Genomic DNA, 55,972 nt, shown 5'->3' on the forward strand with positions numbered 1-55,972 from the left:
AGCCGCCGCCACCAGATCCCGAGCACCAGCAGCGGGCAGAACGTCGACGCCGCGACGGCGAAGGCGGACGTGACGACCGCGCCCACGTCGATCCGGACGGCGAGCAGCGCGAGCGGCACGACCACGGCGGCCGCGACGATCGCGCTCACCCGCAGCCTGCGCAGCCCGCCGGGCAGCAGGTCGTGCGCCACCGCGCCGGCCAGCGCGAGGACGAGGCCCAGCGAGGTCGCGAGGAACGCCGCGAACGCCCCCGCGGTGAGCAGCGCGGTGAAGACGGTGCCGGCCACGCCGCCGTCGACCCGGCTCGGCAGTGCGACGACCGCGGTGTCCGTCGCGCCGGAGAGGTACAGCTCCGGCAGCAGGATCCCGCCGAGCAGCCCGTACACGGCCGGGAACAGGTAGAACGTGCCGAGCAGGCCGACGGTGATCGCGGCCGTCCGGCGGGCGGCGCGGCCGTCCGGGTTGGTGTGGAAGCGGACGATGACATGGGGCAGGCCCATGGTGCCCAGCGCCGTCGCCACCAGCACCGACCAGGTGGCCAGCAGCGGGTGGCCGGACCCGTTGTCGAGCAGCGGGCGCTGCCACGGTTCGCTGCCCGGCAGCGCCACCCCGCGGATCTCCGGCACCCGTCCGCCCGCCGGGAAGATCCAGCGCCCGTCCTCCGGCGCGACGTGCTCGCCCGGGCCCAGCGTGCGCGGGACGCCGTCCGCCACGACCGTGATCGGCTCGCGGACCTCGAGCCGGGTGTCCAGCCGGAACTGGACCTCGGTGGCCGCCGGGAACCGGCTGTACTCGGCGGGGTGCAGCGCCTCCCGGCGGGTGTCCGCGCCCACGGCGAGCAGCAGCCAGACCGCCGGGACGATGAACAGGACGAGCTTGAGCACGAACTGGAAGGCCTGGACGTACGTCGCCGCGCGCATCCCGCCGAGCGCCAGGGTGATGGCCACGGACGCCCCGGCCACGACGACGCCGACCCAGTACGGCGTGCCGCCCACGACCGTCAGCACCTGCCCCGCCGCCGTGAACTGCGGGACCAGGTAGAGCCCGGCGATCACCAGCACCACCAGCGCGCTGAACCGGCGCAGCCGTGGCGAGCCCAGCCGGGCCTCGGCGAAGTCCGGGACGGTCAGTGCGCCCGTCCGGCGCATCGGCGCGGCGACCAGCACGAGCATCAGCAGGTACCCCGCGGTGAACCCGACCGGGTACCAGAGCGCGCCCACCCCGTTCTTGACGACGAGCCCCGCGACCCCGAGGAACGACGCCGCGGACAGGTACTCGCCGGAGACGGCCGCGGCGTTGAGGGTGGGCGAGATGCGCCGGGACGCGACGAGGAAGTCCGAGGTGGTGCGCAGGGTGGCGATCCCACGGGCCCCGATCAGCAGCGTCGCCAGGATGACAGGGAGGGCGGCGAGGGCGATCACCGTTCGGTCTGCTCCGCCCGCCGCAGCTGCCACCACGCCAGGAGGGCGAGGAACGGGTACGGCAGCACCGCCACCGCGAGCCACGCCACCGGCACGTCCGCGACACGGAGCGCGAGCAGCACCGAAGTGAGGTGCAGCAGCGCGGGAAGCCCCACCAGCAGCGCCGCCCCGCCGGTCAGGGAGAAGGCGGCCCAGCGGAGCTGCGTGCGCCGGATCCGCTCGGCCCGCGCGCGCTCGGACTCGGTGAGCCGCGGCGGCGGCACCGCGATCCCGCCCCGGCGGGCCGTCAGCACGACGGCGGTCTGCGGGCTCGTCACGGTGACCCGGCGCTGGCGGCTCACCGGGCCGCCCCGCCGAGCTCGCCGCGGGTGGCCGCCTCCAGGAGCAGGTCCCGCAGCTGACGGGCGTGCCGGCGGCTCACCGGGACGTCCCCGGCGTCGGTGTGCGCGAGCAGGCCGCCGCCGGAGTCGCTGCGCAACTCCTGCACGGCCCGGACGGCGAGCAGGAACCCGCGGTGCACCCGCACGTACCCGACCCCGCCCCAGTGCTCCTCGAGCCGGGAGATCGGGATGCGGACGAGATGCGCGTCGTCCCGGGTGTGCAGCCGCACGTAGTCCCCGTTGGCCTCGGCGAACCGGACGTCGTCCCGGCGCACCCAGCGGGTCCGCCCGGCGAGCTCGACGGGCACGGCCGCCAGCTCGTCGAGGGCGGGCGTCTCGGGCTCCGCGCCCCCGGCGGCGGGGGCCGCGACCCGGCGCACCCGGCCCAGCGCCGCGTCCAGGCGCTCGGCCGAGACGGGTTTGAGCAGGTAGTCCAGCGCGCCGACGCCGTACGCGGACACGGCGTGCTCCTCGAACGCCGTGACGAAGACGATCTCGGGCGGATCAGTCATCCGCGCCAGCAGCGAGGCCAACTCGAGGCCGTCCATGCCCGGCATCGAGATGTCCAGGAACACCGCGTCCAGCCGCTCCGTACCCTGCAGGATCCGCAGCGCGGACACCGCGTCCCCCGCCCGGAGGACCTCGCGGACGCACGGGGCCGCGGCCAGCAGCCGGCACAGCTCGTCGAGGGCGGGGGCGACGTCGTCGACGGCCAGCACGCGCAACCTCACGGCAGCGGGGTTCACGGCGCCTCCGCGGGGAGGAGCACATCGGCGGTGTTCGACGGCGCCTCCGCGGGACGGAACACGTCGGCGGTGTTCGACGGCGCCTCCGCGGGACGGAACACGTCGGCGGTGTTCGACGGCGCCTCCGCGGGACGGAACACGTCGGCGCTCATGACGCGACGACCCCCGGCTGGAACCGCGGCACCCGCACGACGATCCGGGTCCCGGCTCCCTCGGCCGTCTCGATGACCAGGCCGTACTGCGGCCCGTAGACCGCGCGCAGCCGCCGGTCCACGTTCGCCAGCGCCAGGCCCGAGCCCGACCCGACGCCGGCCAGCACCGCGCGGGCGAGCTCGGGATCCATCCCCGGCCCGTCGTCCTCGACGGCGATCACGCAGTCCGTGCCCTGGGCCTCGCCGCTGACCTGCACCGATCCTCCGCCCTCGACCCGTTCGACGCCGTGCTGCACCGCGTTCTCCACCAGCGGCTGCAGCGCCAGGAACGGCACGGCCACCGGCAACACCTCCGGCGCGATCCGCACCTGCACCCGCAGCCGGTCCCCGAGCACGGCCCGGGCCAGCGCGAGGTAGGCCTCGATCGCGAGGAACTCCCCGGCGACGGTCGTGTACTCACCGCGCCGTGCGAGATTGTGCCGGGTGTACTCCGCGAAGTCCCCGATGAGGTCTCGCGCCCGGTCGGGGTCCGAGCCGACGAACGCACCGATCGTCGTCAGCGCGTTGTAGACGAAGTGTGGGGAGATCTCCGCGCGCAGGGCGCGCAGCTCCGCGGCCTCGGCCGCCCCGGCCGACGACTCGAGCCGCCCGCGGACCAGCGCCTCCCCCACCCACCTCGCGGCCTGCCGCGCGGCGGCTGCCCGGACGTCCCCGACGACGACGAGCACGCCGGCCAGCTCGTCCCTGACCTGCAGTGGGAGCGCGAGGACGCGCCCTGCCCGGCCTGCCCGGTGCCCGTCGCGGCGGACGTGCGCGACGAGCTCGGCGGCGTCCTCGGCCGGGCGTCCGGACCAGACCGGCGGGTCCCGGAGATCGGCGAGGCCCACGGCGTCCGCCTCCAGCAGGCCACGCAGCCGCCGCGCCGCGGACACCGCGCGGTCCCCGCGGAGCCCGTCGCGCAGGTCCTCGGCGACCCTGCCGCCGACGGCGAGGACCGCCATCGCCTCGTCCGCCCCGCTGCGGCCGCGCCGTGCGCCGAACCAGCCGCGACGACGGCGGGGTGCGGTGGTGTCCTCGAGCCGGGCCGGGTCCTCCGCGGCGACGACCGGTGAGCCGGCGGTGGGGGATCCGGCGGCGTCGGCGATCACGGGACAACCCTAGGGATGTGCGGGATCCACCGAAACCGGGAACATGGTCCCGGTGACCCGATTCTCGACGACCAACGAGTCCGAGGCCGTCGTGGCGGCCGACCGCAGCAAGATCTGGGCGGTGCTCACCGATCCGGTGCTCCTGCCGAAGCTGACCCCGCTGCTGCGGAGCATCGACGCCGACGGCGACATCTGGCGCTGGCACATGATGCGCCTCGCCGTGCTCGGCGTCGGCATCACGCCGACGTTCACCGAGCGGATGCGGTTCGACGAGGGACGGCGGATCGACTACACGCACGAGCCGCCGCCCGGCGTCTCCGAGTTCACCGGCGCCGAGGGCTGGTACTCCCTTGCCGACGCGCCGGGCGGGACGCGCCTGGGGATCAGCCTGACGCTGCACGTCGAGCTGCCGCTGTCCCGGCTCCTCACCCCGGCGGTGCAGGCCGTCATGAACGCGACGCTGCAGCGCACCGGGGACCGGTTCACCGCCAACCTGCTGCGGCACCTCGGGGCCGAGGAGGTCGTCGGCTGACCTTTCAGCGCCCTCTCAGGCTCGGCACAGCCCCCGCCGTCGACTTGTGGGTTGACTGTGGGTAGGCGCATCCGACGCAGGGAGGGCACATGGCCGAGACGGCCGTACTACCGATCCACATGCGGCGCGACGAGTTCGATCCCGCACCGGAGCTGGGCGAGGTGCGCGACGGCGAGGGCCTGCGCCACATCGAGACGCCGTTCGGGCCCGCCTGGATGGTGACCCGCTACGCGGACATCCGCGAGGTCCTCGGCGACGCCGGGCGGTTCAGCAATGCCCGGCGCCTGATGTTCCGTCCGCCCGGCGGACCAGAGCTGACCGACGAGGAGATCGCCCGGCTGCGGGCCGGCAACCTGCTCGCGTTCGACCCGCCGGAGCACACCCGGCTGCGGAAGCTGCTCTCGCGGGAGTTCACGCTCCGCCGGATGCGCCGGCTCGAGCCCCGGATCCAGGAGATCGTCGACGAGCACCTCGACGCCATGGAGCGCACGGGGCCGCCGGCGGACCTGGTCGCGGACTTCGCGCTACCGGTGCCGTCGCTGGTCATCTGCGAGCTTCTCGGCGTCCCCTACTCCGACCGCGAGGGATTCCAGCGCCGCACGAGCCGGCTGCTCGACATCTCCCTCCCGACGGAGGAGCGGATGACGGTCCAGCGCGAGTCCCGGGACTACATGGCCGAGCTCGTCGCGCGGGTCCGGGCCGACCCGGACGACGCGTTGCTGGGGATGCTGGTCCGCGAGCACGGCGACGAGCTGACCACCGACGAGCTGATCGGGATCGCCGGGCTGCTGCTGATCGCCGGGCACGAGACGACGTCGAACATGCTCGGTCTCGGCACGCTCGCGCTGCTCCGCCACCCGGATCAGCTGGCCCTCGTGCGGGACGACCCGGCCGCGGTCGGCCCGGCCGTCGAGGAGCTGCTGCGCTGGCTGTCCATCGTCCACTCGGGGACCACCAAGACCACGACCACCGAGGTCGAGATCGCCGGCCACACCCTCCCCGCGGGGGAGACGGTGCTGTGCGCGCTGCCCGCCGGGAACCGGGACGCGGCGCTGGTCGAGGATCCGGACCGGCTCGACGTCAGGCGCGGCGCGATCGGGCATCTCGCGTTCGGCCACGGCGTCCACCACTGCCTCGGCGCCCCGCTGGCGCGGATGGAGATGCAGGTCGCGTTCCCGGCGCTGCTGCGACGGTTCCCGGGCCTCGCGGTGGCCGACGAGGCGCGCTTCCGGTCGTTCCACGCCATCTACGGCATGGAGACCCTGCCCGTGACCTGGTGACCGCGGCTCCCCGACACGGACACGGCCGGACCGGACGCAGAGGCGTCCGGTCCGGCCGAGGCGGTGCGAGGTGAGCGGTGCCTAGTGCTCGTGCACCATCACGCCGCGGATGTTCTTGCCGTTGAGCAGGTCGTCGTAGCCCTCGTTGACCTGCTCGAGGGTGTAGGTCCTGGTGATCAGCTCGTCGAGCTTGAGGTCACCGGACTGGTACAGCCCGAGGATCTTCGGGATGTCGACGGTCGGGTTGCAGTCGCCGAACAGGGCGCCCTTCACGGTCTTGCGGAACAGCGTCATGATCGAGCCGGGCAGCTGGACGTTGGCGATGTCCAGCCGGTTCAGGCCGGTCAGGACGACCGTGCCGCCCTTGCCGGTCGCGTTGAACGCGCCCGTCACGATGGGCTCGTCGACGATGCCGGCGGTGACGATGGACTTGTCAGCGCCGTTGCCGTTGGTCATCGCCCGGGCGAGGTCACCGGCCTCCTCGATGCTGGCGACGGCGTGCGTGGCGCCGAGCTCCATCGCCTTCTCCCGCTTGTTCTGCAGCGGGTCGACGGCGATGAGGTTCTTCGCACCGGCGAAACGAGCGCCCTGCACGGCGTTGATGCCGATGCCGCCGACGCCGGAGACGATCACGGTCTCGCCCGGCTGGACGTCCGCGGCGTTGACCGCCGAGCCCCAGCCGGTCGGGACGCCGCAGCCGACGAGCACGGCCTTGTCCAGCGGCAGGTCGTCGTCGACCTTCACGACGGAGTTCTGGTGGATCGTGCCGTACTGGCTGAACGTGCCCAGCATGCACATGGCGCCGTACTCGCCCCTGGGGCCGGTGAGCGGGAAGCGCGGGCCGGGCAGGTAGCCCTCGAGGATCGTGGCGCCCATGTCGCAGATGGACTGCCGACCGGTGGCGCACCACCGGCAGACGCCACAGTTCGGGATGAACGAGCAGACGACGTGGTCACCGGCCTTGACCCGGGTGACTCCCTCGCCGACCTCCTCGATGATCCCGGCGCCCTCGTGGCCCAGCACCATCGGCAGCCGGGCCTCCATGTCGCCGTGGGAGATGTGCACGTCGGAGTGGCACAGGCCCGCGTAGGTGTAGCGGATGAGCACCTCTCCGGCCTTGGGGCCGTCGAGCTCCAGCTCCTCGATCTCGATCGGCTTGCCGGTCTCGTAGACGACTGCGGCCTTGGTCTTCACGAATGTGACTCCTCGTCGTTGTGGAGTGGACACGCTGTCCGGGTGGACGCCAGGCCGGCGCGGGCGGGGGCACCCCCACGGGCCGACGGATCACTCGACTATGGCGCGTCGCGTCGCGTAGTGACTGTCGCATACGTGGACACTTCCCGCGAGGATTGGCGCCGGGTGACCACGACGCCCACGATTACCACCGCCACGGCGATCACCGCGGTCATCATCAGGTCGAACCGGGAGCCCTGCCGCAGCGCCATGTAGACCAGCATCAACGGGATCACGACGATCACCGCCCAGGTCAGGACGGGGTAGGCCCACATCCGGACCGGCATCGCGCTGCCGGCCTCGTCGAGCTTGCGCCGCAGCCGCAGCTGCGACACCGCGATCACCAGGTAGACGAGCAGGGCGACCGCGCCGGACGTCGCGAGCAGCGTCGTGAACACCGCCTCCGGGAAGACGTAGTTCGCGATCACCGCGAGGAACCCGACGATCGTCGACGCGAGCACCGCGATCCGCGGCACCCCTTCCCGGGTGGTGTGCATGACGGCGGCCGGCGCCTGGCCGCGGCGACCGAGCGAGTAGATCATCCGCGACGCCGTGTAGAGCGCCGAGTTGAGGCAGCTCGCGACCGCGACCAGCACCACGATGTCCACGATCGCCTTCGCCCCGGGGATGCCGATGGCGTCGAGCGCGGACTGGTAGGAGCCGTTCTCGGCGAGCCCCGGGCTGTTCCACGGCACCAGCGCGACGACGAGCAGGATCGACGCCAGGTAGAACACCGAGATCCGCCAGATCACCGAGCGGGTCGCCTTGCCGATCTTCTCCGCGGGGTTCTCGGACTCGGCCGCCGCGATCGTCACGATCTCGGTGCCCATGAAGCTGAACATCGTGACGAGCACGGCGGCGATCACGGCGCCGAAGCCGTGGGGCAGGAAGCCGCCCTGGTCGTAGAGCCGGGAGACCCCGCTGACGTCGCTGCCGGGCAGGACGCCGAGCACCGCCAGCACGCCGATCACGATGAACGCGACGATCGCGACCACCTTGAGCAGCGCGAACCAGAACTCGAACTCGCCGTAGTTCGCGACGCTGAACAGGTTGGTCACCGTGAGCAGGACCGTGATGATCAACGCCCAGGTCCATTGCGGGACCGAGGTGACCCAGGAGTTCAGGATCGTCGCGGCCGCCGTCGCCTCGACGGGGATCACCAGCACCCAGAACCACCAGTACAACCAGCCGACGCTGAACCCGGCCCACGGGCCGATGGCCCGGTCCGCGTACGTGGAGAACGAGCCCGAGTCCGGCGTCGCCGCCGCCATCTCGCCCAGCATCCGCATCACCAGGATCACGAGCAGCCCCGCGAACGCGTAGGCGATGATCACGCCCGGCCCCGCCGAGGCGATCGCGGTGCCGGAGCCGACGAACAGCCCTGCCCCGATCACCCCCGCGATACTGATCATGGTGACGTGCCGGTTCTTCAGCCCGGAGCTGAGCGCGGTTCCCGCCTCTGCCATGTGTGGTCCCTCTTCCGTCGGCGCCTGACCCGGATCGCGGGTGCGACGCATCGTCACACCGTCGGGCCACGGCCGCAGCCGGGGGGCGCCGGTCAGGACACGGGTGTCCCGACTGTCCGCCGAGCCCGGTCGGCGCGGCGGACGTAGGGCGCGACCGGGCTGAACCGCAGGGCCGAGGGCAGGGCCCGCACCAGCGCGCGATCGCCACTCACCCGGACCCGCCCGTCCCGCCGCGCCGCGGCGAGCGGCACGCGCCCCTCCCACACCTGGTAGAGCACCGACAGCGAGGACTCGATCACGACGTCCACGTCGAACCCGGGATCGGTGAAGCACAGCGAGACGTCGTGGTGCTCGGTGACGAGCCAGTAGCGCACCCGCTGCCCGTCCGGCACGAGCACGTTGATCACGACCCGGGGCCGGCCGAACGCGGCGGCGTCGATCCCGCCCCGCATCCACCACATCAGGACCGTCGAGTCGAGCTCGTCGGCGCGCGGCTCGCCGAACGCCCACTGCGCGCCCCACTCGGCCAGCCCGAACACCACCGGACGGAGCCCCTCGCAGGCCTCGGTCGGGACGTACTCGCCGTCCCGGTGCACCACCAGCCCGTCCCGTTCGAGCTGGTCCAGCCGCTTGGACAGCAGCCCGCGGGAGAGCCGGGGCAGGCCGCGAGCGAGCTCGTTGAACCGGGTGACCCCGACCAGCAGGTCACGGATGATCAGCAGGGTCCAGCGGTCCCCCAGCACCTCGAGGGAGCGGGTGATCGGACAGTACTGCCCGTAGCGCGCCATCCGGACGATGGTGCTCCTGGTTCAGAAGCAGAACTATCCGGCGAACAGGGTCATTCCTAGCGTCGACGGCATGACGCTCACACCGGAGATGACCACGTCCACCGGCGGGATCACGGCCGACGAGGCCGTCGCCCTCGCCACGACCGTCGGCCGGGCCGCCGCGCCCCACGAGGCCGCGCACGACCGGGACGGCACGTTCGTCACCGAGGCCTACGCCGCGATGGGGGAACACGGGTACCTTCGCCTGCCGGTCCCGGTCGAGCTCGGCGGGCTCGGCGCCGGGATGCGGGAGGTGGTGCTCGCCCAGCGGGAGCTCGCGCGCTGGTCCGGCTCCGCCGCCCTGGCCTCGACCATGCACCTCTACCTCACGTTCGTGCAGTGCTGGCGCCGACGACGTGGCGCGCCGGACGCCGAGGGGGTACTGCGCAAGGTGGCCGGGGAAGGCCTGGTGATGGCGACGAGCGGCGGCTCGGACTGGGTCTGCCCGACGACCGTGGCGACCGAGGTGGAGGGCGGGTTCCGGTTCCGCGGCCGGAAGGAGTTCTGCACCCAGTCCCCGGTCGCGGGCGTCCTCTCGACGTCGGCGACGCTCGGCGAGCCCGGCCCCGACGCCGTCGTGCTGCACGCCGGGGTGCCGCTGTCCGCGCCGGGGGTCACGCTCGTCGAGACCTGGGACACCCTCGGCATGCGAGGGACGGCGAGCCACAGCCTCGTGTTCGACGACGTGTTCGTGCCCGCCGAGAAGGTCGTCGGCCGGCGGCCTTACGGGGTGCTGGCGGGACCGCTGCTCGTCGCGGCGATCCACTTCGCGCCGCTCTGCGGCGCCGTCTACCTCGGGGTGGCCGACGGGGCCTGCGCCGAGGCGGCCCGGGTGCTGGCGGGCCGCGGGGCCGGCGGCTCTCGCCAGCTGGGCGAGATGCGCGCCCGGTTGCGCGTCGCCTGGTGGGCCCTGCACGCCTCGGTGGACGAGATCGGCCCGGATCCCGCGGCCGACGACACCGCACTGGCCACCGTCATGACGGCCAAGCGGCACGCCGTGCTCGAGGCCAGGGCCGTCGTCGACATCGCGCTGGAGGCCGTCGGCGGGGCGGCCTTCTTCCGCACGTCGCCCCTGGAGCGGGCCTACCGGGACGTCCGGGGCGGCCCGTTCCACCCGCTCACCCCGGAGGCCACCCTGGCCCTCCTCGACCGCTGACCCCGCCATCGACGCACGAGCGGCGCTCTCGCTCAGACCTGGTGAGCGGAAGCGCCGTTCGTGAAGGCACCAGGAGCTACTCCGGGTCCGCGACCGCTCCGGCGAACTGGGCGTCGTACAGGGCGTGGTACGCCCCCCGCGCGGCCAGCAGCTCCTCGTGCGTGCCCTGCTCCACGATCCGCCCGGACTCCATGACCAGGATCAGGTCCGCGTCCCGGATCGTGGAGAGCCGGTGGGCGATCACGAAGCTGGTGCGGTCCGTGCGCAGGGCGGCCATCGCCCGCTGCACCAGCACCTCGGTGCGGGTGTCGACGGAGCTGGTGGCCTCGTCGAGGATCAGCAGCGACGGATCGGCGAGGAACGCCCGCGCGATCGTGATCAGCTGCTTCTCCCCCGCGCTGACGTTGCTGCCCTCCTCGTCGATCACGGTGTCGTAGCCGTCCGGGAGGCTGCGGACGAACCGGTCCACGTACGTCGCCTTCGCCGCGGCGAGGAGCTGCTCCTCGGTGGCGTCCGGGTTGCCGTAGGCGATGTTGTCCCGGATGGTGCCGCCGAAGAGCCAGGTGTCCTGCAGGACCATCCCGATGCCGGAGCGCAGGTCCCGCCGGGTCATGGCCGCGATGTCCACGCCGTCGAGGGTGATCCGGCCGGAGTCCAGCTCGTAGAACCGCAGGATCAGGTTGACCAGGGTGGTCTTGCCGGCCCCCGTCGGGCCGACGATGGCGACGGTCTGGCCCGGCTCCGCGACGAGCGACAGGTCGTCGATCAGCGAGGTGTCCGGCAGGTACCGGAACGAGACGTGCTCGAACGCCACCCGCCCGCGGCGCTCGGTCCGCACCTGCGGTGCGGCCGGATCCGGGCGCTGCTCCTCGGCGTCCAGCAGCTCGAACACCCGCTCCGCGGACGCGACGCCGGACTGCAGCAGGTTCGCCATCGACGCCGCCTGGGTCAGCGGCTGGGTGAACTGGCGCGAGTACTGGATGAACGCCTGGACGTCGCCCAGGCTCATCGAGCCCGACGCCACCCGCAGCCCGCCGATCACCGCGACCAGCACGTAGTTCAGGTTCCCGATGAACATCATCGACGGCATGATCGTCCCGGAGATGAACTGGGCGCGGAAGCTCGCCTCGAACAGCTTCTCGTTCTTCTCCGTGAAGCTCTGCTCCACCTCCGAGCGCCGGCCGAACACCCGCACCAGCTCGTGCCCGGTGAAGGCCTCCTCGATGTGCCCGTTCAGCGCGCCGGTGTTGCGCCACTGCGCCACGAACTGCTTCTGCGAGCGCTTCGCGATGGCCCGGGTCAGCCCCACCGACACCGGGATCGTGATCAGGGCGATCAGCGACAGCAACGGCGAGACCACGAACATCATCGCCAGCACGCCGACGACCGTGAGCACGGACGTGAGCAGCTGGCTCATCGTCTGCTGCAGGCTCTGTGAGACGTTGTCGATGTCGTTGGTGACGCGGCTGAGCACCTCGCCGCGCTGCTGGCCGTCGAAGTAGCGCAGCGGCAGCCGGTTGATCTTGTCCTCGACGTCCCGGCGCATCGTGAAGATCGTCCGCTGCACGATGCCGTTGAGCAGGTAGCCCTGCAGGTAGCCGAACACCGCGGCGCCGAGGTAGATCGCCATCACGCCGAGCAGCACCAGGCCGAGGGCGCGGAAGTCGATCCCCACCCCCGGGACCACGTGCTGCGCCTCGATCACGTTGGCGACGGTCTCGTTGCCGGATGCCCGCGCCCCGGCGGCGGCCTGCTCCGCGGTGAGCCCGGCCGGGAGCTGCCGGCCGATGACGCCGGCGAAGATCAGGTCCGTCGCCCGGCCGAGGATCTTCGGGCCGACCACGTTGAGCGCCACGCTGACGACGCCGAGGACGATCACGAGGAGCACGCCGAGCCGCTCCGGCGCGAGCCGGCCGGCGAGCCGCTTCGCCGAGGGACCGAAGGTCGACGCCTTCTCCGCCGGCTGCCCGGCGCCGGCCCACGGCGGTCCCCCGCCGCGGCGGGCGTTCGCCATGCCGCGGGCGGCCTGGACGGTGTCCGCGTCCTGCCGGGGCTTTCCGGTGGCGGTGCTCACGCGGCGGCCTCCGCACCGAGCTGGGACTCGACGATCTCGACGTAGGTCGGGCAGGTCTCGAGCAGCTGCTCGTGCCGCCCGATGCCGACGACCGCCCCGTCGTCGAGCACGACGATCTGGTCCGCGTCCCGGATGGTCGACACCCGCTGGGCGACGATCACCACCGTCGCGTCCGCGGTGACCGGCCGCAGCGCCGCCCGGAGCCGGGCGTCCGTGGTCAGGTCGAGCGCGGAGAACGAGTCGTCGAACAGGTAGATCTCGGGGTCGCGGACCAGGGCCCGAGCGATGGCCAGGCGCTGCCGCTGACCGCCCGAGACGTTCGTGCCGCCCTGGGAGATCGGCGAGTCGAGGCCTTGCTCCCTGGCGCGCACGAACTCCTCGCCCTGGGCGATCCGCAGCGCGGCCCACAGCTCGTCGTCGGTCGCGTCCGGGTTGCCGTAGCGCAGGTTGCTCGCGACGGTCCCGGAGAACAGGTAGGGCCGCTGCGGGACGAGGCCGATCCGCCGCCAGAGCTCCTCGGGTTCGAGCTCCCGGACGTCGACGCCGTCGACGGAGACGGAGCCGCCGGTGGCGTCGAACAGCCGGGGCACCATCGAGACCAGCGTGGTCTTGCCCGCTCCGGTGCTGCCGATGATCGCCGTGGTCTGCCCGGGCAGTGCCGTGAGGCTGACGTCGCGCAGGACGGGTGCGGCCGCGCCGGGGTACCGGAAGGTGGCGTGGTCGAAGACGAGCCGGCCCTCCCGGCTGCGTGGCGTGACGGGGGCGGACGGCGGCGACACGGACGACTCGGTGTCCAGGACCTCGGCGATCCGCTCCGCGCAGACCGCGGCGCGCGGGATCATGATCGCCATGAAGGTCGCCATCATGACCGCCATCAGGATCTGCAGCAGGTAGGCCAGGAACGCGGTGAGGGCCCCGATCTGCATCTGGCCCGCCTCGATGCGCGCCGCGCCGAACCACAGCACGGCCACACTGGACGCATTGAGCACGAGCATGACGATCGGGAAGATCAGCGCCTGCAGCCGCCCGGCGGCCGTCGCGACCTCGGTGACCTCGGTGTTCGCGACGCCGAAGCGCGCGGTCTCGACGGGCTCCCGGACGAAGGCGCGGACCACCCGGATCCCGGTGATCTGCTCGCGCAGGATCCGGTTCACCGCGTCGATCCGGACCTGCATGAGCCGGAACTTCGGGACCATCCGTGCGATCACCAGGCCGATCGCGATCGCCAGCACCGGCACGCTCACCGCCACCAGCCAGGACAGCCCGATGTCCTCCTGCAGCGCCATGATCACGCCGCCGACGCACATGATCGGCGCGGCGACGAGCATCGTGGCGGACATCAGCACGAGCATCTGGACCTGCTGGACGTCGTTCGTGGTGCGGGTGATCAGCGACGGCGCGCCGAACCGGTTGACCTCACGCGCGGAGAACTCGCCGACCCGGTGGAACACCGCGGCCCGGACGTCCCGGCCGAAGCCCATGCCCGTCCGGGAGCCGAAGTAGACGGCGACGATCGAGCAGAGGATCTGCACGAGCGTCACCAGCAGCATCCAGCCGCCGGTGCTCAGGATGTAACCGGTGTCCCCCTTGGCGATGCCCTGGTCGATGATGTCGGCGTTGAGGCTGGGCAGGTAGAGCGCGGCCATCGTCCCCACCAGCTGCAGGGCGACGACCGCCAGCAACGCTCGGGAGTAGGGCCGCAGGTACTCCCGCAGCAGGCGGATCAGCATGGGTGGACCTCGGTCGCGGTGTCGTCGGGGCGGTGACTGGGTTCGGGGGTGTCCGGTCCCACGAGGTCGACGACGGCGGCGCGGAACCGGTCGTTGAGCGCGGCCGGCGACGGGCGCCCGCACCCGGGGTGGTGCTCGTCCTCCGGGGGCGGGCCGTGGATGCCCATCGCGTGGAGCAGCCCCATCACGCCGCGCAACCGGGCGGCGAGGATCTCCACCGCGGCCTCGAGCCGCTCCCGGAGCGGGAGGGACCGGTCGATCCGTCGATCGCGCGCAGCGTGCTCGCGCGCCGCTCCTCCGGCGCCGTCCGGCCCGCGCGCTGCCTCCCGGTTGCCGCCGTCACGCGACGGGACGCTAGATGAGTGCGCGCTCATCAACAAACGATTTCCGCGCAGGGCGAATCCACACCGGACGTACCGGACGGCCCAGGGGCCGTCCCCCGTGTCGTGTCCACGGTGGAACGGCCCCTGTGCGGCCTCTCCGGTCAGCGCGTGAGCGTCAGCCCCTCGTACCCCCGCTCCGCGACCGCGTCGCAGGCGGCGAAGTAGTTGTTCGCCCCGCCGAACCACACGTTCACCACCGGCTTCTTCCCCGGGATGTTCGCGCCGGTGAACCAGGAGTGGACCTTCGCCCCCTGGGTCAGCAAGGTCCCGCTGACGACCTCCTGCACCTGCCGGTCCCAGTCCGCCTCGGCCTCGGCGGTCGCCTCGACGACCTCGACCCCGCTCTTGCGGGCGTGATCGAGGGCGTTGCCGATCCACTCGACGTTCTTCTCGATGCAGACCGGGATGTTGGCGAACGGGCTGCCCGGGCCGCTGATCGTGAACAGGTTGGGGAAGTCGTGGACCGTGAGTCCGAGGTAGGTCGACGGGCCGTCCGCCCACTTCTCCTTGAGCGTGAGCCCGTCCCGGCCACGGATGTCGATGCTGGTCAGCGCCCCGGTGACCGCGTCGAAGCCGGTGGCCAGGATGAGCACGTCGAACTCGTAGGTGGCGTCCGCGGTGCGCAGCCCGGTCGGGGTGATCTCCTGGATCGGTGCCTTGCTGATGTCCACGAGCGACACCGTGTCCCGGTTGTAGGCCTCGTAGTAGTCGTGCCCGGCCGGAGGCCGCTTGCCCGCGTACGGGTAGCCCCGCGGCGAGAGCAGCTCGGCGGTCTCCGGGTCGTGCACGATCCCCCGGATCTTGGAGCGGATGAACTCCGCTGCGGACTCGTTGGCCGCCTCGTCGAGGATGATGTCGTCGAAGGTCTCGAAGAGGAACCGGAAGCCGCCCGAGGCCCAGCCCTCCTCGTAGATCCGCTGCCGCTCCTCCTCGCTGAACTCCGCGGTCGGGCCGTGGCCCGGGTCGAAGGGCATGGCGAAGGAGTGGTTGCGGGCCTTGGCGAGGATCTCGTAGTGCCGGGCCTTGAGGTCCGCGATCTCGTCCGGCTCCATCGGCCGGTTCTGCGCCGGGACCACGTAGTTCGGTGTGCGCTGGAAGACCGTGAGCTGCGCGGCCTGCTCCGCGATGATCGGGATCGCCTGCACGCCGGTGGCACCGGTCCCGATGATCCCGACCCGCTTGCCGGTGAGATCGACGCCCTCGGCGGGCCACCGGCACGTCAGGTAGGTGTCGCCGGCGAAGGAGTCCAGCCCCCGGAAGTCCGGGATGTGCGGGGCGGTGAGCAGGCCCAGGCCGGTGATCACGAACCGCGAGCGGACCCGCTCACCGGTGTCGGTGGCCACCTCCCAGGTGTTCGAGGACTCGTCGAACGTCGCCGAGGTGACCCGGGTGCCGAAGCGGATGTCCTTGCGGAGGTCGAACTTGTCCGCGACGAAGTCCAGGTAGCGCAGCATCTCCGGCTGTCCGGGGTAGCGCTCGGACCAGCTCCACTCCTCGACCAGCTCCTTGCTGAAGGAGAGGCAGTAGTAGTAGCACTCGCTGTCCGTGCGGGCGCCGGGGTAGCGGTTCCAGTACCAGGTGCCGCCGACGCCGTCACCGGCCTCGTAGACGCGCGCGTCGAACCCGGACTCGCGGACGCGGTGGAGCATGGCCAGGCCGGCGAACCCGGCGCCGATCACGACGACGTCGAGGTCGGTCTGCACAGCTGTGGACATCGGTGTCCTCTCTGGAGGTGACGGGGTCAGGAAAGGCCGAGACGCGGGCGGACCCAGGCCGCCATCGCGGCGATCGTCGCGTCGGCCTCGGGCGCGCGGCCCGCGGAGAACGTGTAGACGTGCTGCATCTCGGGGACGATCTCGAGCGTCGCGTCCACCCCGGCGGTGCGGGCCTTCTCGTGGAAGCGCTCGGCGTTGTCCTGCAGGGTCTCGTGGCCGCCCGCGCAGGCGTACATGGGCGGCAGCCCGGTCGGGTCCGCGTAGAGCGGGTTGGCGTGCGGATGGGTCGGGTCGCCGCTCTCGCCCAGGAACATGCCCGCCATGCCCTCGAGGATCGGCCGGCTGACCAGGGCATCGGTGTGGGCGTTGCTCTCCAGGGTCTTGCCGAGGTGCTCCATGTCCAGCCAAGGGGACATCGGCAGGATCGCGGCCGGGAGCGGGTCGCCGTCGTCGCGGAGCTTGAGGACGGTGCTGATCGCGAGGTTGCCGCCGGCCGAGTCGCCGGTCGTCACGATGTGGCCGGGCTCGATGCCCTGGCCCAGCAGCCAGCGGTAGGCCGTGACGGCGTCCTCCAGCTGGGCCGGGAAGGGGTGCTCCGGGGCCAGCCGGTAGTCGAGCACCAGGGCGCGGGCGCCGACGGCCTTCGCCAGGTGCCCGGCCAGCTTGCGGTGCGTCGCGATCGAGCCGACGACGAAGCCGCCGCCGTGGGTGAACAGCAGCACCCGGTCGGCGGCCGCCTCCAGCGGGATGCACCAGAGGGCGGGGACGCCGCCGGCGTCGACCTCCTCGTACGTCACCCCGGTCGGCTCGGCCGTCGGCCGGTGCCACTCCTCGAAGAGATCCCGGAGGGTGGCCACGTCCATGTCGGGCGCGGCCGCCATGCGGTCGGCCCAGCTCTGATAGATCGTCCGCAGCTCGTCGGACCCGGTGCTCGCCATGGGCGGAAGGATGGGTGCGGGGACCAGCGGAAACTGTCCGACAACGCAACACCACACGAACGACGTCAGGTCTGTAGCGTTCTGGGACAGTGAGACACCGGTCACGGTGATTCACTCGGTCCTCGGGGCTCGCAGCGACGCGGGGGTGGTACCGGATGACGGTCGGCGAACGCGAGGGCGCGCTGCGGAACGCGCGTGAGACCTTCCTGTCCGAGGACGGCCGCACCGATCCGACGCTGCGGCCCGAGATCGTCTCCTCCTGGCGGCGCTCCCGCATGCTGGGCGTGGCGCCGAGCGGCGCCGACGTGCCCTACGAGCCGGTCCTCGGGGGCGCGAACAGGCTGCTCACCGCCGCGGCGAACCCCGTCCTGGACTGGCTCGCGGACCACCTCAGCGGCGGCACCGCCGTCATCCTCGCGGACGCGGACGCCCGCATCCTGGACCGGCGCACGGACGGCCGGACGGTCGCGCGGCACCTGGACAGGGTGCTCGCCGTCCCCGGGTCCTGCTTCGGCGAGGAGCACATCGGGACGAACGGGATCGGCAGCGTCCTCGAGTCCGCCGGGCCGGTGATGATCGCCGGGGCCGAGCACTACCGGGACAACCTGCAGGACTTCACCTGCGTGGGCGCGCCGTTGCGGCACCCGGTCAACCGGCGGGTGGTCGGGGTGCTGGACGTCTGCTGCCGCTACGACGACACGAGCGCGCTGATGAAGCCGCTGATGCTCGCCGCGTCGCGGGAGATCGAGTCCCGGATGTACGCCGAGTCGTCGCTGCGCGAGCGGATGCTGCTGGAGGAGTTCCTGCAGGTCTCGCGGCGGTCGTCGGCGGCGGTGGTGTCGTTGAACCAGGACTTCATCATCACCAACACCTCGGCGGCGAAGCTGCTGGACCCGGAGGACCACGCGCTGCTCTGGGACTGGGCGTCGACGGTGATGACCGGCCGCGGGGACTGCGCCGGCGAGGTCCGGCTCGGCCGCGACGTCGTGGTCCACGCGCGGGGGCGGACCGTCGGGGAGGACGGGGCCTCGGCCGCGGGGGTGCTGATCGAGATGCGCCGGCAGTCCGCGGGATCGCCGCACCGGCGGCCGGCGCGGCCCACCTCGGCGTCGCACGATCTGCTGCCCGGGCGGAGCGCCGTGTGGCAACGAGCCTGCCAGGACCTCGCCGTCGCAGGCCGGTCCGGCCTCGACGTCCTGGTCACCGGCGAGCCGGGCACCGGCAAGATGCACGCCGCCCGGCACGTCGGAGACCCCGACGCGACGACGGTCATGGACGCCGCACTCGCCGATCCGGGGTGGCTGGACCGGGTCGGGCGGCGGCTGGGCCTGCCCGGCACGCTCGTCCTGCGACACCTCGATCTCACGCCCGACGCCGCATGCGCGGCGCTCGCCGCCCTGCTCGACGCCCGGCAGGGCCTGCCCGCCCGGATCGTCGCGACGGCCGTGCAGCCGGTCGGCGACACCCCGGCGGTCCGGCTGCTGGACCGCTTCCCGGCCCGGGTCGCCCTGCCGCCGCTGCGGAACCGGCCGGAGGACCTCGCGGACATCGCGCCGGTCCTGATCCGCGGGCGCACCGGGCCCGGGCCGCTGCCACGGCTGCAGGCCGCGACGCTGCAGGCGTTGATGGCGCTGGGCTGGCCGGGCAACGTCCGCGAGCTCGACGCCGTCCTGAGCGCCGCGCTGCTGCGTGCCATGGGATCGGACGTCGCGCTGACGCACCTGCCGCCGGAGTACCGGCAGACCGCGCCGCGGCGCGCGATGCCGTCACTGAAGCGGGCCGAGCGGGAGACCATCCTGGAGGCGCTGACGGACGCGGCGGGGAACAAGCTCGTCGCGGCGGAGAGGCTGGGGATCGCGCGGTCGACGCTGTACCGGAAGATGCGGGCGCTGGGGATCGACGAGAAGCGCTGGGGTGCGTAGTCGGCTGCTCGGCTAGACCTGTTCGGTCCGGCCCGTGTGCGCACGGCCGCGGGACCGACTCCCGCCCGGACGAGTGGCCGACGTCGCCGTCTCGACGGGCAGCGGCGCCCGCATGGCCGGAATGCCGATCGCTGTGGCCGGCTGTCGCGAGTCCGCGGCGCCCGCGACACCGGACTCGCCCTCCGCGACGCGGGCCTCGCCTCCTGCGACGCCAGGCCGCGACCGTGCCCTGCGCGCGATCAGCACCGCGGCACCCGGCAGCGTCCCGATCAGGGTCAGTACCCCGTACACGACCGCTGCCCCGACTCCCTGTTCCGCCCCCAGACCGACCGCCCCGAACGTGAGCGCCGCGACCGCCTCCCGCGGTCCCCACCCACCGACGTTGAGCGGCAGGCCCATGACGAACAGCGCCAGGACCACCAGCGGGAGCAGCTGCAGCGTCGGCGCCGTCGAGCCCACCGCGCGGGCGGAGACCAGGAACAGCGCGACGTACCCGGCCAGCGCGACCAGCGACAGCAGGGCGACCCCGGGCCAGGCGTCGCGGGCCAGCAGGCCGCGGCGGGCCCCCGTCCGGAACTCGCGCAGAGCCGTCCGGAGCCGCGCCGCGCGGCGGGCGCGGCGCACCCACAGCCCGCCGGTGAGCAGCAGCGGGGCCGCGACGACGAGGGCGGGCACGAGGCCGCCGGCCAGGGGCGAGAGCACCGCCGGCTGCGTGAGCAGCACCGCCGCCCCCACGAGGAACAGCACGACCTGGCCCGCGACCCGCTCCAGCACCACGGCCCGGACCCCGGCGCCGACGTCGCCGCTCTCCCGGCCGTGGGTCACCGCGCGGTTGACGTCACCGAGGACGCCCGCGGGCAGCACCGTGTTCAGGATCAGTGCCTGGTAGCAGTCGGCGACGGCGGTACGGAGCGACAGCGGCAGGCCGAGCCTGCGGGCGACGAGGCGCCACCGGCATGCGCTGGCCACGGTGGTCACCAGCCCGATGGCGAGGGCCGCGACCACCGACAAGGGGTCGACGGCGCGCAGGCCGTCGAGGAACGCGTCGGTGCCGAGCTCCACCCGAGGATGCCGAGGATCGCGACCGCGACGACGGTCCGGAGCCGGGGCCGGAACCGGGAGGAGGCGCGGGGGTCGTGCGCGGTGGACGGGGCCGGGACGACGTCGTCCGCGCGCCGCAGGCGCATCAGCATCACAGCACCCCCTCGAGCAGCCGGACCGTCGAGTCCCACGTGGGAACGGTCGGCCTGCGTTCCCGGGCCGCGGCGCGCAGGCCGTCCCGGAGGTCGTCGTCGCAGAGCCAGCGGCGCAGGCCGTCGGCCAGGTGCTCGTGCGGGACCAGCAGGCCCGGAACCGCACCGGAGGAGGTGCGGCCGACGGCCTCCCGGATGCCGTCGAGCGCCGTGGCGAGCACCGGGATCCCGCGCGCCAGCGCCTCGACTGCGACCATCCCGAAGGACTCGGCGCGCGAGGGCATGACCAGCAGGTCCGCGGCCGCGAAGGCCGCGGCGAGCTCGTCACCCGTCCGCGGGCCGGTCAGCTCGACCCGCCCGTGCAGGCCATGGGCGGTGATCGCCTCCCGTACGGAGGTGACGTAGGCCGGGTCGCGGAGGAGCGGCCCGACGACGGTGCAGCTCCAGCCCAGGTGCGCGACCTCCCCCAGGGCCTCGACCAGCAGGTCCTGGCCCTTCGTCGCGGTCAGCGAGCCGACGCACAGCAACCCGGTCACGCCGTCCGTGCCGGGCGCGAGCGGAGCCGGGTCGGCGCCGGGGACGACGACGTGCACCCGCTCCGCCGGGAGCCCGTGGTGCTCCACCAGCCGCCGCGCCGTCCATGCACTCGTCGCGACGACGGCGGCCGCGGCGTGCAGGGTCTCCCGCTCCCGCGCGTCGAGCTCGGGCGCGGCGCCGCGCTCGTCGCCCAGCGGGAGGTGCACGAGGACGACCAGCCGCAGCCGGGTGGACTCCGCGACGATCACGTCCGGGACCCCGCACGCCACCAGCCCGTCGAGCAGGACGACTCCCCTGTCCGGTACCGCCGCCAGCTCCCGGCGCAGCGCGCCCCGGCTCGCCCGCGACGGGAGGGGCCAGCTCCCGGGTACGGCGATCTCGTGCACCGGACGCCCCTGCGCGAGGCCGGAGCACACGCGCCGGTCGTAGAGATTGCCGCCGCTGGGCAACGCGGGGTCGTCGACGTTCCCCGGCAGGACGACGTGCACGGGCCGCATCGTCACGGCAGTGCTCGCACCGATGCTCACAGCGGCCGCTCGTAGCTCGCCGACGCGACGTGGGACTCGTGCAGCGTCACCGCGATCTCGGCGATCCCCCGGGCCCCCTCGCCGAGCGCGCCCGCGTGGATCCGGTCCGCGAGCCGGTCCGCGACGACCTTCGCCAGGAACTCCGTGGACGTGTTGATCCCGGCGAAGTCCGGCTCGTCGTCCAGGTTGCGGTAGCTGAGCGCGCCCACCACGGCGCCGAGCTCGGTGGTGGCCAGGCCGATGTCCACGACGATGTTGTCCGCGTCCAGGTCCGGGCGGCGGAACGTGGCGTCGACGACGAAGGTCGCGCCGTGCAGCCGCTGCGCCGGTCCGAAGACCTCGCCGCGGAAGCTGTGGGCCACCATCATGTGGTCGCGGACGGTGATGCTGAACAACGCAGGCCTCCCGGGATGGCGGAACGGCCCGTCAGCCGTCCCCGTAGCTGACACGGTGCAGGAGCCCCGACGGTTCACCGCCGAGCAGGATCGGCATCACGTGGGGCAGCTCGTCGAAAGTGGAACCCCCCGTGACCAGGGCGTCGTACCGCGGATCGGCGAGCAGCCGGAGCGCCAGGGCGAGCCGGTCGGCGAACGTGCGGCGGGCGCGCCGGGCCGGGGACACCATGCCGACCTGGCTGCTGCGGACGGTCAGGCGGCGCGAGTGGAAGTGCTCCCCGAGCGGCAGCGCGACCGTCCGGTCCCCGTACCAGCTCATCTCCAGCACCTCGCCCTCCGGCGCGAGCAGCTCCAGCGCCCGGACGAGCCCCGCCTCCGACGCGCTGGTGTGCACGACGAGATCGCACTCCCCCACGGCGTCGGCCGGCGACGCGAACCCGACGCCCAACGCGTCCGCGACCGCGGCCCGCGCCGGCTCCGTGTCCACCAGCTGCACGTCGACGCCCGGGAACCCGGCGAGCACGGCGGCGACGCTGCATCCGACCATCCCCGCCCCGACGACCGCGATCCGGTCCCCGACCAGCGGCGCGGCGTCCCACAGCGCGTTGACGGCCGTCTCCACGGTCCCGGCCAGCACCGCGCGGCCGGCCGGGACGTCGGCGGGCAGCGGGGTCACCGCGCTCGCCGGCACGACGTAGCGGGTCTGGTGCGGGTAGAGGCAGAACACGCTCCGGCCCAGCAGCGCGGGCGGTCCCTGCTCGACGACGCCGACGTTGAGGTAGCCGTACTTCACCGGGGCCGGGAAGTCGCCCTCCTGGAAGGGCGCCCGCATCGTCCCGCGCTGGTTCGCCGGGACACCGCCGCGGAAGACCAGCGCCTCCGTCCCCCGGCTCACGCCCGAGAACAGGGTCCGGACCAGCACCTCGTCGTCCGCGGGCGCGGGCAGCTCGACGGAGCGGATCTCGCACTCACCGGGCGCGCGCAGCCACAGCGCTCGGGCGGTGGGCTCCACGCGGTCTCCTGACTCGTCGGGGGCGGACCGACGGCCGGTCCGCCCGCGCCGGAGCCTAGGCCGGACGGAGACTCAGGACCGCCAGGCGCCCCGCGCGTAGTTCGGCGGGTACGGCGCGTCCTTCGCGGGGACGCCCAGCTCGTGCGCGGCGCGCAGCGGCCAGGCCGGCTCCCGCAGCGCGACCCGGGCGAGCAGGACGACGTCCGCGTCCCCGTCGTCGAGGATGCCCTGGGCCTGCGCCGGATCCGTGATCAGCCCGACGGCACCGGTCGCCACCCCCGCTTTCGTGCGCACGTCGCGCGCGAACGGCACCTGGTAGCCGGGGCCCACCGGGATCTGCTGCCGGGCGTCCAACCCGCCCGAGCTGACGTCGACGAGGTCGACGCCGTGCGCGGCCAGCAGCCCGGACACCTCCACGGTCTCCTCCGCCGTCCAGCCGCCCTCGACCCAGTCCGTGGCCGAGAGCCGGACCAGCAGCGGCTTGTCCTCGGGCCAGACCGCGCGGACGGCGTCCACGACCTCGAGCAGCAGCCGCACCCGGTTCTCGAACGATCCGCCGTAGGCGTCCGTCCGCCGGTTCGCCAGCGGGGACAGGAACTGGTGGAGCAGGTAACCATGGGCGCCGTGGATCTCGACGACGTCGAACCCCGCCGACTCCGCCCGCCGGGCCGCCGCCACGAACGCGTCGACGACCTCGCCGATCTCCTCGACGGTCAGCTCGTGCGGCACCGCGAGGCCCTGGTACGCCACCGCCGACGGCCCGGACGCGCCCCAGCCGCCGTCCGCCTCCGGGACGGAGCCCTCGCCGCGCCAGGGCGAGAACTCCGAGGCCTTGCGCCCGGCGTGCGCCAGCTGAGTTCCGGCGACCGCGCCGTGGGCGTGCAGGAAGTCCACGATCCGGGACCAGGCGGCGGCCTGCTCGTCGGTCCAGATCCCGACGTCCTGCGGGCTGATCCGGCCCTCGGCCGTGACGGCTGAGGCCTCGGTCATCACCAGCCCGAACCCGCCGGTCGCGCGGGCACCGAGGTGCACGAGATGCCAGTCCGTGGGGACCCCGTCCCGCGCCTCGACCGCGTACTGGCACATCGGGGCGAGCCAGATCCGGTTGCGGACGGTGAGCCCGCGGAGGGTGATGGGGTCGAACAGGGACGGCATGAGTACTCCTTCGATCGTGATCTCTCCTGAGGTCAGCCGTCGACCACCCGCACCGCATTCCCGCTGTGCTGTTCTTCACCGGCGATCACGAGGACCGGCCGCACCGCCGGACAGGACCACCCGTGCCACCTGCCGCCGGCCCCGAAACAGTCAGTGTTGACCCTCACGGGGTGGCTGCCCCACGATCGACGCGTCGTCGGTGCTCAACGAGGAGGCAACCGTGTACCCCGGTCATTTCGCCGCGCTCACCCCGGACAAGCCCGCGGTCATCATGTCCGACACCGGTGAGCAGCTCACCTACGCGGAGCTCGACGAACGCTCCGCCCGGCTCGCGCGGGTGCTGCACGACGCCGGCCTGCGCCCCGGCGACGACGTCGCCCTGCTCGCCGAGAACACCCCGCGCACCTTCGAGGTCTTCTGGGCGGCGATCCGCAGCGGGCTCTACATCACCGCGATCAACCGGCACCTCAACCCCGCCGAGATCGCCTACATCCTCTCCGACTGCGGCGCGAAGGCCCTCGTGGTGTCGCAGAGGATGGGCGCGGTCGCGACGGACCTGGCCGCGGAGACGCCCGGGATCGCGGTGCGGCTGGCCTTCGGCGGTGCGGTGGACGGCCACCAGGACTACGAGGCGGCGCTCGCCGCCGTCTCCGCCGAACCGCTGCCGGATCAGCCCCGCGGCAGGGACATGCTCTACTCCTCCGGCACCACGGGGCGGCCGAAGGGCATCAAGGCGCCGCTGTCCGGCATGCAGGTCGACGAGTCGCCGGACCCGCTGCTCGCGGTGTTCGGGCCGGTCTACGGCCTCGACGCGGACACCGTGTACCTCTCTCCCGCGCCCCTCTATCACTCCGCGCCGCTGCGCTTCGGCGGCATGGTGCACTCCGTCGGCGGCACCGTCGTCGTCATGCCGAGGTTCGACGCCGCGGCCGCGCTGGCCGCGATCGAGCGCCACCGCGTGACGCACAGCCAGTGGGTGCCGACGATGTTCGTCCGGATGCTCAAGCTCCCCGAGGAGCGGCGGACGGCCCACGACCTGTCCTCGCACCGCGTCGCCGTGCACGCGGCAGCGCCGTGCCCGGTGGAGGTCAAGCAGCAGATGATCGACTGGTGGGGGCCGATCCTGCACGAGTACTACGGGGCCACCGAGGCGGTCGGCCTGACCCTGATCGACTCCCCCGCGTGGCTGCGCAAGCCGGGCTCGGTCGGCACGGCCCTGCTCGGCGTGCTCCGCATCTGCGACGACGCCGGCGACGAGGTCCCCCAGGGCGACGTCGGGCTCGTCTACTTCGAACGCGAGGCCCTGCCGTTCGCCTACCACAACGACCCGGAGAAGACCCGGCAGGCGCAGAACCCGAAGCACCCGAACTGGGGGACGACGGGCGACATGGGCTACGTCGACTCCGACGGCTTCCTCTTCCTCACCGACCGCAAGGCCTTCATGATCATCTCGGGCGGGGTCAACATCTACCCGCAGGAGATCGAGGACGCGCTGACGCTGCACCCGTCGGTCCTGGACCTGGCGGTGATCGGCCTCCCGGACGAGGAGATGGGCGAGCAGGTCAAGGCCGTCGTCCAGCCCGCACCCGGGGTGACGGCGGGGCCCGAGCTCGAGCGCGAGCTGATGGACTTCCTCCGTGCCCGGATCGCGCACTACAAGGTCCCGCGCAGCATCGACTTCGTCTCCGAGCTTCCCCGCACCGAGACCGGCAAGCTGCAGAAGCACAAGCTGCGGGCCGCCTACGCCGAGGCAGCCGGGGCCCCCGTCTGAACGGGCCGACCGGGGGGCGACCCCGTCGCCTGGTTGGATCAGGTCGTTCCCGTCAGCTGAAGGAGGACCCGGTGCAGGTCGACGCGGTCGCGGAGTTCTCCGCGAACCCCCTGGAGGTCGAGGCGGCGGCGCTCGCCGCGGAGGCCGACGGCTACGCCGGCATCACGGTGCCGGAGACCCAGCACGACGCGTTGCTCGCGCTGTCCCTCGCCGCCCGCGCCACCGAGCGGATCACGCTGCAGACCGGCATCGCCGTCGCGTTCTCCCGCAATCCGATGACGCTGGCGATGCAGGCCAACGACGTGCAGCTGGTCTCCGGCGGCCGACTCGAGCTGGGCCTCGGCTCGCAGGTCAAGGCGCACATCGAGCGCCGGTTCGGCATGCCGTGGAGCAGGCCCGCGGCGCGGATGGAGGAGTTCGTCTCCGCGGTCCGGGCGATCTGGAAGTGCTGGGAGACCGGCGAGCGGCTGCGCTTCGAGGGCGAGTTCTACACGCACACGCTGATGACGGAGTTCTTCGACCCCGGCCCCAACCCGCACGGCAACCCGCCGATCCTGCTGGCGGCGGTCGGCGAGCGGATGACCGAGGTCGCCGGCCGGGTGTCCGACGGGCTGCTCGCGCACGCCCTCACCACCGAGTCCTACCTCCGCGAGGTCACCTTCCCCGCGCTCACCCGGGCCCGCGGCGGCTCGCTCGACGGGTTCGCTGTCACCCTGCCCGTCTTCTCCGTCCTGGGCGTGGACCCGCAGGCGCGGGCGAAGGCCGAGGCAGGCGTGCGGCGGCAGATCGCGTTCTACGGCTCCACCCCCGCCTACCGCCCGGTCCTGGACCACCACGGCTGGGGCGCGCTCGCCGAGAAGCTCAACCGGCTCTCCCGCCAGCAGGCCTGGGACGAGATGGCCACGGCGATCGACGACGACGTGCTCGCCGCCTTCGCACTCGCCGGCACGCCGGCGGAGCTCGCCGCTCGGATCGAGGAGCGCTACGGGGACCTGGCGGACCGGGTATCCCTCTACACCCCGTACGACGTGGACCCGGAGCTGCTCACGGCCACCGCCAAGCACCTGCGCGGGTAGCCCGGGTCTCCTCGGCGCGAGCCGCAGATCACTCCCGGTAGCCGAGCGGGACATATCGGGACAAGCTTGGCGGATGCCTCTCGGACACAGGACCTTCCTCCGCCGCGCCCTGCGCCGGCCGGACCTGATGGGCGCCCCGGCCCCCACCGGCGCCGCCCTCGCCGCCGAGATCGCCGCTGTCGTGCCCGACGTGGGCACGCCGACGGTCGTCGAGCTGGGGGCCGGCACCGGCGCCCTGTCCGACGCGATCCACGCCCGGCTCGCCCCGGGCTCGCGGTACGTCGCGGTCGAGGTCGACGCGGAGTTCGTCGCCTACCTGCACCGGACCCGGCCGTGGCTGGAGGTGCTGCACGGAGACGCCGCCGACCTCACCACGCTGCTCGCCGAGGCCGGGGTCGGCACCGTCGACGCGATCATCTCGTCGCTGCCGTGGACGCTCCTGCCGCCGACGCAGCGCCACAGCATGCTCACCGCCGCCGCCGGAACGCTCGGGCGGGACGGCGTGTTCGCCACGATCATCACGCTGACGGCGATCCCGGACCGGGTCCGGGACCTCGTGCGGTGCATGGAGGACAGGTTCATCCACGTCGAGGCGACGGCCCCGGTCTGGCGGAACCTCCCCCCGGCCCGGCTCTACGTCTGCCGCGGCCCCCGGCATGCCGCGCTCCGCGCGGACGAAGCCTCCTAGGGCCGGTCTCCCAGGACAGGATCTCTGGGGCCGGCGGCGGTCCCGCTCCCGCGCGCCGTCGCCGGTCCACGGGGGCGGCGCCGTGGACGGCCCGGACCGGCGGGAGCAGCACGAACGGCAGGTCGTGCGGGCGGCCCACCGTCCGTCCCGGAAAGGTGTTCTCCTGATCGCCGAGAGGGAGGGGATCGCGGATGACGACCGGTCCCGCCGGCGGCGCGCACGGGGGGCTGCACCGCGGCCTCGCGCTGCTCGTCGCGGGCGCGTTCTTCATGGAGATCCTGGACGGCACCGTGATCGCGCCGGCGGCCCCGCACATCGCCGAGGACCTCGGGATCGCGCCGGTCGCGGTCAACGTGGCGATCACCGCGTACGTGCTGACCCTGGCCGTGCTCATCCCGATCAGCGGATGGCTCACGGACCGCTTCGGTGCCCGGCTGGTCTTCACGAGCGCCGTCGGGGTCTTCACCCTCGCCTCGCTGGGCTGCGCGCTGGCGGTGAACCTGCCGATGCTCGTCGGCACGCGGGTGCTGCAGGGGGTCGGCGGGGCGATGATGGTGCCGGTCGGACGGCTCGTCGTGCTGCGGACGACGACGAAGGCGGACCTGGTCAGGGCGATCGCCTACCTGACCTGGCCGGCCCTCGTCGCCCCGGTGCTGGCCCCCGCGCTGGGTGGCGTGCTGAGCACGTACGCGTCCTGGCGGTGGATCTTCGTCCTCAACATCCCGCTGGGCCTCGCCGCGCTGGTGCTCTCCCGCCGGCTCGTCCCGGACGTCCGCGGCGACGGCCCGGCCGGGCTGGACCGGCGTGGGTTCGCGCTCACGGCGGTCGGGGTTGCGGCGCTCGTCGTCGGGCTGGAGAAGATCGGGGCGGCCACGCCGGACCCGGCGGTCGTCGCCGTCTCGCTGGTGGTCGCCGTGACCAGCCTGGGCGCGGCCGTGGTGTATCTGCTGCGGACCCCCCGGCCGTTGCTGGACCTGCGGATCCTGCGGGTCGCGACCTTCCGGGTGACGGCGCTGGGCGGCTCGGTGTTCCGCGCCGTCATCACCGCGATCCCGTTCCTGCTGCCGCTGTTCCTCCAGCTCGGGTTCGGCTGGAACGCCGCGGAGGCCGGTCTGGTGGTGATCGCACTGTTCGTGGGCAACGTCGGCATCAAGCCCGCGACGACGCCGTTGATGCGCCTGTTCGGCATCCGCACGGTGATGCTCGGCGCCGTGCTGGCGTCCGCGGCGTGCCTGGTGGGGATCGCGTTCGTGCAGGCCACGACCCCGCTGCCGCTGCTCCTCGGCCTGCTCCTGCTCAGCGGGATCGTCCGGTCGGTCGGCTTCACCGCCTACAACAGCGTCGCGTTCTCCGACGTCGACCAGCCCCGGATGAACAGTGCCAACACCCTGATGTCCACGCTGCAGGAGCTCGGCGCGGGCCTCGGCGTGGCGGTGGGAGCGCTGCTGGTGCGGGTCGGCGAGGGGCTGACCGACGGCGGCGCGGACCGGCCGTTCCGGGTCGCGTTCGTGCTGCTCGCCGTCCTCCTGCTGGTGCCGGCGGTCGAGGGGCTGCTGCTGGCGCGTACGGCCGGGGATGAGGTGACGGGCCGCGCGTGAGGCCGCTCTACTGCGCGGCCGTGCGGTGCGCCCGGAAGAACTGCCACATGATCGTCGACGCCCGCGGGCCGGCCGGGTCCGAGAACGACGCGTCCGGGCGACCGCCGGACCAGGCGTGCCCGAGACCGTCGACCTTCCAGTACTCCAGGACCCGGCGGCTGCCGGAGTACCAGCGCCGGCGGGTGTAGCGGCGCCCGGCGGTCCGGCCGGTGTCCGTCCGGGTACGGCCGGGTGCGGCGGTCCGGTGGTCCAGCCACTGCTCGACGACCCGGTCCCCGTTCACCGGCCGGACCACATGGTCCGACGCCCCCTGCACGACCACGACCGGCGCGATGGACCCCTCCACGTCCGGGACCCGGCCGTGCCCGGCCATGGCGGTCAGCGCTCCCCCGCCACCCCGCGCCGACCGGTAGGGCGGGGCGGAGTGCACCCCGGCGGCGGCGAACACGTCCGGGTAGGTCGCCGCCAGGATCAGCGCCATCGCGCCGCCCGCGGAGATGCCGGCGACGTAGACCCTGCTCGGGTCGACGTTCCAGCGACGGGGTTCGGCGCAGACATCCCGGACGATCGTCGCGAGCAGGGCGGGCTCGCCGCCGCCCCGGCGCTGGTGGGCGGACTCGTACCAGCGCCAGCACCGCTGTGCCTGGTGCCAGCGCTCCTGCTGCGGGACGGCGAGCGCGAACCCGTTGCGGTCCGCGACCGTGGTGAACCGGGTCGAGTCCGCGAACCCGGACGGGGTCTGGGTGCACCCGTGCAGCAGCAGGACCATCGGGATGCGGCGCCGCCGGGGCACGCCCGCGGGCAGGTAGACGTCGTAGGAACGTCCGGATCGCAGGCCGCGGATCCACCGGCCGGTCCTGGGGGAACGCCGGCCCGGGGCGGTGACCGCAGGCAGCCGCGGACGGGTCGGCAGGACCCGTGCCCGCTCGGCCGGTAGCCGAGGGGCGCGTGACCGGGTCGGCACCGGGGCCCGCGGCCCCCGAACCTTCGGCAGCGCGAACCACGGCAGGGCCGGGAGCCGGGCGCCCGGCAGGGACCACCGGGCCGGACGCGGTCGACGCGGCATGGTTCCCTTCGGACGGTGCGGCCGGTGCCGGCCACGCGAGCACCGACCAGCGTAGGCGGGACCCGGGCCGCACCCGGGTCGGCCTCGTCACGGTGTGTCGAGGAAGGATTCACCCGGACGAAACCTCGCCCACCGAAGGACGAGAGGCAATTGCCGGAAACGGCCTACGTCATTTCCGCACTCGGCGGAACTCTTCCCGCCGAGGCTGCACGAACGGCCGAGGAATCAGCGCCGGTGCGACCCGGCAGCCCGCCCGGACCCGATCGCCCTTGCGCGGCGCGCCGGCCACGCCCTGTTGGAACGGCACGGGAGCCACCAGGGCGGCGACGCCGCCGCGGAGCGCGGAGTACGCGTGTGACGTGGCCCGGAGTCCGAAATCCGACCGATCCCCGGCATGCGTTCGCGACGAATTGCGCGTTCGCCGCGGTGACCGGGCCGGCGGTCACGAGCGGACGAGCGTCACCACCCGCACGAGGGCCGGCGTGCTCGGCGTCGACCCGAAGCCGAAGCGCACCGGCGGGTGCACCGGGGCGAGCCCGCCCTGGTCCACGCCCTCCCAGCGGACGTCCGCGACGACGATCCGGTGCAGGTCCAGCGCCGCGTAGAACTCCTCGCGGCCGTTGCCGGCACTCCCCCGGGTCCGGACCCCGGGCAGGACCCGGCGCGCGACGAGGTCGATCGCGGAGATCCACCACGGGGCGGTGGCGAGCGAGCGGGGCACCGCGCGGAGCAGCACACCGAGCGGCGGGCGCCCGCCGACGTGGAACGTCAGCTGCAGCGGGCCCGCGGACACCCGGAGCCGGTCGCCGTCGATCTCGTGGTCGACGGGGGTGAGCACCACCTCGTCGAACGTGTACGTGCCGGAGACGAAGTCCGCCACCACGGCGTCGGGGGCCAGCAGCATCCGGTGCCCGTCCGGGCGCTCGGCCATGACGTCGGTGAACGCCCCCAGCGGCGACGTCGGCCAGTGCCCGACCACCACCCGCAGCCCGGCTGCCGTGCCGAGGCCCGCGATCGTGCCGTCGAACCGGTCCGTGGCCGTCGCCGATCTCGTCATCCGCGCGGGTACCCGCCGGGGCCCCCGCATGAACCGCCGGGCACGCCACGATCACCGCGCTGCTGGGTCTGCGTGAGGCACCGGAGGTCCTGGATCCGGAGCGACTGCCGCTCTGACCTGCCGGGGTTTTCCCGGTCGGCCGCGGGGGGATCCCACCGCGACCGACCCGCTCCCACCGAAGGACTCCGAACCATGGACACCGACCACGCCCGCTCCCTGCTCGAGGACGAGCTGCGCCGGCTCGACGAGCAGGTCGAGTTCAGTGAGGAGTCGCTCCAGGAGGTCGTCGGCCAGGACGACCGCTCCGCTGTGGGCCTCGACATCGGGGACCGCGGCTCCCATCTGGCCCAGACCATGGAGGAGGACCTGCAGGAGGACACGTCGCACGTCCAGCGCGACAGGGTGCTCGCCGCGATCGAGCGACTGGAGAGCGGCACCTACGGCCGGTGCGAGGTCTGCGGCCGGGAGATCGACGACGAGCGGCTGGAGACCCGCCCCGAGGCGAGCCGCTGCCGCGAGCACGCCTGACCCTCGTGGCCCGACCCCTACGGCCGGATGCCGCGGACGATGTTGCCGATCAGGCCGTCGACGAAGGCGTCCGTGATCGGCTCGTCCGGGATCAGCAACCGGTGGTAGCACGCCCCCCACAGCTGGTCCACGACGATCTGCGGGTCGACGTCCGCGCGGAGCTGACCCCGGTGCTGCGCGCGGACCATCGCCTCGACCGCCAGGGCGCGCCGCGGCGCCGAGTAGCGCTCCCGGAAGGCCGCCGCGAGGTCGGGGTCGGTCTGGCCCTGCCCGATCAGCTCCGCGACGACGCGGCCTGCCCGGGTCCCCGTCATCAGCCCCGCGAACGCGTGGACCTGTGTGCGCAGGTCCGCCTCGATGTCCCCGGTGTCCGGGAAGGACAGCGTCTGCTCGACGGCGGCGAAGTACCCGTCCAGCGCGAGCGCCCCCTTCGAGGGCCACCACTTGTACAGGGTCGTCGTGATCGCGCCGGACAGCCTCGCGACGCGTTCGACGGTGAACCCGGCCATCCCCTCGTCGAGCAGCAGCGCGCCCGCCGCGGCGAGGACCTCCCGGCGCACCTCCACCGCGGGGCGCCTGCCCCGGCCACGCCGGACCGGCTGCGTCATCCCGACCTCCCTGTCGTGGACGCAACGTCCACATCCATACCTATATGGACGCCGCGTACACGAATACGGAGGGCCCCATGAACAGCACCGACGCCCCGCGGGTCGCGATCGTCACCGGCGCCTCGGGCGGGATCGGCCGCGCGGTCGTCGAGCGGCTGGCCGCGGACGGCATGCGGGTCGTCGTCCACTACTCGGGCAACGCCGGGCGGGCGAAGGAAACCGTCGAGGCGGTCGCCGCGGCCGGCGGCACCGCGGAGTCCTTCCGCGCGGACGTCGCGGACGAGGCCGAGGTCACGGCCCTGTTCGACCGCGCCGAGGAGCTCTACGGCGGCGTCGACGTCGTGGTCCATGCGGCCGGGGTCATGCTGCTCGCGCCGCTGGCCGAGCTCGACCTCGCGGACTTCGACCGCATGCACCGCACCAACGTCCGCGGCACGTTCGTCGTGGACCAGCAGGCCGCGCGCCGGGTCCGGGCGGGTGGCGCGATCGTCAACTTCTCGTCGACGGTCGTGAAGCTCGCCCTCCCGAGCTACACCGCCTACGCCGCGACCAAGGGCGCCGTGGACGCGATGACGCTGATCCTCGCCCGGGAGCTGCGCGGCCGGGACGTCACGGTCAACGCCGTCGCGCCCGGCCCCACCGCCACGCCGCTGTTCCTGGACGGCAAGGACGACGCGACCGTGGACCGGCTCGCGAAGGCCGCCCCGCTGGAGCGGCTCGGCACCCCGGACGACATCGCGGAGACCGTCGCGTTCCTCGCCGGCCCGGCCCGGTGGGTCAACGGCCAGATCCTCTACGCGAACGGCGGGATCGGCTGAGTCCTTCGCCCGGCCTGGATCCTTCGCCCGGCCTGGATCCTTCGCCCGGCCTGGATCCTTCGCCCGGCCTGGATCCTTCGCCGGATCGAAACCTCCGGCGCCGCCGGGAGGCGTGACAATCGGGCATGACCACGACCGTCCATGTTCCCCGGGACCCCGCCGCGGACGCCCGGCTGCTCTCCGACTTCGCCGCACTGTCGGCCATCGGCGCGACGCCCGCCGGCGGCGTCGAGCGGCAGGCCGCGACGCTCGAGGACGGCGCCATGCGCGCCTGGTTGACGGCGTGGCTCGTCGAGCGGGGGTTCACGGTGGCCGCCGACCGGGTCGGCAACCTCTTCGGCCTGTACGAGTTCGTCCCCGGCGCCCCGTACGTGCTGGCCGGGTCCCACCTGGACAGCCAGCCGCGGGGCGGGCGCTTCGACGGCGCGTACGGCGTGCTCGCCGCCGCGCACGCCGCTCACCGGCTCGTGGCGCACCACCGCGAGGCCGGGACGACGCCGCGGTTCAACCTCGCGGTCGTCGACTGGTTCAACGAGGAGGGCTTCCGGTTCAAGCCGTCGATGATGGGCAGCGCGGTGTTCACCGGGGCCATGCCGCTGGAGAAGGCGCTGTCCACCACCGACACCGCCGGGATCACCGCGGGGGACGCGCTCGCGCGGATCGACGCGCTGGGCGAGACGGACGTCTTCGGGGAGGCGCGGACCGTGCAGCTCCTACGCGGAGATCCACATCGAGCAGGGCCGGGAGCTGGACAAGTCCGGCACCACCCTCGGCCTCGTCGACGCGACGTGGGCGGCGAACAAGTACGAGATCGCGGTGCTCGGCAGCCAGGCCCACACCGGCGCCACCGCGATGGCGGACCGGCGGGACGCGCTCTACGGGGCCGCGCTCGCCGTCGTCGCGGTGCGGGAGCTGGCGGACCGCTTCGGCGAGGACCTGCACACCTCCTGCGGGCAGCTGACCGTCCACCCGAACTCCCCCGTCGTCGTCGCGCGGGAGGTGCACATGCACCTGGACCTGCGCTCCCCCAGCGACTCCCTGCTCGACGAGGCGGACGAGATCCTGCGCCGGCAGTTCGCGGAGATCGAGGTCAAGGCCGGGGTGGAGATCGAGCGCCGCTTCGCCCACACCTGGAAGGGCCACCTCTACCAGGAGGCGGGCGTCGCGCTGGCCCGCGCGGTCGCCGCGGACCTCGAGGTCTCGTCGATGCTCGTGAAGACCCGCGCCGGGCACGACTCGACGAACATGAAGGACCTGGTCCCGACGGTCATGCTGTTCATCCCGAGCGTCGAGGGGATCTCGCACGCCGAGGCGGAGTTCACCGCGGACGAGGATCTCTGCACGGGAGCCGACGTGCTCACCGAGACCCTCGCCCGGATGCTCGAGGGCGCCCTGGCGCCGTAGCTCCCCGGTCCGTGCGACGGTGCTCCGGCGGGCCCTTGCTCTGCACACACCGACGCACCGCCGCCGATGATCACGGCGCCAATGATCACGGCCCGCGACCCGAGCCGGGCCGGGTATGGCCGGTGAGCGGTCGCGAACGATGATCACCACCCCGTGACCACCTCCGACGTCCGGGTGGTGCGTGAGTGTGCGCAGAGCAGAAGCACCCCGCGCGCGGGAAGCGGTCAGTTGAGCGGGCGGACGCCCTCCGGCAGGTTCGCGCCGCCCAGGATGTCCGTCGTCAGGTCCGCGAGGTAGGTGAGCGCGGCGCGCTGGATCCAGGGGCCGTAGGACACCCGGGCCACGCCGAGCTCCTGCAGCCGGGCCTGGGACAGCGATCCGGGCACGTTGATCACGCTCACCCTGCGCTCGCCGATGCCCTCGACGAGCGCGGTGACGGTGGCCTCGTCGAGCCTGCCGGGCACGAAGACGCAGGACGCGCCCGCGTCGAGGAAGGCGCGGCCGCGCTCGATCGCGTCCGCGAGCACGTCCTTCGGGTCCCGGTCCGCGCCCTTGAGGAACGCGTCCGTGCGGGCGTTGAGCACGAACGGGACGCCCTCCGCCTCGCCGGCCTTCACCGCCGCGGACACCTCGCCGGCGGCGGTGGCGAGCGGGCGCATCTGGTCCTCGAGGTTCGCGCCCACCACGCCGACGCCGATCGCCCGGCGGATGGTCTCGCCGGCGTCGCCGTAGCCGGCCTCCAGGTCCGCGCTGACCGGGATGTCCACGGCGCCCGCGATCCGGCCGACCGCGGCGATCATCTCGTCCCGCGGGATGTTCTCGCCGTCGGGGTAACCGAGTGAGGCGGCGATGGAGTGGCTGGCCGTGGCCAGGGCCTTGCTCCCCTGGTCCGCCACCACGGTCGCGGTGATCACGTCCCACACGTTGACGACGACGAGGAGTTCCGGATCGGTGTGCAGCCGCAGCAGCTCGGCGGCCTTCGAGGACAGCGTCATCGGGGGGACGCTACTGCCGGCGACGCGCCGCCGCCGTCCGGTTCGGCGTGATCCTCCCCGAACGGACAGGGCGCGCCGCGGTCAGTTCGTCAGCACGCGGTTCAGCGCCGGCGCGACGTCGCGGTGTGAGTGCACCGGCGCCATCCGGCCGTGCCCCAACCGCGCCAGGTCCCGGCCGAGCGGCGCGTCGTGCTCGCCGTCGGTCTCCAGCAGCACGTGCAGCTCCGGGAAGCGGCGCGCGAAGGTCCGCGGGTCCGGCCCGGCGTTGTGCACCGCGTCCGTCAGCAGGATCGCGGTCCGCCTGCGCGCGGCGGAACGGGCCAGCTCGGTCTGGGCGACCTGCAGCCCGAACCCGACGTTGGTCAGCCCGCGCGCCGGGATGCGCAGCAGCTGGTCCAGCAGCGCGGTGGGCGTCGCCCGGGTCGTCAGCGGCTTGAGCAGCGCCGCGTCCGACCAGAACGCCACCACCGCCAGCTGGTCCCCGGCCCCGCTCAGGTCCGCCGACAGCGCCGCGACCGTGGCCGCCGCGATCCGCACCTTCTCCCCGCGCATCGAGCCGGACACGTCGACGATCAGCACCGCGGCGCGCCGCGACCCCATGCGTTCGCGGACGATGATGTCCGTGTCCTCCGGGCGCGGGCGCTCGGTGAGCATCTCGATCGTCTTGTCCAGGTCGATGTCGTCCGAGCCGTAGCGGTACGGCACCGACGCCAGGGCGCCCGTCCCGCGCTCCTGACGGGTGTCCCGCGGGCGGCGCCGGATCGAGAGCCGCCGCGCGATCCGCTGCGCCATCGCCGCGACCTCGCGGTCCGGCGGGACGTCCTCGAGGAGCTGGTCGAGCTCGCGGCGGCGCGCGGCCTGGGACGTGACGAGCACGCCCTGGCCGCCCGCGGGCAGGTCGTCCTGCCCGGATCCGCGGTCCGGGTCCAGCTCGACGACGACCGGGGCACCCTTGCCCGTCTCGAAGACGTTCGGCGCCTCGGTCAGCTTCTTGGGCTTGCGCCGCAGGGGCGCGAGGGTCCGTCGCTCACCGGTGTCCGCGGTGGGCAGCGCGACGGCGTTGTCGACGTTCAGGCGGTGCGGTCCCGGCGCTGCCCGCCGGCGGAGGAGAAAAAATGGTTCTCCCAGATCTCGGTGATCACCTGCTCCGGGGTGGACTCCGAGGCCTCGTCCATCCCGATCCGGGCGGACAGCGACAGCAGCGCCGAGTCCAGGACCACGTGCTCGCGGTCCTGGTGGGCGTCCAGCTTCGCCAGCTCGGTCGCGATCGCGACCAGGTCGATCGCGCCCCGCACGGAGGAGCCGCGGCGCAGCTCCGGGTGCACCCGGGTGGCCCGGGTGAGCGCGACGGCGTCGTCGACGAGGGTCCGGTCGTCGGACCCCGTGCGGACCTCGACGATGTCCGCCTCCTCCGCCGCGTTCTGGTAGCCGACGGCCAGGCGGTTCCAGCGGTCGTAGACCGAGTCCGAGATCCGGGCGGTCCCGATGTTGTCGAACGGGTTCATCGAGGCGAGCACCCGGAACGTCGACTCGGCCTTGATCGTGCCCACGCGGGGCACCGTCACCGCGCGCTCGGCCATCGCGCCGAGCAGCGTGTTCAGCGTGTCCTCCGGGGCGCGGTTGAGCTCCTCGATGTAGAGGAAGCCGCCCGCCTGCATGGCCTCGACCAGCGGGCCGGGCACGAAGTTCTCCGCGGAGTAGTCCTCCTGCAGCACCCGGGCCGGGTTGTGGTGCCCCACCAGCCGGGCCGGGGTGAGCTCCGCGTTGCCCTCCACCAGCACGAAGGGCACGCCCCAGTGCTCGGTGATCGCGCGCAGCATCGTCGACTTCGACGTACCGGGCGGGCCCTCGAGCAGGATGTCCCGGCCGGCGGCCACGGCCGCCAGCATGAGGTTCAGCTCGCGGTCGCGCCCCACCACGGCGGAGGCGATCGCGTCGCGGGCGGGAACGGACGTCGATGTCGACGCTGTCATCGGTCCTGACTCCTACTGGTCGAACGCTCGGTCACGAAGGGACGCTACCCCGCGGCCTGCGGCGGAGTCGTCCCGCGACGGAACACACACGCGGCCGGCGCGCCGAGCGCCGCGGGGAATCCGCCGTGCGCGTGCGAGGACGCCACGTTCACCGCGGCGACGGGCTCTTTCGACGACGGCACCTCCCGGGCGGCGGTGATCGAGGTTACGGGGCGGCCCGGCGGCTTCCCGGTCCGCGCGCCGCCCGGGGGACCGCCCGGGATGGCATCCTCACGGGCGAGGCCGGTCCCGTGTCCGACCCCCGTCCCCGTCTCCTGGAGCGTCCGTGACCGTCACCGTCGTCGTCGGCAACCCCAAGCCCGCCTCGCGCACACTGCAGGCGGGCCGCCTCCTCGCGGAGAAGCTGACCGGCAGCGCCCCCCACACCGTCCTCGACGTCGTCGAGCTCGGCCCGGGCCTGCTCGGCTGGGGCGACGAGGCCGTCGCCGCCGCGGTGAAGACCGTCCAGGAGTCCTCCGTCGTGGTCTTCGCCAGCCCGACGTTCAAGGCCACCTACACCGGCCTGCTCAAGCTCTTCCTCGACCAGTTCGCCGGCGGCACCGGCCTGCAGGACGTCGTCGCCGTCCCGCTGATGCTCGGCGCCGGGCCCGCCCACGCGATGGCCCCGGACCTCCTCCTCAAGCCGGTGCTCTCCGAGCTCGGCGGCACCTGCGCCCTGCCCGGGCTCTACCTGATCGACCAGACCTTCGCCGAGGACCCCGCCCTCGACGCCTACGCGCAGCGCTGGGCCCCGGTCGTCGCGGCCCTGACCGCCACCCCGTCCCTGACGGCGCACCCATGCGGATCCTGATCACCGGCGGGACCAGCGGCCTCGGCCTGGCGATGGCACGGGCGCTCACCGAGGACGGCCACCGGATCGTGCTCACCGGCCGGGACGCGGGTCGGGCGACCGCGGTCGCCGGGTCCCTCCCCGGCGAGGTGCACGGCATCGGGATGGACGTGCGGGACGCCGGTTCCGTCCGCGCGGGCCGCGACGCGACGGTCGACCGGCTCGGCGGCCTGGACGTCCTGGTCAACAACGCGGGGATCGGGATGCGGACCGTCAACCCGGCGTTCCTCACCGCGCCGCAGCCCTTCTGGAAGGTGCCCGAACAGGGCTTCCGGGACGTCGTCGACACGAACCTCACCGGCTACTTCCTCGTCGCCTCCGCGGTGGTGCCGGACCTGCTCGACGCACCCGCCGGGCGGATCGTGAACGTGACCATGAACCACGCGACGATGAGGCGCGCCGGGTTCGTGCCCTACGGGCCGTCGCGGGCGGGCGCGGAGTCGCTGTCCCGGATCATGGCCGCGGACCTCGCCGGGACGACCGTGACGGTCAACCTGCTGCTCCCGGGTGGCCCGACCGTCACCGGGATGATCCCGGACGGCGTGGACGCGTCCGCCATGCTGCCCGCCGAGATCATGGCCGCGCCGATCCGCTGGCTCTGCTCCCCCGCCGCGGACGGCATCCACGACGAGCGGATCGTGGCCACGGAGTTCGCGGACCGGTCCTGAGCCCACCGCGGGCGGTATGTGACATGTCCGGTTCGCCTTCTCCTCGGTGATCACGGCGACGTCGCCGCACCGGCGATGTCCTGCACCTTCGAGGGGATCCCGCGGCCGGCGATGCGGCTCGGCAACCCCTCCGGACCGCCGTACCCAGCGGTAACAACGGCGCAGGTCACCCCGGCCGTGCGAGACTTTCCGAGCGAGGCTCGACGACGGCCTCCGCCCCGGGAAACCGTTCCCGGGTTCGACGAACCGGCCGTATCCGGCCGGACGAACGCCGTCGGCGGTCCCGCACGCGGGGCGGCCACGCGCGCGAGAACGGGGTGGTCGGATGGGCACGCGACACGCGGCCGGAGGAGGTGCGACCGTGCTGGCGGGCGTCGGCTCGTCGGTGCCGGTCCACGTCGTCACGAACGACGACCTCGCGGCCCGCCTGGACACCTCCGACGAGTGGATCCGGTCGCGCACCGGCATCGTGACCCGGCACGTCGTGGCACCCGGCGTCGCGACGTCGGACCTGGCCGTCGAGGCGGGCGGGCACGCGCTGAAGTCCGCGGGCCGGGAGAACGTGGACGTCGTCATCGTCGCGACCACGACCCCGGACCGACAGTGCCCCGCCACCGCACCGGCCGTCGCGGCTCGGCTCGGGTTGGGCCACGTCCCCGCGTTCGACGTCAACGCGGTCTGCTCCGGTTTCGTCTACGGCCTGGCCACCGCGGCCGGGATGCTCGGCTCGGGGCTGTTCGGCTCGGCGCTGCTGATCGGCGCGGACACGTTCTCCACGATCCTGGACCACGACGACCGCAGCACCGCGTTCCTCTTCGGGGATGGCGCGGGCGCGGTCGTGCTGCGCGCCGGAGAGCCGGACGAGCCGGGCGCGCTGCTCGCCCTGGACATGGGCGCGGACGGCGACCTCGAGGACCTGATCATCGTTCCGGACGGCGGCGCCCGGAACCCGGACGGTCCCGCGGACCGCTTCGCGATGCAGGGCCAGGCCGTCTACCGGCAGGCCGTCGCGCGGATGACCGAGACCACGAAGGTCGTGCTGGAGAAGGTCGGCTGGACGCCCGAGGACGTCGACCTGTTCGTCGGGCACCAGGCCAACCAGCGCATCCTCGACGCCGTCGCGGGCCGGTTGGGGCTGCCGCTGGACCGGGTGTACAGCAACCTGGACCGCGTCGGGAACACCGCCGCGGCCTCCATCCCGCTGGCGCTCTCGGACGCCGTCGGCGAGGGTCGCCTCGACACCGGGGACAAGGTCGCGCTGGCCGCGTTCGGGGGCGGCGCGACGTGGGGCGGCGCGGCGCTGACCTGGCCGGAGCTGCGGGCACAGTAGAAGGCGGGCACAGCAGGAGCGCCCGGAGACCTCAGCCGGTGTTCCGCAGGCGCAGGGTGTCCCGCGGGCGCTCGCCGAACCGTTCCCGGTACGGGCATGATCTTCGGGCTCATCGACTACAACGAGGAGCTCAAGTACTTCGGCGAGGAGGTCATGCCGCTGCTGAAGGAAGCAGGCCTGCGGCACTGACCCGTCCGGCACCGGCCCATCCGACACCGACCCACCGGGCGCCCGGCCGGCCGCGGAAGAATCGCGGCCGGGCCGGGCGTTCTCCCGATATGGACCACGATCCGGCAGCGCTGATCGCGGCGGAACGCGAGGCGACGTCGTCGCGGATCGCGTCGCTGGCCCGCCAGCTCGAGGGGCTCGCCGCCGAGCAGGCCCTCACCACGCACGACGACGAGCACGATCCCGAGGGCGTCACGATCGGCTTCGCGCGCGCCCAGATCCAGGGCCTCCTCGCCGGGGCCCGCAAGGACCTCGACGCACTGGACCGGGCGGCCGGACGGCTCGCCACCGGGACCTACGGACACTGTCTGACGTGCGGGAACCCCATCCCCGACGCGCGGCTCGAGGCCCTGCCCGCCGCCGAGACCTGCCTGGCCTGCGCGACCCGCCGCCGGCGCTGACCCGACCGGCGAGGACCGCGCCGGAACCGGCCCCAGGGGTTCACCGGCCGTTCGCCGGGCAGCAACATCGATCACCGACCGGTCTCGTTGAACGGGTACCGGCGTCGGCGGCATCCGGGGAGCCCGCCGCCGACGTCGGATCCTCCGGTCGCGGGCGCCGCCGCTCAGGTGGGCGCGATCGGGATCGGACCGGTGCCCGCGCACGGTTCCTGATCCGGCCCCGGGGCGCGGACGGTCCGGCCGACGGGGAGCCGCGCGCAGACGGCGAACCCGCCGTCCGGGACGGGGCCGCTGTCCAGCTCCCCGCCGACGGAGCGCACCCGTTCGGCCAGTCCGGCCAGGCCCGCACCGCCGATGCCGAATGTCCCGCGTCGCGCCGCGTCCTGGCGCACCGGCCCGTTGCGGACCTCGACGCGCAGCCCCGCCGGCTCCCGCCAGTCCAGCGCCACCTCGACCGTCGCGCCCGGCGAGTGCCGGGCGGCGTTGGTCAGGGACTCCTGCACGATCCGGTAGACGGCCCGGTCCAGCGCGACGGTCAGCGGCCGCGGCTCCCCCGCCGGAGCGAGCCGGATCGCCATCCCACCGGCCGCGGAACGCTCCACCAGCCCCACGAGCTGCGCGGTGCCGGCCTCCTCGGCGGGTTCCGCGCCGGACAGGCCCAGCGCCGTCCGCATCTCCGCGAGCGCCCGCTTGGCGTGCACCCGCAGCCGGTCGGCGGCGTCCCGGGTCTCCGGCTCGGCCGTGGACGCGGACAGCGCCGCGGCGCCGACGGCGATCAGCGTGGCGTGGTGCCCGACGGCGTCGTGGATCTCCCGGCCGATCCGGGCGCGCTCCTCGGCGCGGGCCGCGGACTCGCGGGCCAGGACGGTCGCCTCGCGGGCCTCCTCCAGCTCGCGCAGGCTCGCGGTCAACCGGTCCCGCAGGGCGAGGAGCAGGCCGACGGCCAGCGGGCTGCCCGCGGACAGCACCGCGAACACGACGGTCAGGACCACGGACTGCCAGCTCAGCTGCTGCGTCACCAGCACCGGCACCACCGCGGCGACGACGGAGAGCACGAACCACGGCAGGGAGCGCCGCAACGTGCCGCTGCGCCGCCCCACCACGAACAGCGCGACGATCTCCGACGCCCAGCCGAGCCCGCCGGCGATCGCCCAGAACGAGCCGATGATCCCGAGCGGCGCCCAGAGGTGCCGCAACGGGAGCAGCGCGCACCCCACGAGGGCCGCGGTCACCGACCAGGGAAACGGCCCCGGGGCCGCGAGGAGCACGAACACGACCGGGACGCCGACGGCCGGCACCTCGAGCGCGACCGGCCGGGCCCACCGGGCCACGCTGCTCCGCCGGGCCACGCTGCTCCACGGCTTCATGGGGTCGGGGCTCACACCTGCCCCCAGCTCTGGGCGATCAGCGCGGCCTGCACCCGGTTGTCCGCACCCAGCTTGATCAGTAGCGCGGAGACGTACTTCTTCACCGTCGCCTCCGCCAGCCCGAGCTCGTCCGCGATCGAGGCGTTGGAGTTCCCGGCCGCGAGCAGCTTCAGCACCTGGTTCTCCCGCATCGTGAGGTCGGCGGGCGGCGACGGCGGGGTGGGCGCGGACCCGGCCAGCCGCGGGAGCAGCCGGGCCGCGATGCGCGGGTCGAGAACTGCTCCCCCGGCGGCGAGGTCGCGCACGGCGCGGATCAGCGCGTCCGGTTCGGCGTCCTTGAGCAGGAAGCCCTGGACGCCGATGCGCAACGCCTCGGCCACGTAGTCGTCGAGGTCGAAGGTGGTGAGCACGGCGGCGGGCGGCGCGTCCGGACGCGCGCACAGCACCCGCAGCGCCGAGAGACCGTCCCGGCCGGGCATCTGCACGTCCGCGAGGACGACGTCCGGTGCGTGCGCGTCGACGGCGTCGAGCAGCTCGTCGCCGTTCGCGGCCTCGCCGACGACCGTGATCGTCCGGCGCGCCTCCAGGACGGTCCGCAGCCCCGCCCGCAGCAGGGGTTCGTCGTCCGCGAGCACGACACGGACGGGAGACCGCGCATCCCCCGTTGCCGTGGTCATGCACCGAGCCTAGGGCATCCCGGGGCGCTGATCGGCGGTTCGCCGATCAGTGCTTGCGGCGACCGCCACGGGCGCGCTTCTCCCGCACCCGGACGGAGAGCCGCACCGGCGAGCCGGTGAAACCGAACTCCTCGCGCAGCCGCCGCTCCAGGAACCGGCGGTAGCCGGCCTCCAGGAACCCGGAGGTGAACAGCACGAACGTCGGCGGCCGGGTGGTGGCCTGGGTCGCGAAGAGCACCTTCGGCTGCTTCCCGCCGCGGACCGGCGGCGGGGTGGCCGCGATGACGTCCGCGAGCCAGCTGTTGAGCTGCCCGGTGGGGATGCGCCGGTCCCAGGAGTCCAGCGCGGTCCGCAGCGCCGGCGCGATCTTCGAGACCGAGCGGCCGGTCAGCGCGGAGATGTTGACCCGCTCCGCCCAGCGGACGCTGATCAGGTCCCGCTCCAGCTCGCGCTTCATCTCGGTGCGGCGGTCCTCGTCCACGAGGTCCCACTTGTTGAACACGATGACGAGCGCGCGCCCGGCCTCGTGGACCATCGTCAGGACCCGCTGGTCCTGCTCGGAGATCGGTTCGCTCGCATCCAGCAACACGACGGCGACCTCGGCCGCCTCGATCGCCGCCTGGGTCCGCAGGCTCGCGTAGTACTCCATGCCGCTGGCCGTCTTGACCCGCTTGCGCAGGCCCGCCGTGTCCACGAAGCGCCAGATCTCGTCGTCGAGCTCGACGAGGGAGTCCACCGGGTCCACGGTGGTGCCGGCGACGTCGTGCACCACCGAGCGCACCTCGCCGGACACCCGGTTCAGCAGGCTGGACTTGCCGACGTTCGGCTTGCCGACGAGCGCGACGCGGCGTGGCCCGGCGCCACCGGCGCCGAAGTCGTCCCGCGGGGTCTCGGGCAGCGCCTCCAGGATCGCGTCGAGCAGGTCACCGGAGCCGCGGCCGTGCAGGCCGGACACCGGGTGCGGCTCGCCGAGGCCGAGGCCCCACAGCGAGGCGACGTCGGAGACCAGGCGCTCGTCGTCCACCTTGGTGGCGGCGAGCAGGACCGGGCGGTCCGAGCGGCGCAGCACGTCCGCCGCGGCCTCCTCGGTGACCGTGGCGCCCACCCGCGCGTCGACGACGAGCAGCACGACGTCCGCCGTCCGCATCGCCAGCTCCGCCTGTGCGGTCACCGCCGCCTGCAGGCCCGTGGCGTCCGGGTCCCAGCCGCCGGTGTCGACGAGGGTGAAGCGGCGGCCGTTCCACAGGGCGTCGTAGGAGATGCGGTCCCGGGTGACCCCCGGGATGTCCTGCACGACCGCCTCACGCCGCCCGATCAGGCGGTTGACCAGCGTCGACTTGCCGACGTTGGGCCGTCCGACGACCGCCAGGACCGGCATGGGGACCCGCGGGCCGGCCTCGCCGTCGATCGGCTCGCCGAACTCGTCCTCGGTGGCGACGAACTCGTCCGGGTCCAGGCCCATGCGGGCCATCTCCACCCGGTCCGATCCCTCGAGAATGTTCTCGCTGCTCACGTACTGCTCCGTCATCCGTCACTACTGCGTCGGTCGTCGAGCTCCGCGACCAGCGCGGCCAGCTCGACCCGAATGGTCTCCGTGGCCGCGACGAGGTCCGCGCGGCCCTTTCCGGTGGGTGCCGGCAGGGGTTCGCCGACGAGCACGTCCACCCGAGGCCGGAACCGGCGTCCGGCCCCGTCGGGACGTCGGGTACCCCGGCACACCACCGGCAGCACCACCGCCCCGGAGGCCCGGGCCAGCCACGCGGCCCCCTGCTGCGCCGCCGCGACGTCACCCTGCCCGCGGGTCCCCTCCGGGAACACGCCGACGACGCCGCCGCCGCGCAGGACGCCCAGCGCCGTCGTCAGCGGCGCCCGGCCGACCGAGCCCCGGCGGACCGGGATCTGCCCGATGCCGCGCAACCCTGCCCCGACCGGCCCGGTGAACATCTCCTGCTTCACCAGGAACGCCGAGCGGCGGCGAAGTAGTCCGAACAGCAGCGGCCCGTCGACCATCGCGCTGTGGTTGGCGACGAGCACCACCGGACCGGTGGCCGGGATGCGCTCCCGGCCGTGCACGACCAGCCGGAAGAACGGCCGGTACCACCAGGTCCCGAGCCAGCGGGCGGCGTCGTGCAGCGGCGGCACCGCGGTGGCCGGGAGATCCGTGGCGGTGGCGCCGCCGTCCCGGGTCATGGTCACCTGGGCGTGGGGCTGCACAGTCCCCGCTCCTCGACCAGGCCCAGCAGCGCCGTCAGCACGTCGTCCACGCTGAGCTCGTCGGTGTCCAGGACCAGGGCGTCCTTCGCGGCGTGCAGCGGCGAGACCGCGCGCGTGGAGTCCAGCCGGTCCCGGCGCCGCACGTCCGCCAGCGTGGCCTTCGCGTCCGCGGCGCGCCCGGCCCTGGCGTCCTGCCGGCGCCGACGCGCCGCCCGGACCTCGTCCGACGCCGTCAGGTAGACCTTGAGCGGCGCGTCCGGCGTGACGACGCTGCCGATGTCCCGCCCCTCGACGACGATCCCGCCGCCGGCCGCGACGGCGGCGTCGATCAGGCGCCGCTGCCGGGCGACGAGTGCCTCGCGGACCTCGGCCTGCGCGGACACCGCACTGACCAGCTTGGTGACCGGCACGTCCCGGATCTCCGCCTCGACGTCCTCGCCGGCCAGCCGGATGCCGGGCGCGGTCGGGTCCGTCACCGACTCGACGTCCGCCGCCGTCGCGACGGCGACGATCTTCTCGGTGGGGCTGGACTCGTCGAGCCCTGCCCGCAGGACGGCGAGGGTGGCGGCCCGGTACATGGCGCCGGTGTCCAGGTAGGCGGCGCCGCAGGCCACGGCGAGCCGTCGGGAGACCGTGGACTTGCCGGTGCCCGAGGGGCCGTCCATCGCGACGATGCCCTGCAACGTCTTGGCTTCGCGCACCAACCCGGACATCTCCGTACCCCTCGCCTCGCGTCCCTCGCCACCCCACACACGGCGCGAGCCGACGTCCATTGTGCCTTGGCGCGGTCCGGCGCCCGGGAGCGGGCCGAGCCGGCTACATCCCGACCGTGCGGTAGAGCGACCCGACCTCGGTCTGGTTCAGCGGGCGGAGCTTGCCCGGGCGCTGGTCCCCCAGCTTGACGTCCCCGATCGCGGTGCGGACCAGGCGCTGCACCGGGTGGCCCACCTCGTCGAGCAGGCGGCGGACGATGTGCTTACGCCCTTCGTGCACCACGATCTCGACGATGGACCGGCCCGGCAGGGAGTCGATCAGCCGGAACGAGTGCACCTTGACCGGCCCGTCCTCGAGCTCGACGCCCTCGCGCAGGCGTTTGCCGATGTCCCGGGCGACCTGGCCCATCACCTCGGCGGTGTAGGTCTTCTCCACCTCGAACGACGGGTGCATCAGCCGGTGGCCGAGCTCGCCGTCGTTGGTCAGGAGCAGCAGGCCCTCGGTGTCCTGGTCCAGGCGGCCGACGTGGAAGAGCCGCCCGGCCTGGTTGAGCAGCTCGGTGCGCTGCATCACCAGGTCCCCGACACAGAGCCGACCCTTCTCGTCCGACATGGTCGAGAGCATCCCGGCGGGCTTGTTCAGGGCCAGGTAGACCTGGTCGTCCCGGAGCTGGATGCGGGAGCCGTCGACGTGGACGACGGCCGTCTGCGGGTCCACCCGGCGGCCCATCTCGGTGACGACCTTGCCGTCCACGCTGACCCGGCCGGCGGCGATCAGCTCCTCGGCGGCGCGGCGGGACGCGACGCCGGCCTGGGCCAGCACCTTCTGCAGCCGCACTCCGTCGGCGGAGGCGTTGCGGGGGTTGCTCATCTGGTTCACGTCCGTGTTCTGGTGCTTCTCGTGGTTCGGTCGGGTCTAGATCTCGTCGATCGCGTCGACGTCGGGCAGCAGCGGGGCCAGCAGCGGCAGGTCCTCCAGCGAGGACAGCCCGAGCCGTTCGAGGAACAGCTCCGTGGTCCGGAACAAGGTGCCCTGGGTGGGGCCGTCGATCCCGGCCTCCTCCACGAGCCCGCGGGTCAGCAGGGTGCGCAGCACCCCGTCGCAGTTGACCCCGCGCACGGCCGCCACCCGCGCGCGCGTGACCGGTTGACGGTAGGCCACGACGGCGAGCGTCTCGAGAGCGGCCCTGGTCAGGCGGGCGCGCTGGCCGTCGAGAAGGAGCTTCTCGACGTAGGGCGCGTACAGGTCGCGGGTGTAGAACCGCCAGCCGTCCCCCACCCGGCGAAGATCGATCCCGCGGCCGGCGACGCGATAGCTCTCGGCGAGGCGGAGCAGCCCCTCCCGGACCCGGGCCACGGGCTGGTCCAACGCGGTGGCGAGGGCCTGGTCCTCCGTCGGCGCGTCCACGACCAGCAGCAACGCCTCGAGGGCGCCGTCGAACTCGTCGTCCCGGGCGAGGGCGGGCAGCTCGTCGAGGACGTCGATCCCGTCCGGATCGGTGGTCGGGTCGGTGCTGGTCACGCGTGTCTCACTCGCTGTCGGGGTCCGGCACGTTCTCCTCCGGGAACGATGCCGTCCACCGTACCGTCAGCTCCCCGAACGGCTCCGGCTGCTCGACGTGGATGCACTTCTCCCGGAACAGCTCCAGCACCGCCATGAACCGGGCGACGATCTCGATCGTCTCGCGACAGTCCTCGGTCAGCGTCGCGAACGTGGCCTCCCCCAGCTCGGCGAGGCGCTCGCGCAGGATCTGGGCGTGGTCGGCCACCGAGACCTGGTGGGAGTGCAGGTGGTCGACGCCGACGGTCGGCGGCGGCTTGGGCCGGAACACCGACGCCGCCATCTCGGCGAAGGTCGCGGCGTCGATCCCCAGCAGCACCTCGGGCAGGAGCTTCGCGAACCGGTCCTCCAGCGCGACCGAACGCGGGAAGCGGCGCAGCGCGGTCTTCTCCAGCTCGCCGAACATGACCGCGACCTGCTTGTACGCGCGGTACTGCAGCAGCCGGGCGAACAGCAGGTCCCGCGCCTCGAGCAGCGCGAGGTCGTCCTCGTTCTCCACCTCCGCGGACGGCAGCAGCCGGGCCGCCTTGAGGTCCAGCAGGGTGGCCGCGATGACGAGGAACTCGGTCGTCTCGTCCAGGTCGGCGTCGTCGCCGAGCAAGCGCAGGTGGGCGATGAAGTCGTCGGTGACCTTGTGCAACGCCATCTCGGTGACGTCCAGCTCGTGCTTGCCGATGAGCTGGAGCAGCAGGTCGAACGGGCCCTCGAAGTTGTGCAGCCGGACCGTGAACCGCGGAGCGGGCGGGGTCTGCTCCGGGAGACCCGGCTCGTTCTCGAGGATGGTCACCGGGCGATGACCTCGCGGGCCAGCATCCGGTAGGCCAGTGCCCCGCTGGACGTGGGCGCCCACGTGGTGATCGGCTCGCCGGCGACCGTGGTCTCCGGGAACCGGATCGTGCGGTTGATGACGGCGTCGAACACCTTGTCCCCGAACGCCTCCAGCACGCGCTGGTGCACCTCGCGGGTGTGCAGCGTGCGGGCGTCGAACATCGTGGCGAGGATGCCGATCAGCTCCAGGTCCGGGTTGAGCCGCTCCTTCACCTTGTCGATCGTGTCCATCAGCAGCGCGACGCCGCGGAGGCTGAAGAACTCGCACGCCAGCGGGATGAGCACCTTGTCCGCGCAGGCCAGCGCGTTGATCGTGAGCAGGCCCAGCGAGGGCTGGCAGTCGATCAGGATGACGTCGTAGTCGTCGAGGACGCTCTTGAGCGCCCGGCCCAGCGACTGCTCCCGGCCCACCTCGTTGACGAGCTGGACCTCCGCCGCGGACAGGTCGATGTTGCTGGGCAGCAGGTCCATGCCGTCGACCTTGGTGGGCTGGATGACGTCCTCGGCCTCGACGCCGCGCTCCATCAGCAGGTTGTAGATCGTCGTGTCGAGCTGGTGGGGCTGCACGCCCAGGCCCACGGACAGCGCGCCCTGGGGGTCGAAGTCCACCAGCAGCACCTTGCGGCCGTACTCGGCCAGCGCGGCACCCAGGTTGATGGTCGACGTGGTCTTGCCGACGCCGCCCTTCTGGTTCGCGATGGCAATGATCCGCGCCGGACCGTGCTGGGTCAGCGGCGCGGGCTCGGGCGCGCCCGTGTGGTGCCTCCCGATCGCCGGCACGACGACGTCGTCGATGCCGGTGTCGTCGGCGTACCCCTCGACCTCGGGCTCCGGTCCCGCCGCCGTCATGGCCGTGACCAGGCCCGATCCCCCGACCGCGACAGGGGGCTCGGCGGTCCGCGGCGTGTCCATGCGGGCTCCCGTCTCCTCGTGGGCGTCCCGGCCGGATCGTCGCCGGCGGTGCCTGCTCGTGTTGGCCCGCAGCGTAGGAAAGCCTCCTACGTGCGGCAACGCGCCTCGCCGTAGTCCGGCCAAGCGCTTTCGGCAACGCTACGCGGCGCACACGTGCGGGTGATCGCCGGATCCTGCCCGCCGCTCAGGAGTGGGCGACGGTGACGTCCCCGGTCGTGGAGCGGGCCGTGATGACCGCGTCGGCCCCCGGATCGTCCGCGACCCGGACGTCGACGCGCCCGACGGTCGTCCCCGCGTCGACCCGGTAGACGGGCCCGACCGGCACCAGGACCGTCACGTTCCCGGCCGTCGACTCGGCCTCCACCTGGGACGGAACGCCGGAGAAGGTCAGGTCGACGTCGCCTGCGGCGGCGTGCGCGGACGTCTTCTCCGCCCCGAGCCCGGTGCCCGAGACCGAGCCGGCCGCGGTCGAGAGCGAGTGGGCGCCGGTCAGGCCCTTGACGGCGATGTTCCCGGCCCCGAGCTGCACGCGGGTGGCGGTGGCGGCCGGCACCTCGACTGCCACGCCCACCGAGCAGGTCTCCGCCGGGCTCGGGCAGTGCACTGTGATCCGCAACACGTCGCCGTCGAGGGCCTCGGTGACCTCCGGCTCGGGGCCGGTCCAGCGGGCGGTGCGGTCGACCCTCGCGCCCGCGGTGGCGCCGGCGTGGAGGTCGACGTCGCCGGCATCGGAGAGGATCTCGACGCGGGAGACCGGGCCGTCGTGGGAGTTCGTGGTCGTCGCCGTGAGCACGTCGCCGCCGGTCTGCTCGACGGCCGCCGGGCCGATCGAGACGCCCTGGACGGAGCAGCCACCCGCCAGCAGCCCGGCGGCGAGGATCAGAAGGGGCCGACGAACGCGCATGGTGACGGAATGTATCGGAGCGGTCACCCCGGGAGATCAGCGGGCGCGGGCCCGCGGATGTGCCGTCGCGTAGACCTCGCGCAGCGCGTCGACGGTGACGTGCGTGTACACCTGCGTCGTCGTGACGGAGGCGTGCCCGAGCAGCTCCTGCACCACCCGGACGTCGGCGCCGCCGGCCAGCAGGTGCGTCGCGAAGCAGTGCCGCAGCGTGTGCGGGGAGACGTCCGTGCCCAGCCCGGAGACCTCGGCCGCGGAGCGCAACGTGTGCCAGGCGCTCTGCCGGGACAGCCGGGCGCCGCGGGCGTTCAGCAGCAGGGCCGGGGTGCCGCGGCCCCGCGCGGCGAGGTCCGGTCGGGACCGGACCCGGTAGGCGTCGACGGCCTCCAGTGCGGGCCGTCCGACCGGCACGATCCGCTGCTTGCCACCCTTGCCGCGCAGCAGCACCGTCCGGCTGGTCACGTCCAGGTCGTCGAGATCGATGCCGACGGCCTCGGAGATCCGCGCCCCGGTGGAGTAGAGGAGCTCGAGCAGTGCCCGGTCCCGCAACGGGACCGGTCCCTCGCCCGGGCAGCCGGCGAGGAGCTGGTCGACCTGGTCGATCGTCAGCGCCTTCGGCAGCCGCTTGGGCAACGCCGGCGGCGAGACCGCGTGCGCCACGTCGACGGGCACGAGCCCGTCCCGGGCGGCGAACCGGTGCAGGCCCCGGACCGCGGCGAGCGCCCGGGCCGCGGAGGACGCCGCGAGCGGCGTCTCCCCGCTGCGCAGCGCCACGACGAAGTCGCTGACGTCCCGCTCGCGGACCGCCGCGAGCTCGGCGATCCCCCGCGCGCGCAGGTGGTCGCGGTAGCGCTGCAGGTCGGTGGTGTAGGAGCGCAGCGTGTTCACCGAGCTTCCCCGCTCGACGGCCAGATGCGCCAGGAAGGCGTCCACGCATCCGTCCACCCCGTCGGCACCCACGCAGGCCATCCTGCCCCGACCGCACCGTGGATCCCCGCAACCACACCGCCCTGTGCGCGTGAAACCTCGTGAGAGCGAGGTTTCACGCGCACAACCCCTCCGACCTGCGAAGGCGGTCATCCGGGCACGCCGCCGGGGGTCGTGAGTGCGCAGCCTCGTTCTAGCGAGGCTGCGCACTCACAGGGAACAGGGAGGGCACTCACCGGAGGGCCGGGATGACCTCGCGCTCGAAGAGCTCGATCCCGGAGCGGTCGTAGGCGGCCTCCGGGAAGTAGAAGATCCCGTAGGTCATCCCGCGGTTCTTGAGGTCCGACAGCTTCTCGACGATCTGCTCCGGCGTCCCGTGGGCCGGCAGCCCGCGGATGGACGCGAGCTGGGTCTCGGCCTTCTCCTCGCCGACGTACGGCACGAGGCGGGCCTTGAGCTGCTCCAGCCGCTCGTCGGCCTCGGCCTGGGTGCGGCCGATCGCGACGTTGTAGTTGGCCGAGCGGACGATGGCGTCGAAGTCCGTCCCCACCTCGCGGCAGTGCTCGGCGAGGATCTCGGACTTGGCGGTGAACGTGCCCGGCGTCCCGGCGAAGTTGGTGTACCGCGCGTACTTCGCCGCGATCTTCAGCGTCACCTTCTCCCCGCCGCCCGCGATCCACAGCGGGATCCCGCCCTCCTGCAGCGGCTGCGGCTGCACGATCGCGCCGTCGACCTGGTAGTGCTTGCCGTGCAGGGTGGCCGTGCCCTTCTCCCACGCCTGCTTGAAGATCTGCACGCCCTCGTCGAGCATGCCGAGGCGGGTGCCGGCGGACGGGAAGCCGTAGCCGTAGGCCCGCCACTCGTGCTCGTACCACCCTGCGCCGATGCCCATCTCGATGCGGCCGCCGGAGATGACGTCCGCGGTGGCGGCGACCTTCGCCATGTACGCCGGGTTCCGGTAGGCCATGCAGGTGCACATCTGGCCGAGCCGGACCCGCTCCGTGACCGCCCCGAACGCGGACATCAGCGACCACGCCTCGTGCGTCGCCTGGTCCGTGGGGACGGGCACCGTGTGGAAGTGGTCGTAGACCCAGATCGACTCCCACGGGCCCGCGTCCGCGTGCTGCGCAAGCCCCTTCATCACGCCCCACTGCTCCGCGGGGTCGATGCCGACGAGGTCGTGCCGCCAGCCCTGGGGCACGAAGAGTCCGAATTGCATTCCAGCCATGGTGCTGAGACTACGACGGCCCGGGTCCTGGGACCCGGGCCGTCGTGAGCATTGCGAAAGATCAGGCGGGGCGACCTGCCCGCGCGTCGAGGCCGAGCATCGCGAGCAGCTCGGTGCAGTCCTCGAGATCGGTGGCCTGCCCCGCGACGACGCGCGCCGCCAGGCCGTTCTGGGTGTCGCAGCTCTCCTGGTACGCCGCCTGCGCCTCTGACCAGGTGTTACCCATGGTCCCGTCCTCATTGGTGGCGCGTCCGTGTCGGGCCCAGCTCATGTGCGGTTCTCCTCCGGCCGGCCGCATCAGCCCGGCCGACCTGGAGCATTCGTCAGCACGTGACCCTGCGGCGCGAACGCCGGGCGGCACCCTGCGCGGCGTGACGCCCGCGCACCGGGTTCTCGATGCCCACCCAACCTGACCTGCCCATACTACCCCGGATCGGTCCCGGGCAGGGCGCCGGGCACCCGAGTGCAATGTCTCATGACCGAGGCGGGTGACCGACCTCACCCCCACGAGCACGCCGTTTAAGGCGAGCGCCAGGGAGCCGCACCGTGACTTCCGGGGCCGGGGCGGGGCTCACTGCTCCTTGCGGGCCGCGAAGCGGGTGGGGCGGTCCGGCCACTCCGCGTCCGGTTTCCGGGTCGTCCCGTGGCCGTCCTCGATCACCCGGATCGCCAGGATCGACGCCACCGTCACCCCGTTGACGATCTCCCCGGACAGCACCATCGCCACGGCGTCGTCGAGCGGCATCCAGCGCAGCTCGAGGTCCGCCTCCTCGTCGTCGCCCAGCTCCGGGCGCTGCACCTCGGTGAGCCCGCGGGCCAGGAACGCCCGTACGGACTCGTCGGAGAACCCGGGCGACGGCACGACGTCGAGCAGCACGGACCAGTCCGACGCCTCGAGGCCGGCCTCCTCCCTGAGCTCGCGCGCGGCGGCCTCGACCGGGTCCTCGTCCGCCTGGTCCAGCAGGCCGGCCGGGAGCTCCCAGAGCCGGCGACGCACCGCATGGCGGTACTGGTAGATCATCATCAGCCGGTCGTCCTCGTCGAGCGCCGCGATCGCGACGGCGCCGGCGTGCTCCACGATCTCCCGCGTCGCGACCCGGCCCCCGGGCATGACGACGTGATCCGCCCGCAGCGCCATCACCCGTCCGACGTGCACGTCCTCCGACGACTCGACCGGGAAGGCGTGCTCCCCCGGCGTGATGCCGTGCCCGGACGCCGAACTCACGAGCGCCCCACGTCCGCGGTCTCGGCCGCCTTCTCGACCCGGGTGCCGTTCGGCCGCGGCGGGGTCTCGGCAGCCTTCTTCGACCGCGCCGGCAGCTCGACCGGCAGCCGCTCCGCGGCTCGGTACCGCAGCGCCGCCTTGACGAACGCCGCGAACAGCGGGTGCGGCCGCGTGGGACGGCTCTTCAGCTCCGGGTGCGCCTGCGTGCCCACGTAGAACGGGTGCACGTCGGCGGGCAGCTCGACGAACTCGACGAGCTTCCCGTCCGGCGACGTCCCGCCGAACACCAGCCCGGCCTCGGCGAGCCGCTCCCGGTAGGCGTTGTTGACCTCGTAGCGGTGCCGGTGCCGCTCGGTCACCTCGCGTGCGCCGTACGCCCCGGCGACCACCGTGCCCTCGCCGAGCTTGGCCGGGTAGGAGCCCAGGCGCATCGTGCCGCCCATGTCCCGCTCGCCCGCGACGACGTCGACCTGCTCGGCCATCGTCGAGATCACCGGATGCGGGGTGCGCGGGTCGAACTCGGTGGAGCTGGCGTCCTTCAGGCCGGCCAGGTTGCGCGCGGCCTCGATCACCATGCACTGCAGGCCGAGGCACAGGCCGAGGACCGGGATGCCGTGGGTGCGGGCGTGCTGCAACGCGCCGAGCTTGCCCTCGATGCCGCGGATGCCGAAGCCGCCGGGGATGAGGATGCCGTCCACGCCGTCGAGCGCGGCCAGCGCGCCGGCGGGGAGCTCGCACTCGTCCGAAGGGATCCACAGGACCTCGACGCGTGCCCGGTGGGCAAACCCGCCCGCGCGCAGCGCCTCGGTGACCGAGAGGTAGGCGTCCGGGAGGTCCACGTACTTGCCGACCAGCGCGATCCGCACCGTCTCGTCGGGGTGATGGACGCGGTCCAGCAGGTCGCCCCAGACCGTCCAGTCGACGTCCCGGAAGGGCAGGCCCAGGCGGCGCACGACGTAGGCGTCGAGGCCCTCCTTGTGCAGCACCCGCGGGATGTCGTAGATGGACGGCGCGTCCGGGGCTGCCGCGACGCCGTCGAGCTCGACGTCGCACATCAGGGAGATCTTGCGCTTCATGGCGTCCGGGATGTCCCGGTCCGCCCGCAGGACCAGCGCGTCCGGCTGGATACCGATGTTGCGGAGCGCGGCGACGGAGTGCTGGGTCGGCTTGGTCTTCAGCTCGCCCGACGGCGCCAGGTACGGCACCAGCGAGACGTGCAGGAAGAAGCAGTTGTCCCGGCCGACCTCGTGCCGGACCTGGCGGGCCGCCTCGACGAACGGCAGCGACTCGATGTCGCCGATGGTGCCGCCGACCTCGGTGATGACGACGTCCGGGGTGATCCCGTCCTCGTCCGGCTCCGCCATCGCGAGGATGCGGTCCTTGATCTCGTTGGTGATGTGCGGGATGACCTGGACGGTGTCCCCGAGGTACTCGCCGCGGCGCTCCTTGGCGATGACCTCGGAGTAGACCTGCCCGGTGGTCACGTTGGCCCGACCGTGCAGGTTGCGGTCCAGGAACCGCTCGTAGTGACCGACGTCGAGGTCGGTCTCCGCGCCGTCCTCGGTGACGAACACCTCTCCGTGCTGGAAGGGGTTCATCGTGCCGGGATCGACGTTCAGATAGGGGTCGAGCTTCTGCATGGTGACCCGGAGCCCGCGTGAGGTGAGCAACTGGCCCAGGCTCGACGCGGTGAGGCCTTTACCCAGCGAGGACGCGACCCCGCCGGTGACGAACAGATGACGGGTCGCGCGTGTCTGCACGGGATTTCAGGTTACCCGCACCCCGCCGGTGCCTGCCCACCGGGCGGGTGTGCGCCGGTGGGTTTCACCCGATCCGTGCACGAACGGCACTCTCGCTCAGCAGGTCTGGCGAGAGTGCCGATCGCGGGAGATCGACAGGGGTCAAACCCCCGGCGCGGCGCCGCCCTTCGCGTTCTCCGCGGAGCCGTAGCTGCCGGCCTTGCCGTCGAGCTGCTCCTTCAGGGCCAGGACTGTGGCGACCCGGCCGGAGCCGGTCTGCACGTCGTCGATCGTGGAGAGCCCCGCCGTCGACGGGCCGTCGGCGCGCGCGACGCCCACCGGCCCGGTCGAGCCCGCCGAGCCCTCCCGCCCGGCGAGCACGGCGCCCGCGCCGGAGCGGTCGAGCTGGGCGGCGAGCCGCGCGGTCACCGCGGCCGCGTCCCCGGCGTCGACGCCCTCGAGCGCTCCCCCGGTCAGCACGACGACCAGGTCGGCCGGCTGCGGCGCGGTGCCGGGCGTGACGAACCCGGCGCCGGTCAGCCCGCTGAGGACGGCCGTCGCCTGGTCCGGCGTCACCTGGCCGCCGCCCTTGACCAGGATCCCGGAGAGCAGGCCGCCGACGAGGCTGCCGGTGTCCGAGGCGGCGGGCAGCTGCGCGCC

At 73.4% G+C, this 55,972-nt stretch carries 56 protein-coding genes (2 of these 56 only partly in view); 15 read left to right on the forward strand and 41 right to left on the reverse strand.

Features of this window, described 5'->3' with window-relative positions:
* The 5 genes in view from WBK50_RS17690 to WBK50_RS17710 are tightly spaced (each overlapping or abutting the next) and all read right to left on the reverse strand, a layout consistent with a single transcriptional unit that may run on beyond the window.
* Window positions 1–1,421 carry the 5' portion of a sodium/solute symporter gene (locus WBK50_RS17690; protein ID WP_341336681.1) on the reverse strand. The gene continues 244 nt to the left of window position 1, outside the view, so the window shows 1,421 of its 1,665 coding nt (coding positions 1–1,421); the start codon lies at window positions 1,419–1,421; the stop codon falls past the left edge of the window.
* Window positions 1,418–1,762 (reverse strand): hypothetical protein, encoded by a 345-nt coding sequence (locus WBK50_RS17695; protein WP_341336682.1) that lies wholly within the window; start codon window positions 1,760–1,762, stop codon window positions 1,418–1,420. Before WBK50_RS17695 ends, WBK50_RS17690 begins: the two co-directional genes overlap by 4 nt.
* Entirely contained in the window at window positions 1,759–2,547 is a 789-nt protein-coding gene (locus WBK50_RS17700; protein WP_341336683.1) for a LytR/AlgR family response regulator transcription factor, read from the reverse strand. Before WBK50_RS17700 ends, WBK50_RS17695 begins: the two co-directional genes overlap by 4 nt.
* Window positions 2,544–2,699, reverse strand: a complete 156-nt coding sequence (locus WBK50_RS17705) for a hypothetical protein (protein ID WP_341336684.1) — start codon at window positions 2,697–2,699, stop codon at window positions 2,544–2,546. The genes WBK50_RS17700 and WBK50_RS17705 overlap by 4 nt, the downstream gene beginning before the upstream one ends.
* Window positions 2,696–3,700 carry a sensor histidine kinase gene (locus WBK50_RS17710; protein ID WP_341339419.1) on the reverse strand — a complete coding sequence of 335 codons (1,005 nt, stop codon included), beginning with the start codon at window positions 3,698–3,700 and terminating at the stop codon, window positions 2,696–2,698. The genes WBK50_RS17705 and WBK50_RS17710 overlap by 4 nt, the downstream gene beginning before the upstream one ends.
* 199 nt (window positions 3,701–3,899) lie before the next feature.
* Between WBK50_RS17710 and WBK50_RS17715 the strand changes: the two genes are divergently transcribed.
* The gene (locus tag WBK50_RS17715; protein WP_341336685.1) at window positions 3,900–4,379 is read left to right on the forward strand and encodes an SRPBCC family protein; all 480 of its coding nucleotides are present in this window, start codon (window positions 3,900–3,902) and stop codon (window positions 4,377–4,379) included.
* A gap of 89 nt (window positions 4,380–4,468) precedes the next feature.
* Window positions 4,469–5,659 (forward strand): cytochrome P450, encoded by a 1,191-nt coding sequence (locus WBK50_RS17720; protein WP_341336686.1) that lies wholly within the window; start codon window positions 4,469–4,471, stop codon window positions 5,657–5,659.
* Between the two features lie 81 nt (window positions 5,660–5,740).
* Here WBK50_RS17720 and WBK50_RS17725 read toward each other — a convergent pair whose 3' ends face one another.
* From WBK50_RS17725 to WBK50_RS17735, 3 genes are all read right to left on the reverse strand, one after another.
* A complete protein-coding gene (locus tag WBK50_RS17725; RefSeq protein WP_341336687.1) occupies window positions 5,741–6,853 on the reverse strand; it encodes an NDMA-dependent alcohol dehydrogenase in 1,113 nt (370 codons plus the stop codon).
* A 98-nt stretch (window positions 6,854–6,951) separates the two neighbouring features.
* Entirely contained in the window at window positions 6,952–8,358 is a 1,407-nt protein-coding gene (gabP, locus tag WBK50_RS17730) for a GABA permease (RefSeq protein WP_341336688.1), read from the reverse strand.
* Between the two features lie 92 nt (window positions 8,359–8,450).
* Window positions 8,451–9,146, reverse strand: a complete 696-nt coding sequence (locus WBK50_RS17735) for a winged helix-turn-helix transcriptional regulator (protein WP_341336689.1) — start codon at window positions 9,144–9,146, stop codon at window positions 8,451–8,453.
* A gap of 70 nt (window positions 9,147–9,216) precedes the next feature.
* Between WBK50_RS17735 and WBK50_RS17740 the strand changes: the two genes are divergently transcribed.
* Complete coding sequence (locus WBK50_RS17740) at window positions 9,217–10,341, forward strand: acyl-CoA dehydrogenase family protein (protein WP_341336690.1); 1,125 nt, start codon at window positions 9,217–9,219, stop codon at window positions 10,339–10,341.
* Window positions 10,342–10,417: 76 nt separating this feature from the next.
* On the opposite strand, the gene WBK50_RS17745 is transcribed toward WBK50_RS17740, so the two are convergent.
* From WBK50_RS17745 to WBK50_RS17765, 5 genes are all read right to left on the reverse strand, one after another.
* Window positions 10,418–12,355, reverse strand: a complete 1,938-nt coding sequence (locus WBK50_RS17745; protein WP_341339420.1) for an ABC transporter ATP-binding protein — start codon at window positions 12,353–12,355, stop codon at window positions 10,418–10,420.
* Between the two features lie 56 nt (window positions 12,356–12,411).
* Window positions 12,412–14,145: an ABC transporter ATP-binding protein gene (locus WBK50_RS17750; protein ID WP_341336691.1), complete on the reverse strand. Its 1,734-nt coding sequence runs from the start codon at window positions 14,143–14,145 to the stop codon at window positions 12,412–12,414.
* Window positions 14,139–14,519 carry a hypothetical protein gene (locus WBK50_RS17755; RefSeq protein ID WP_341336692.1) on the reverse strand — a complete coding sequence of 127 codons (381 nt, stop codon included), beginning with the start codon at window positions 14,517–14,519 and terminating at the stop codon, window positions 14,139–14,141. The genes WBK50_RS17750 and WBK50_RS17755 overlap by 7 nt, the downstream gene beginning before the upstream one ends.
* A 110-nt stretch (window positions 14,520–14,629) precedes the next feature.
* Window positions 14,630–16,243 carry a flavin-containing monooxygenase gene (locus tag WBK50_RS17760; RefSeq protein ID WP_341336693.1) on the reverse strand — a complete coding sequence of 538 codons (1,614 nt, stop codon included), beginning with the start codon at window positions 16,241–16,243 and terminating at the stop codon, window positions 14,630–14,632.
* 26 nt (window positions 16,244–16,269) lie between these two features.
* Entirely contained in the window at window positions 16,270–17,181 is a 912-nt protein-coding gene (locus WBK50_RS17765; RefSeq protein WP_341336694.1) for an alpha/beta hydrolase, read from the reverse strand.
* Between the two features lie 155 nt (window positions 17,182–17,336).
* Between WBK50_RS17765 and WBK50_RS17770 the strand changes: the two genes are divergently transcribed.
* On the forward strand, window positions 17,337–19,103 hold the full coding sequence (locus WBK50_RS17770) for a sigma-54-dependent Fis family transcriptional regulator (RefSeq protein WP_341336695.1): 1,767 nt from the start codon (window positions 17,337–17,339) through the stop codon (window positions 19,101–19,103).
* Between the two features lie 12 nt (window positions 19,104–19,115).
* Here WBK50_RS17770 and WBK50_RS17775 read toward each other — a convergent pair whose 3' ends face one another.
* The 5 genes from WBK50_RS17775 to WBK50_RS17795 all read right to left on the reverse strand — a co-directional run bounded on the left by WBK50_RS17775 (window position 19,116) and on the right by WBK50_RS17795 (window position 23,922).
* The gene (locus WBK50_RS17775; RefSeq protein ID WP_341336696.1) at window positions 19,116–20,165 is read right to left on the reverse strand and encodes a lysylphosphatidylglycerol synthase transmembrane domain-containing protein; all 1,050 of its coding nucleotides are present in this window, start codon (window positions 20,163–20,165) and stop codon (window positions 19,116–19,118) included.
* Between the two features lie 130 nt (window positions 20,166–20,295).
* Complete coding sequence (locus WBK50_RS17780) at window positions 20,296–21,330, reverse strand: glycosyltransferase family 4 protein (protein WP_341339421.1); 1,035 nt, start codon at window positions 21,328–21,330, stop codon at window positions 20,296–20,298.
* A 26-nt stretch (window positions 21,331–21,356) separates the two neighbouring features.
* Entirely contained in the window at window positions 21,357–21,755 is a 399-nt protein-coding gene (locus WBK50_RS17785; protein ID WP_341336697.1) for a 6-pyruvoyl trahydropterin synthase family protein, read from the reverse strand.
* A gap of 31 nt (window positions 21,756–21,786) precedes the next feature.
* The gene (locus WBK50_RS17790) at window positions 21,787–22,767 is read right to left on the reverse strand and encodes a zinc-dependent alcohol dehydrogenase (RefSeq protein ID WP_341336698.1); all 981 of its coding nucleotides are present in this window, start codon (window positions 22,765–22,767) and stop codon (window positions 21,787–21,789) included.
* A 72-nt stretch (window positions 22,768–22,839) separates the two neighbouring features.
* Entirely contained in the window at window positions 22,840–23,922 is a 1,083-nt protein-coding gene (locus WBK50_RS17795; RefSeq protein WP_341336699.1) for an NADH:flavin oxidoreductase/NADH oxidase, read from the reverse strand.
* 220 nt (window positions 23,923–24,142) lie between these two features.
* Between WBK50_RS17795 and WBK50_RS17800 the strand changes: the two genes are divergently transcribed.
* From WBK50_RS17800 to WBK50_RS17815, 4 genes are all read left to right on the forward strand, one after another.
* A complete protein-coding gene (locus WBK50_RS17800; RefSeq protein ID WP_341336700.1) occupies window positions 24,143–25,693 on the forward strand; it encodes an acyl-CoA synthetase in 1,551 nt (516 codons plus the stop codon).
* Between the two features lie 71 nt (window positions 25,694–25,764).
* Entirely contained in the window at window positions 25,765–26,769 is a 1,005-nt protein-coding gene (locus WBK50_RS17805; protein WP_341336701.1) for a TIGR03617 family F420-dependent LLM class oxidoreductase, read from the forward strand.
* A 73-nt stretch (window positions 26,770–26,842) separates the two neighbouring features.
* Window positions 26,843–27,457 carry a class I SAM-dependent methyltransferase gene (locus tag WBK50_RS17810; RefSeq protein ID WP_341336702.1) on the forward strand — a complete coding sequence of 205 codons (615 nt, stop codon included), beginning with the start codon at window positions 26,843–26,845 and terminating at the stop codon, window positions 27,455–27,457.
* Window positions 27,458–27,648: 191 nt separating this feature from the next.
* On the forward strand, window positions 27,649–29,055 hold the full coding sequence (locus tag WBK50_RS17815) for an MFS transporter (RefSeq protein ID WP_341336703.1): 1,407 nt from the start codon (window positions 27,649–27,651) through the stop codon (window positions 29,053–29,055).
* 7 nt (window positions 29,056–29,062) lie between these two features.
* On the opposite strand, the gene WBK50_RS17820 is transcribed toward WBK50_RS17815, so the two are convergent.
* On the reverse strand, window positions 29,063–30,121 hold the full coding sequence (locus tag WBK50_RS17820; protein WP_341336704.1) for an extracellular catalytic domain type 1 short-chain-length polyhydroxyalkanoate depolymerase: 1,059 nt from the start codon (window positions 30,119–30,121) through the stop codon (window positions 29,063–29,065).
* Between the two features lie 442 nt (window positions 30,122–30,563).
* Window positions 30,564–31,178 carry a hypothetical protein gene (locus tag WBK50_RS17825; RefSeq protein WP_341336705.1) on the reverse strand — a complete coding sequence of 205 codons (615 nt, stop codon included), beginning with the start codon at window positions 31,176–31,178 and terminating at the stop codon, window positions 30,564–30,566.
* 192 nt (window positions 31,179–31,370) lie between these two features.
* Between WBK50_RS17825 and WBK50_RS17830 the strand changes: the two genes are divergently transcribed.
* Window positions 31,371–31,706 (forward strand): TraR/DksA family transcriptional regulator, encoded by a 336-nt coding sequence (locus tag WBK50_RS17830; protein ID WP_341336706.1) that lies wholly within the window; start codon window positions 31,371–31,373, stop codon window positions 31,704–31,706.
* 17 nt (window positions 31,707–31,723) lie between these two features.
* On the opposite strand, the gene WBK50_RS17835 is transcribed toward WBK50_RS17830, so the two are convergent.
* The gene (locus tag WBK50_RS17835; RefSeq protein WP_341336707.1) at window positions 31,724–32,314 is read right to left on the reverse strand and encodes a TetR-like C-terminal domain-containing protein; all 591 of its coding nucleotides are present in this window, start codon (window positions 32,312–32,314) and stop codon (window positions 31,724–31,726) included.
* Between the two features lie 77 nt (window positions 32,315–32,391).
* On the opposite strand from WBK50_RS17835, the gene WBK50_RS17840 reads away from it, so the two are divergent.
* Entirely contained in the window at window positions 32,392–33,132 is a 741-nt protein-coding gene (locus WBK50_RS17840) for an SDR family oxidoreductase (RefSeq protein ID WP_341336708.1), read from the forward strand.
* 457 nt (window positions 33,133–33,589) lie between these two features.
* Here WBK50_RS17840 and WBK50_RS17845 read toward each other — a convergent pair whose 3' ends face one another.
* A complete protein-coding gene (locus tag WBK50_RS17845; protein WP_341336709.1) occupies window positions 33,590–33,757 on the reverse strand; it encodes a hypothetical protein in 168 nt (55 codons plus the stop codon).
* 104 nt (window positions 33,758–33,861) lie between these two features.
* On the opposite strand from WBK50_RS17845, the gene WBK50_RS17850 reads away from it, so the two are divergent.
* The gene (locus WBK50_RS17850) at window positions 33,862–34,536 is read left to right on the forward strand and encodes a M20/M25/M40 family metallo-hydrolase (protein WP_341339422.1); all 675 of its coding nucleotides are present in this window, start codon (window positions 33,862–33,864) and stop codon (window positions 34,534–34,536) included.
* A gap of 224 nt (window positions 34,537–34,760) precedes the next feature.
* Here the strand turns inward: WBK50_RS17850 and WBK50_RS17855 are convergent, their stop codons facing one another.
* From WBK50_RS17855 to WBK50_RS17865, 3 genes are all read right to left on the reverse strand, one after another.
* Window positions 34,761–35,531 carry an isocitrate lyase/PEP mutase family protein gene (locus tag WBK50_RS17855; RefSeq protein WP_341336710.1) on the reverse strand — a complete coding sequence of 257 codons (771 nt, stop codon included), beginning with the start codon at window positions 35,529–35,531 and terminating at the stop codon, window positions 34,761–34,763.
* 81 nt (window positions 35,532–35,612) lie between these two features.
* Complete coding sequence (locus tag WBK50_RS17860; RefSeq protein ID WP_341336711.1) at window positions 35,613–36,407, reverse strand: vWA domain-containing protein; 795 nt, start codon at window positions 36,405–36,407, stop codon at window positions 35,613–35,615.
* A gap of 194 nt (window positions 36,408–36,601) precedes the next feature.
* A complete protein-coding gene (locus WBK50_RS17865; RefSeq protein ID WP_341336712.1) occupies window positions 36,602–37,504 on the reverse strand; it encodes an AAA family ATPase in 903 nt (300 codons plus the stop codon).
* Window positions 37,505–37,829: 325 nt separating this feature from the next.
* Between WBK50_RS17865 and WBK50_RS17870 the strand changes: the two genes are divergently transcribed.
* From WBK50_RS17870 to WBK50_RS17885, 4 genes are all read left to right on the forward strand, one after another.
* Entirely contained in the window at window positions 37,830–38,354 is a 525-nt protein-coding gene (locus tag WBK50_RS17870) for an NADPH-dependent FMN reductase (RefSeq protein ID WP_341336713.1), read from the forward strand.
* A complete protein-coding gene (locus tag WBK50_RS17875) occupies window positions 38,342–39,061 on the forward strand; it encodes an SDR family NAD(P)-dependent oxidoreductase (protein WP_341336714.1) in 720 nt (239 codons plus the stop codon). Before WBK50_RS17870 ends, WBK50_RS17875 begins: the two co-directional genes overlap by 13 nt.
* Before the next feature lie 325 nt (window positions 39,062–39,386).
* The gene (locus WBK50_RS17880; protein ID WP_341336715.1) at window positions 39,387–40,391 is read left to right on the forward strand and encodes a beta-ketoacyl-ACP synthase III; all 1,005 of its coding nucleotides are present in this window, start codon (window positions 39,387–39,389) and stop codon (window positions 40,389–40,391) included.
* A 278-nt stretch (window positions 40,392–40,669) separates the two neighbouring features.
* Window positions 40,670–41,020, forward strand: coding sequence for a TraR/DksA family transcriptional regulator (locus WBK50_RS17885; RefSeq protein ID WP_341336716.1), 351 nt, complete (start codon window positions 40,670–40,672; stop codon window positions 41,018–41,020).
* Window positions 41,021–41,184: 164 nt separating this feature from the next.
* Here WBK50_RS17885 and WBK50_RS17890 read toward each other — a convergent pair whose 3' ends face one another.
* From WBK50_RS17890 to WBK50_RS17965, 16 genes are all read right to left on the reverse strand, one after another.
* Window positions 41,185–42,402, reverse strand: a complete 1,218-nt coding sequence (locus WBK50_RS17890) for a sensor histidine kinase (RefSeq protein ID WP_341336717.1) — start codon at window positions 42,400–42,402, stop codon at window positions 41,185–41,187.
* Window positions 42,399–43,064, reverse strand: coding sequence for a response regulator transcription factor (locus WBK50_RS17895; RefSeq protein ID WP_341336718.1), 666 nt, complete (start codon window positions 43,062–43,064; stop codon window positions 42,399–42,401). The genes WBK50_RS17890 and WBK50_RS17895 overlap by 4 nt, the downstream gene beginning before the upstream one ends.
* A 46-nt stretch (window positions 43,065–43,110) precedes the next feature.
* Window positions 43,111–44,526 (reverse strand): ribosome biogenesis GTPase Der, encoded by a 1,416-nt coding sequence (gene der, locus WBK50_RS17900; RefSeq protein WP_445942370.1) that lies wholly within the window; start codon window positions 44,524–44,526, stop codon window positions 43,111–43,113.
* A gap of 62 nt (window positions 44,527–44,588) precedes the next feature.
* The gene (locus WBK50_RS17905) at window positions 44,589–45,254 is read right to left on the reverse strand and encodes a lysophospholipid acyltransferase family protein (protein WP_341339423.1); all 666 of its coding nucleotides are present in this window, start codon (window positions 45,252–45,254) and stop codon (window positions 44,589–44,591) included.
* 2 nt (window positions 45,255–45,256) lie between these two features.
* The gene (gene cmk / locus WBK50_RS17910) at window positions 45,257–45,991 is read right to left on the reverse strand and encodes a (d)CMP kinase (protein WP_341336720.1); all 735 of its coding nucleotides are present in this window, start codon (window positions 45,989–45,991) and stop codon (window positions 45,257–45,259) included.
* A 103-nt stretch (window positions 45,992–46,094) separates the two neighbouring features.
* Window positions 46,095–46,862, reverse strand: a complete 768-nt coding sequence (locus tag WBK50_RS17915; protein WP_341336721.1) for a pseudouridine synthase — start codon at window positions 46,860–46,862, stop codon at window positions 46,095–46,097.
* A gap of 45 nt (window positions 46,863–46,907) precedes the next feature.
* Complete coding sequence (scpB, locus tag WBK50_RS17920; protein WP_445942270.1) at window positions 46,908–47,513, reverse strand: SMC-Scp complex subunit ScpB; 606 nt, start codon at window positions 47,511–47,513, stop codon at window positions 46,908–46,910.
* Window positions 47,514–47,520: 7 nt separating this feature from the next.
* A complete protein-coding gene (locus tag WBK50_RS17925; RefSeq protein WP_341336722.1) occupies window positions 47,521–48,339 on the reverse strand; it encodes a segregation and condensation protein A in 819 nt (272 codons plus the stop codon).
* Window positions 48,336–49,292, reverse strand: coding sequence for a ParA family protein (locus tag WBK50_RS17930; protein ID WP_341336723.1), 957 nt, complete (start codon window positions 49,290–49,292; stop codon window positions 48,336–48,338). The genes WBK50_RS17925 and WBK50_RS17930 overlap by 4 nt, the downstream gene beginning before the upstream one ends.
* A 184-nt stretch (window positions 49,293–49,476) precedes the next feature.
* Window positions 49,477–50,196: a DUF4097 family beta strand repeat-containing protein gene (locus tag WBK50_RS17935; RefSeq protein WP_341336724.1), complete on the reverse strand. Its 720-nt coding sequence runs from the start codon at window positions 50,194–50,196 to the stop codon at window positions 49,477–49,479.
* A 36-nt stretch (window positions 50,197–50,232) separates the two neighbouring features.
* A complete protein-coding gene (xerD, locus tag WBK50_RS17940; protein WP_341336725.1) occupies window positions 50,233–51,162 on the reverse strand; it encodes a site-specific tyrosine recombinase XerD in 930 nt (309 codons plus the stop codon).
* 190 nt (window positions 51,163–51,352) lie between these two features.
* Entirely contained in the window at window positions 51,353–52,339 is a 987-nt protein-coding gene (locus WBK50_RS17945; protein WP_341336726.1) for an LLM class F420-dependent oxidoreductase, read from the reverse strand.
* A 70-nt stretch (window positions 52,340–52,409) separates the two neighbouring features.
* Entirely contained in the window at window positions 52,410–52,619 is a 210-nt protein-coding gene (locus WBK50_RS17950; RefSeq protein WP_297498140.1) for a hypothetical protein, read from the reverse strand.
* 300 nt (window positions 52,620–52,919) lie between these two features.
* On the reverse strand, window positions 52,920–53,486 hold the full coding sequence (locus WBK50_RS17955) for an NUDIX hydrolase (protein ID WP_341339425.1): 567 nt from the start codon (window positions 53,484–53,486) through the stop codon (window positions 52,920–52,922).
* 83 nt (window positions 53,487–53,569) lie between these two features.
* The gene (locus WBK50_RS17960; RefSeq protein WP_341336727.1) at window positions 53,570–55,333 is read right to left on the reverse strand and encodes a CTP synthase; all 1,764 of its coding nucleotides are present in this window, start codon (window positions 55,331–55,333) and stop codon (window positions 53,570–53,572) included.
* A 141-nt stretch (window positions 55,334–55,474) separates the two neighbouring features.
* A protein-coding gene (locus tag WBK50_RS17965; RefSeq protein WP_341339426.1) for a copper transporter crosses the window boundary here: on the reverse strand, window positions 55,475–55,972 show its 3' portion. The gene runs 423 nt beyond the window's last position; the window shows 498 of its 921 coding nt (coding positions 424–921); its start codon lies off the right edge, out of view; its stop codon occupies window positions 55,475–55,477.

Origin of the sequence: Pseudonocardia sp. T1-2H (genome assembly GCF_038039215.1) — a bacterium.
Taxonomy (GTDB): domain Bacteria; phylum Actinomycetota; class Actinomycetes; order Mycobacteriales; family Pseudonocardiaceae; genus Pseudonocardia.

Coding starts and splice junctions, on each gene's coding strand:
- WBK50_RS17705 (WP_341336684.1), bottom strand. CDS start 2,699: ATGAGCGCCGACGTGTTCCGTCCCGCGGAGGCGCCGTCGAACACCGCC.
- WBK50_RS17710 (WP_341339419.1), bottom strand. CDS start 3,700: ATGGCGGTCCTCGCCGTCGGCGGCAGGGTCGCCGAGGACCTGCGCGAC.
- WBK50_RS17720 (WP_341336686.1), top strand. CDS start 4,469: ATGGCCGAGACGGCCGTACTACCGATCCACATGCGGCGCGACGAGTTC.
- gabP (WP_341336688.1), bottom strand. CDS start 8,358: ATGGCAGAGGCGGGAACCGCGCTCAGCTCCGGGCTGAAGAACCGGCAC.
- WBK50_RS17735 (WP_341336689.1), bottom strand. CDS start 9,146: ATGGCGCGCTACGGGCAGTACTGTCCGATCACCCGCTCCCTCGAGGTG.
- WBK50_RS17740 (WP_341336690.1), top strand. CDS start 9,217: ATGACGCTCACACCGGAGATGACCACGTCCACCGGCGGGATCACGGCC.
- WBK50_RS17745 (WP_341339420.1), bottom strand. CDS start 12,355: ATGGCGAACGCCCGCCGCGGCGGGGGACCGCCGTGGGCCGGCGCCGGG.
- WBK50_RS17750 (WP_341336691.1), bottom strand. CDS start 14,145: ATGCTGATCCGCCTGCTGCGGGAGTACCTGCGGCCCTACTCCCGAGCG.
- WBK50_RS17755 (WP_341336692.1), bottom strand. CDS start 14,519: ATGAGCGCGCACTCATCTAGCGTCCCGTCGCGTGACGGCGGCAACCGG.
- WBK50_RS17760 (WP_341336693.1), bottom strand. CDS start 16,243: ATGTCCACAGCTGTGCAGACCGACCTCGACGTCGTCGTGATCGGCGCC.
- WBK50_RS17765 (WP_341336694.1), bottom strand. CDS start 17,181: ATGGCGAGCACCGGGTCCGACGAGCTGCGGACGATCTATCAGAGCTGG.
- WBK50_RS17770 (WP_341336695.1), top strand. CDS start 17,337: ATGACGGTCGGCGAACGCGAGGGCGCGCTGCGGAACGCGCGTGAGACC.
- WBK50_RS17780 (WP_341339421.1), bottom strand. CDS start 21,330: ATGCGGCCCGTGCACGTCGTCCTGCCGGGGAACGTCGACGACCCCGCG.
- WBK50_RS17795 (WP_341336699.1), bottom strand. CDS start 23,922: ATGCCGTCCCTGTTCGACCCCATCACCCTCCGCGGGCTCACCGTCCGC.
- WBK50_RS17810 (WP_341336702.1), top strand. CDS start 26,843: ATGCCTCTCGGACACAGGACCTTCCTCCGCCGCGCCCTGCGCCGGCCG.
- WBK50_RS17815 (WP_341336703.1), top strand. CDS start 27,649: ATGACGACCGGTCCCGCCGGCGGCGCGCACGGGGGGCTGCACCGCGGC.
- WBK50_RS17820 (WP_341336704.1), bottom strand. CDS start 30,121: ATGCCGCGTCGACCGCGTCCGGCCCGGTGGTCCCTGCCGGGCGCCCGG.
- WBK50_RS17825 (WP_341336705.1), bottom strand. CDS start 31,178: ATGACGAGATCGGCGACGGCCACGGACCGGTTCGACGGCACGATCGCG.
- WBK50_RS17830 (WP_341336706.1), top strand. CDS start 31,371: ATGGACACCGACCACGCCCGCTCCCTGCTCGAGGACGAGCTGCGCCGG.
- WBK50_RS17835 (WP_341336707.1), bottom strand. CDS start 32,314: ATGACGCAGCCGGTCCGGCGTGGCCGGGGCAGGCGCCCCGCGGTGGAG.
- WBK50_RS17840 (WP_341336708.1), top strand. CDS start 32,392: ATGAACAGCACCGACGCCCCGCGGGTCGCGATCGTCACCGGCGCCTCG.
- WBK50_RS17855 (WP_341336710.1), bottom strand. CDS start 35,531: ATGACGCTGTCCTCGAAGGCCGCCGAGCTGCTGCGGCTGCACACCGAT.
- WBK50_RS17865 (WP_341336712.1), bottom strand. CDS start 37,504: ATGACAGCGTCGACATCGACGTCCGTTCCCGCCCGCGACGCGATCGCC.
- WBK50_RS17875 (WP_341336714.1), top strand. CDS start 38,342: ATGCGGATCCTGATCACCGGCGGGACCAGCGGCCTCGGCCTGGCGATG.
- WBK50_RS17880 (WP_341336715.1), top strand. CDS start 39,387: ATGGGCACGCGACACGCGGCCGGAGGAGGTGCGACCGTGCTGGCGGGC.
- WBK50_RS17885 (WP_341336716.1), top strand. CDS start 40,670: ATGGACCACGATCCGGCAGCGCTGATCGCGGCGGAACGCGAGGCGACG.
- WBK50_RS17895 (WP_341336718.1), bottom strand. CDS start 43,064: ATGACCACGGCAACGGGGGATGCGCGGTCTCCCGTCCGTGTCGTGCTC.
- der (WP_445942370.1), bottom strand. CDS start 44,526: ATGGGCCTGGACCCGGACGAGTTCGTCGCCACCGAGGACGAGTTCGGC.
- WBK50_RS17905 (WP_341339423.1), bottom strand. CDS start 45,254: ATGACCCGGGACGGCGGCGCCACCGCCACGGATCTCCCGGCCACCGCG.
- cmk (WP_341336720.1), bottom strand. CDS start 45,991: ATGTCCGGGTTGGTGCGCGAAGCCAAGACGTTGCAGGGCATCGTCGCG.
- WBK50_RS17915 (WP_341336721.1), bottom strand. CDS start 46,862: ATGAGCAACCCCCGCAACGCCTCCGCCGACGGAGTGCGGCTGCAGAAG.
- WBK50_RS17930 (WP_341336723.1), bottom strand. CDS start 49,292: ATGGACACGCCGCGGACCGCCGAGCCCCCTGTCGCGGTCGGGGGATCG.
- WBK50_RS17935 (WP_341336724.1), bottom strand. CDS start 50,196: ATGCGCGTTCGTCGGCCCCTTCTGATCCTCGCCGCCGGGCTGCTGGCG.
- xerD (WP_341336725.1), bottom strand. CDS start 51,162: ATGGCCTGCGTGGGTGCCGACGGGGTGGACGGATGCGTGGACGCCTTC.
- WBK50_RS17945 (WP_341336726.1), bottom strand. CDS start 52,339: ATGCAATTCGGACTCTTCGTGCCCCAGGGCTGGCGGCACGACCTCGTC.
- WBK50_RS17950 (WP_297498140.1), bottom strand. CDS start 52,619: ATGAGCTGGGCCCGACACGGACGCGCCACCAATGAGGACGGGACCATG.
- WBK50_RS17955 (WP_341339425.1), bottom strand. CDS start 53,486: ATGGCGCTGCGGGCGGATCACGTCGTCATGCCCGGGGGCCGGGTCGCG.